The 54,132-nt window shown below is 59.9% G+C and carries 65 protein-coding genes and 2 tRNA genes; 51 read left to right on the top strand and 16 right to left on the bottom strand.

Annotated elements, in window-relative coordinates; translation table 11 throughout:
* The first annotated feature begins 204 nt into the window (after positions 1-204).
* Both ABIT12_RS13040 and ABIT12_RS13035 read left to right on the top strand, forming a co-directional pair.
* Positions 205-2,268, top strand: coding sequence for a methyl-accepting chemotaxis protein (locus tag ABIT12_RS13040; RefSeq protein ID WP_348042705.1), 2,064 nt, complete (start codon positions 205-207; stop codon positions 2,266-2,268).
* A 136-nt stretch (positions 2,269-2,404) separates the two neighbouring features.
* Positions 2,405-2,478 (top strand) — tRNA-Gly (locus tag ABIT12_RS13035).
* A 14-nt stretch (positions 2,479-2,492) separates the two neighbouring features.
* Here ABIT12_RS13035 and ABIT12_RS13030 read toward each other — a convergent pair.
* On the bottom strand, positions 2,493-4,751 hold the full coding sequence (locus tag ABIT12_RS13030) for a hypothetical protein (protein WP_348042704.1): 2,259 nt from the start codon (positions 4,749-4,751) through the stop codon (positions 2,493-2,495).
* Between the two features lie 258 nt (positions 4,752-5,009).
* Between ABIT12_RS13030 and ABIT12_RS13025 the strand changes: the two genes are divergently transcribed.
* Together ABIT12_RS13025 and ABIT12_RS13020 are read left to right on the top strand one after the other, a co-directional pair.
* Complete coding sequence (locus tag ABIT12_RS13025; RefSeq protein ID WP_348042703.1) at positions 5,010-5,444, top strand: MAPEG family protein; 435 nt, start codon at positions 5,010-5,012, stop codon at positions 5,442-5,444.
* Positions 5,445-5,502: 58 nt separating this feature from the next.
* Positions 5,503-5,578, top strand: a tRNA-Trp gene (locus ABIT12_RS13020).
* Between the two features lie 57 nt (positions 5,579-5,635).
* Here the strand turns inward: ABIT12_RS13020 and ABIT12_RS13015 are convergent.
* Positions 5,636-6,346, bottom strand: coding sequence for a hypothetical protein (locus tag ABIT12_RS13015; protein ID WP_348042702.1), 711 nt, complete (start codon positions 6,344-6,346; stop codon positions 5,636-5,638).
* 20 nt (positions 6,347-6,366) lie between these two features.
* Positions 6,367-7,065 (bottom strand): isoprenylcysteine carboxylmethyltransferase family protein, encoded by a 699-nt coding sequence (locus ABIT12_RS13010; RefSeq protein ID WP_348042701.1) that lies wholly within the window; start codon positions 7,063-7,065, stop codon positions 6,367-6,369.
* Between the two features lie 306 nt (positions 7,066-7,371).
* Here ABIT12_RS13010 and secE point away from each other — a divergent pair, with 306 nt between their 5' ends.
* From secE to ABIT12_RS12965, 9 genes are all read left to right on the top strand, one after another.
* Positions 7,372-7,566 (top strand): preprotein translocase subunit SecE, encoded by a 195-nt coding sequence (gene secE, locus ABIT12_RS13005; RefSeq protein WP_348042700.1) that lies wholly within the window; start codon positions 7,372-7,374, stop codon positions 7,564-7,566.
* A 34-nt stretch (positions 7,567-7,600) separates the two neighbouring features.
* Entirely contained in the window at positions 7,601-8,131 is a 531-nt protein-coding gene (gene nusG, locus ABIT12_RS13000) for a transcription termination/antitermination protein NusG (protein WP_348042699.1), read from the top strand.
* A 127-nt stretch (positions 8,132-8,258) separates the two neighbouring features.
* Positions 8,259-8,687 carry a 50S ribosomal protein L11 gene (rplK, locus tag ABIT12_RS12995; protein ID WP_348042698.1) on the top strand — a complete coding sequence of 143 codons (429 nt, stop codon included), beginning with the start codon at positions 8,259-8,261 and terminating at the stop codon, positions 8,685-8,687.
* 3 nt (positions 8,688-8,690) lie between these two features.
* Positions 8,691-9,383, top strand: coding sequence for a 50S ribosomal protein L1 (rplA, locus tag ABIT12_RS12990; protein WP_348042697.1), 693 nt, complete (start codon positions 8,691-8,693; stop codon positions 9,381-9,383).
* Between the two features lie 330 nt (positions 9,384-9,713).
* A complete protein-coding gene (gene rplJ / locus ABIT12_RS12985; RefSeq protein ID WP_348042696.1) occupies positions 9,714-10,235 on the top strand; it encodes a 50S ribosomal protein L10 in 522 nt (173 codons plus the stop codon).
* A gap of 65 nt (positions 10,236-10,300) precedes the next feature.
* Positions 10,301-10,672, top strand: coding sequence for a 50S ribosomal protein L7/L12 (rplL, locus tag ABIT12_RS12980; protein ID WP_348042695.1), 372 nt, complete (start codon positions 10,301-10,303; stop codon positions 10,670-10,672).
* Positions 10,673-11,017: 345 nt separating this feature from the next.
* Positions 11,018-15,154 carry a DNA-directed RNA polymerase subunit beta gene (gene rpoB / locus ABIT12_RS12975; protein ID WP_348042694.1) on the top strand — a complete coding sequence of 1,379 codons (4,137 nt, stop codon included), beginning with the start codon at positions 11,018-11,020 and terminating at the stop codon, positions 15,152-15,154.
* Positions 15,155-15,235: 81 nt separating this feature from the next.
* Complete coding sequence (rpoC, locus tag ABIT12_RS12970) at positions 15,236-19,453, top strand: DNA-directed RNA polymerase subunit beta' (RefSeq protein ID WP_348042693.1); 4,218 nt, start codon at positions 15,236-15,238, stop codon at positions 19,451-19,453.
* A gap of 74 nt (positions 19,454-19,527) precedes the next feature.
* Complete coding sequence (locus tag ABIT12_RS12965; RefSeq protein ID WP_348042692.1) at positions 19,528-20,193, top strand: O-methyltransferase; 666 nt, start codon at positions 19,528-19,530, stop codon at positions 20,191-20,193.
* Between the two features lie 78 nt (positions 20,194-20,271).
* On the opposite strand, the gene ABIT12_RS12960 is transcribed toward ABIT12_RS12965, so the two are convergent.
* Both ABIT12_RS12960 and ABIT12_RS12955 read right to left on the bottom strand, forming a co-directional pair.
* Positions 20,272-20,736 (bottom strand): YidB family protein, encoded by a 465-nt coding sequence (locus tag ABIT12_RS12960; protein WP_348042691.1) that lies wholly within the window; start codon positions 20,734-20,736, stop codon positions 20,272-20,274.
* Between the two features lie 23 nt (positions 20,737-20,759).
* Complete coding sequence (locus ABIT12_RS12955; RefSeq protein WP_348042690.1) at positions 20,760-21,011, bottom strand: GlsB/YeaQ/YmgE family stress response membrane protein; 252 nt, start codon at positions 21,009-21,011, stop codon at positions 20,760-20,762.
* 477 nt (positions 21,012-21,488) lie between these two features.
* On the opposite strand from ABIT12_RS12955, the gene rpsL reads away from it, so the two are divergent.
* The 31 genes from rpsL (at position 21,489) to rplQ (ending at position 39,827) form a co-directional block, all read left to right on the top strand.
* Positions 21,489-21,860: a 30S ribosomal protein S12 gene (gene rpsL, locus ABIT12_RS12950; protein WP_046136734.1), complete on the top strand. Its 372-nt coding sequence runs from the start codon at positions 21,489-21,491 to the stop codon at positions 21,858-21,860.
* Between the two features lie 12 nt (positions 21,861-21,872).
* Positions 21,873-22,343, top strand: a complete 471-nt coding sequence (rpsG, locus tag ABIT12_RS12945) for a 30S ribosomal protein S7 (protein ID WP_348042689.1) — start codon at positions 21,873-21,875, stop codon at positions 22,341-22,343.
* Positions 22,344-22,355: 12 nt separating this feature from the next.
* A complete protein-coding gene (gene fusA, locus ABIT12_RS12940) occupies positions 22,356-24,446 on the top strand; it encodes an elongation factor G (RefSeq protein ID WP_348042688.1) in 2,091 nt (696 codons plus the stop codon).
* Positions 24,447-24,499: 53 nt separating this feature from the next.
* Positions 24,500-25,690: an elongation factor Tu gene (gene tuf / locus ABIT12_RS12935; RefSeq protein ID WP_348042687.1), complete on the top strand. Its 1,191-nt coding sequence runs from the start codon at positions 24,500-24,502 to the stop codon at positions 25,688-25,690.
* Between the two features lie 64 nt (positions 25,691-25,754).
* A complete protein-coding gene (gene rpsJ / locus ABIT12_RS12930) occupies positions 25,755-26,063 on the top strand; it encodes a 30S ribosomal protein S10 (protein ID WP_348042686.1) in 309 nt (102 codons plus the stop codon).
* An 87-nt stretch (positions 26,064-26,150) separates the two neighbouring features.
* Positions 26,151-26,852, top strand: a complete 702-nt coding sequence (gene rplC / locus ABIT12_RS12925; protein ID WP_348042685.1) for a 50S ribosomal protein L3 — start codon at positions 26,151-26,153, stop codon at positions 26,850-26,852.
* On the top strand, positions 26,852-27,472 hold the full coding sequence (gene rplD, locus ABIT12_RS12920) for a 50S ribosomal protein L4 (protein ID WP_348042684.1): 621 nt from the start codon (positions 26,852-26,854) through the stop codon (positions 27,470-27,472). The genes rplC and rplD overlap by 1 nt, the downstream gene beginning before the upstream one ends.
* Positions 27,469-27,762, top strand: coding sequence for a 50S ribosomal protein L23 (locus ABIT12_RS12915; RefSeq protein WP_348042683.1), 294 nt, complete (start codon positions 27,469-27,471; stop codon positions 27,760-27,762). The genes rplD and ABIT12_RS12915 overlap by 4 nt, the downstream gene beginning before the upstream one ends.
* Before the next feature lie 14 nt (positions 27,763-27,776).
* Positions 27,777-28,616 carry a 50S ribosomal protein L2 gene (rplB, locus tag ABIT12_RS12910; protein ID WP_348042682.1) on the top strand — a complete coding sequence of 280 codons (840 nt, stop codon included), beginning with the start codon at positions 27,777-27,779 and terminating at the stop codon, positions 28,614-28,616.
* A 3-nt stretch (positions 28,617-28,619) separates the two neighbouring features.
* Complete coding sequence (gene rpsS / locus ABIT12_RS12905; RefSeq protein WP_348042681.1) at positions 28,620-28,898, top strand: 30S ribosomal protein S19; 279 nt, start codon at positions 28,620-28,622, stop codon at positions 28,896-28,898.
* A 1-nt stretch (position 28,899) separates the two neighbouring features.
* Complete coding sequence (gene rplV, locus ABIT12_RS12900; RefSeq protein ID WP_348042680.1) at positions 28,900-29,280, top strand: 50S ribosomal protein L22; 381 nt, start codon at positions 28,900-28,902, stop codon at positions 29,278-29,280.
* Complete coding sequence (gene rpsC / locus ABIT12_RS12895; RefSeq protein ID WP_348042679.1) at positions 29,280-30,005, top strand: 30S ribosomal protein S3; 726 nt, start codon at positions 29,280-29,282, stop codon at positions 30,003-30,005. Before rplV ends, rpsC begins: the two co-directional genes overlap by 1 nt.
* A 16-nt stretch (positions 30,006-30,021) precedes the next feature.
* A complete protein-coding gene (rplP, locus tag ABIT12_RS12890; RefSeq protein WP_046136746.1) occupies positions 30,022-30,435 on the top strand; it encodes a 50S ribosomal protein L16 in 414 nt (137 codons plus the stop codon).
* 12 nt (positions 30,436-30,447) lie between these two features.
* On the top strand, positions 30,448-30,642 hold the full coding sequence (gene rpmC / locus ABIT12_RS12885) for a 50S ribosomal protein L29 (protein WP_348042678.1): 195 nt from the start codon (positions 30,448-30,450) through the stop codon (positions 30,640-30,642).
* Positions 30,643-30,654: 12 nt separating this feature from the next.
* The gene (gene rpsQ, locus ABIT12_RS12880) at positions 30,655-30,906 is read left to right on the top strand and encodes a 30S ribosomal protein S17 (RefSeq protein WP_348042677.1); all 252 of its coding nucleotides are present in this window, start codon (positions 30,655-30,657) and stop codon (positions 30,904-30,906) included.
* Positions 30,907-30,972: 66 nt separating this feature from the next.
* Positions 30,973-31,341 (top strand): 50S ribosomal protein L14, encoded by a 369-nt coding sequence (gene rplN, locus ABIT12_RS12875; protein WP_035102635.1) that lies wholly within the window; start codon positions 30,973-30,975, stop codon positions 31,339-31,341.
* Positions 31,341-31,652 carry a 50S ribosomal protein L24 gene (gene rplX / locus ABIT12_RS12870; RefSeq protein ID WP_348042676.1) on the top strand — a complete coding sequence of 104 codons (312 nt, stop codon included), beginning with the start codon at positions 31,341-31,343 and terminating at the stop codon, positions 31,650-31,652. The genes rplN and rplX overlap by 1 nt, the downstream gene beginning before the upstream one ends.
* Complete coding sequence (gene rplE / locus ABIT12_RS12865) at positions 31,645-32,202, top strand: 50S ribosomal protein L5 (RefSeq protein WP_348042675.1); 558 nt, start codon at positions 31,645-31,647, stop codon at positions 32,200-32,202. The genes rplX and rplE overlap by 8 nt, the downstream gene beginning before the upstream one ends.
* Before the next feature lie 30 nt (positions 32,203-32,232).
* Positions 32,233-32,538: a 30S ribosomal protein S14 gene (rpsN, locus tag ABIT12_RS12860; RefSeq protein ID WP_348042674.1), complete on the top strand. Its 306-nt coding sequence runs from the start codon at positions 32,233-32,235 to the stop codon at positions 32,536-32,538.
* 12 nt (positions 32,539-32,550) lie between these two features.
* Entirely contained in the window at positions 32,551-32,949 is a 399-nt protein-coding gene (rpsH, locus tag ABIT12_RS12855) for a 30S ribosomal protein S8 (protein ID WP_348042673.1), read from the top strand.
* A 50-nt stretch (positions 32,950-32,999) separates the two neighbouring features.
* Positions 33,000-33,533 carry a 50S ribosomal protein L6 gene (gene rplF, locus ABIT12_RS12850; protein ID WP_348042672.1) on the top strand — a complete coding sequence of 178 codons (534 nt, stop codon included), beginning with the start codon at positions 33,000-33,002 and terminating at the stop codon, positions 33,531-33,533.
* Between the two features lie 12 nt (positions 33,534-33,545).
* On the top strand, positions 33,546-33,908 hold the full coding sequence (rplR, locus tag ABIT12_RS12845; protein ID WP_348042671.1) for a 50S ribosomal protein L18: 363 nt from the start codon (positions 33,546-33,548) through the stop codon (positions 33,906-33,908).
* Positions 33,909-33,931: 23 nt separating this feature from the next.
* Positions 33,932-34,465, top strand: coding sequence for a 30S ribosomal protein S5 (gene rpsE / locus ABIT12_RS12840; RefSeq protein ID WP_348042670.1), 534 nt, complete (start codon positions 33,932-33,934; stop codon positions 34,463-34,465).
* 21 nt (positions 34,466-34,486) lie between these two features.
* Positions 34,487-34,675, top strand: a complete 189-nt coding sequence (gene rpmD / locus ABIT12_RS12835; RefSeq protein WP_348042669.1) for a 50S ribosomal protein L30 — start codon at positions 34,487-34,489, stop codon at positions 34,673-34,675.
* 14 nt (positions 34,676-34,689) lie between these two features.
* Positions 34,690-35,190 carry a 50S ribosomal protein L15 gene (gene rplO / locus ABIT12_RS12830; protein ID WP_348042668.1) on the top strand — a complete coding sequence of 167 codons (501 nt, stop codon included), beginning with the start codon at positions 34,690-34,692 and terminating at the stop codon, positions 35,188-35,190.
* A gap of 124 nt (positions 35,191-35,314) precedes the next feature.
* Positions 35,315-36,652 (top strand): preprotein translocase subunit SecY, encoded by a 1,338-nt coding sequence (gene secY, locus ABIT12_RS12825; RefSeq protein WP_348042667.1) that lies wholly within the window; start codon positions 35,315-35,317, stop codon positions 36,650-36,652.
* Positions 36,649-37,215: an adenylate kinase gene (locus ABIT12_RS12820; RefSeq protein ID WP_348042666.1), complete on the top strand. Its 567-nt coding sequence runs from the start codon at positions 36,649-36,651 to the stop codon at positions 37,213-37,215. Before secY ends, ABIT12_RS12820 begins: the two co-directional genes overlap by 4 nt.
* Positions 37,216-37,394: 179 nt before the next feature.
* The gene (gene rpsM, locus ABIT12_RS12815; RefSeq protein WP_348042665.1) at positions 37,395-37,763 is read left to right on the top strand and encodes a 30S ribosomal protein S13; all 369 of its coding nucleotides are present in this window, start codon (positions 37,395-37,397) and stop codon (positions 37,761-37,763) included.
* Positions 37,764-37,861: 98 nt separating this feature from the next.
* Entirely contained in the window at positions 37,862-38,254 is a 393-nt protein-coding gene (gene rpsK / locus ABIT12_RS12810) for a 30S ribosomal protein S11 (RefSeq protein WP_046138391.1), read from the top strand.
* 98 nt (positions 38,255-38,352) lie between these two features.
* Positions 38,353-39,372, top strand: a complete 1,020-nt coding sequence (locus ABIT12_RS12805) for a DNA-directed RNA polymerase subunit alpha (protein ID WP_348042664.1) — start codon at positions 38,353-38,355, stop codon at positions 39,370-39,372.
* Positions 39,373-39,404: 32 nt separating this feature from the next.
* A complete protein-coding gene (gene rplQ / locus ABIT12_RS12800) occupies positions 39,405-39,827 on the top strand; it encodes a 50S ribosomal protein L17 (protein ID WP_348042663.1) in 423 nt (140 codons plus the stop codon).
* A gap of 210 nt (positions 39,828-40,037) precedes the next feature.
* Here rplQ and ABIT12_RS12795 read toward each other — a convergent pair whose 3' ends face one another.
* Both ABIT12_RS12795 and ABIT12_RS12790 read right to left on the bottom strand, forming a co-directional pair.
* The gene (locus ABIT12_RS12795; RefSeq protein ID WP_348063357.1) at positions 40,038-40,625 is read right to left on the bottom strand and encodes an AAA family ATPase; all 588 of its coding nucleotides are present in this window, start codon (positions 40,623-40,625) and stop codon (positions 40,038-40,040) included.
* Between the two features lie 17 nt (positions 40,626-40,642).
* Positions 40,643-41,824 (bottom strand): hypothetical protein, encoded by a 1,182-nt coding sequence (locus ABIT12_RS12790; RefSeq protein ID WP_348042661.1) that lies wholly within the window; start codon positions 41,822-41,824, stop codon positions 40,643-40,645.
* Positions 41,825-42,026: 202 nt separating this feature from the next.
* On the opposite strand from ABIT12_RS12790, the gene ABIT12_RS12785 reads away from it, so the two are divergent.
* From ABIT12_RS12785 to ABIT12_RS12760, 6 genes are read left to right on the top strand one after another with little or no spacing between them, the layout of a single operon-like run.
* A complete protein-coding gene (locus tag ABIT12_RS12785; RefSeq protein ID WP_348042660.1) occupies positions 42,027-43,505 on the top strand; it encodes a DegQ family serine endoprotease in 1,479 nt (492 codons plus the stop codon).
* Entirely contained in the window at positions 43,506-44,837 is a 1,332-nt protein-coding gene (locus ABIT12_RS12780) for a replication-associated recombination protein A (RefSeq protein ID WP_348042659.1), read from the top strand.
* Positions 44,834-45,217, top strand: a complete 384-nt coding sequence (crcB, locus tag ABIT12_RS12775) for a fluoride efflux transporter CrcB (RefSeq protein WP_348042658.1) — start codon at positions 44,834-44,836, stop codon at positions 45,215-45,217. The genes ABIT12_RS12780 and crcB overlap by 4 nt, the downstream gene beginning before the upstream one ends.
* The gene (locus ABIT12_RS12770) at positions 45,214-46,203 is read left to right on the top strand and encodes an RluA family pseudouridine synthase (RefSeq protein ID WP_348042657.1); all 990 of its coding nucleotides are present in this window, start codon (positions 45,214-45,216) and stop codon (positions 46,201-46,203) included. Before crcB ends, ABIT12_RS12770 begins: the two co-directional genes overlap by 4 nt.
* Entirely contained in the window at positions 46,200-46,853 is a 654-nt protein-coding gene (locus ABIT12_RS12765; RefSeq protein WP_348042656.1) for an HAD-IA family hydrolase, read from the top strand. Before ABIT12_RS12770 ends, ABIT12_RS12765 begins: the two co-directional genes overlap by 4 nt.
* 3 nt (positions 46,854-46,856) lie before the next feature.
* Positions 46,857-47,636, top strand: coding sequence for an ATP12 family protein (locus ABIT12_RS12760; RefSeq protein WP_348042655.1), 780 nt, complete (start codon positions 46,857-46,859; stop codon positions 47,634-47,636).
* Here ABIT12_RS12760 and folK read toward each other — a convergent pair.
* From folK to ABIT12_RS12720, 8 genes are all read right to left on the bottom strand, one after another.
* Positions 47,633-48,070 (bottom strand): 2-amino-4-hydroxy-6-hydroxymethyldihydropteridine diphosphokinase, encoded by a 438-nt coding sequence (gene folK / locus ABIT12_RS12755; RefSeq protein WP_348042654.1) that lies wholly within the window; start codon positions 48,068-48,070, stop codon positions 47,633-47,635. The two genes, ABIT12_RS12760 and folK, sit on opposite strands and share 4 nt — an antisense overlap.
* A complete protein-coding gene (gene folB / locus ABIT12_RS12750; protein ID WP_348042653.1) occupies positions 48,071-48,454 on the bottom strand; it encodes a dihydroneopterin aldolase in 384 nt (127 codons plus the stop codon).
* A gap of 3 nt (positions 48,455-48,457) precedes the next feature.
* Entirely contained in the window at positions 48,458-49,309 is an 852-nt protein-coding gene (gene folP, locus ABIT12_RS12745; RefSeq protein ID WP_348042652.1) for a dihydropteroate synthase, read from the bottom strand.
* Between the two features lie 142 nt (positions 49,310-49,451).
* A complete protein-coding gene (locus tag ABIT12_RS12740) occupies positions 49,452-50,267 on the bottom strand; it encodes an alpha/beta hydrolase (protein WP_348042651.1) in 816 nt (271 codons plus the stop codon).
* Between the two features lie 181 nt (positions 50,268-50,448).
* Positions 50,449-51,057, bottom strand: coding sequence for a dihydrofolate reductase family protein (locus ABIT12_RS12735; RefSeq protein ID WP_348042650.1), 609 nt, complete (start codon positions 51,055-51,057; stop codon positions 50,449-50,451).
* Positions 51,054-51,557, bottom strand: a complete 504-nt coding sequence (locus ABIT12_RS12730) for an SRPBCC domain-containing protein (protein ID WP_348042649.1) — start codon at positions 51,555-51,557, stop codon at positions 51,054-51,056. The genes ABIT12_RS12735 and ABIT12_RS12730 overlap by 4 nt, the downstream gene beginning before the upstream one ends.
* A gap of 12 nt (positions 51,558-51,569) precedes the next feature.
* Positions 51,570-52,064: an SRPBCC domain-containing protein gene (locus ABIT12_RS12725; protein ID WP_348042648.1), complete on the bottom strand. Its 495-nt coding sequence runs from the start codon at positions 52,062-52,064 to the stop codon at positions 51,570-51,572.
* A 24-nt stretch (positions 52,065-52,088) separates the two neighbouring features.
* Positions 52,089-52,436: a metalloregulator ArsR/SmtB family transcription factor gene (locus tag ABIT12_RS12720; RefSeq protein ID WP_348042647.1), complete on the bottom strand. Its 348-nt coding sequence runs from the start codon at positions 52,434-52,436 to the stop codon at positions 52,089-52,091.
* Between the two features lie 223 nt (positions 52,437-52,659).
* Here ABIT12_RS12720 and ABIT12_RS12715 point away from each other — a divergent pair, with 223 nt between their 5' ends.
* Positions 52,660-53,814, top strand: coding sequence for an HPP family protein (locus ABIT12_RS12715; RefSeq protein WP_348042646.1), 1,155 nt, complete (start codon positions 52,660-52,662; stop codon positions 53,812-53,814).
* Positions 53,815-53,936: 122 nt separating this feature from the next.
* Here ABIT12_RS12715 and ABIT12_RS12710 read toward each other — a convergent pair.
* A partial coding sequence (locus ABIT12_RS12710; RefSeq protein WP_348042645.1) for a hypothetical protein occupies positions 53,937-54,132 on the bottom strand: 196 nt, incomplete at its 5' end.

Below are 54,132 nucleotides of genomic sequence, written 5' to 3'. Positions count from 1 at the left end.
ATCGGTTTTTTGCGCAAAATTTGCGCAGTGCTCGCCGAGAGAACGTGCTCGAAATACATGTGATTAAAATGTAGGCGGCCATGCGTTCCGCTGTATTTTTATCCAAAATTGCGCCAGCTAAAGCCCTGATTAACCAAGCCGTTCTATCGTTCCGCATCGAGGGGATCTGTGGTTTGGCCGTATGGCCTGTATTGGGGACTATTCATGGCCAAAGTTTCTCGCTCGCGGCGCGGTCGAATTCCGTTGAGCTTTCTGATTACTGCCATGGCCGTGAGCGGCCTGGCGGCGGGACTTATGGCGGTGCTGATCGCCATGTACGTGACCCAGACGGGCCGGCTGGACGCTCAGGTGCAGAACCGTCTGGCGGATACTATGCGGCTGGCCACCACGATCTTCCAGATCAATATGCCGAGCATGAAGATCACCATGACTGATACCGGCGTCAAAACTCTGACGCTGCGGTCGATGCCGCGCCTGCGCAACCATGAAATGGTTGATCAGGTCGCGCTGGCCGCAGGTGAGTCGATCACCCTGTTCAGTGTTGATCCCGACACCGGCGTCTTTGGCCGCCTGAGCACCAGCGTGCTGCCAGCGGGGACCGTTGTCACCACACTGGCGCCGGAGACTGCGGCGGAATCGGCCGCCAAGTCCGCCGATCCGGCCAAGGTTATTGCCGACGCCGCGGCCGCAGTGAAGCGCGACGACACCCCGCTTGATCCCGGAAGCCCGGTGTTCAAGGCGCTGATGGCGGGCGAACTGTATCGGACCGACGAAGTGCTTGATGGCAAGACGGTGGCAGCCGAATACTATCCTGTCGTCAACGCCAATGGGGGCACCGTCGGTGCCATCTATGTTGGTGTCGACCGCCAGGCGATCGAGGCGGCGGCCTATCACGATATGCTGCTGTTGCTGGCGATCTGCGCCGGTGTCCTGGTGGTGTTGGGAACCGCAGTCGCCGTCGGCTCCCGCATGATTTTCCGCCCAATTCCGGTGCTGACCGGTTCGATGAAACGGTTGGCCGAGGGCGATCTCGATACGCCAGTACCCTATGTCGATTACAGCAATGAAATCGGCACCATGGCCAAGGCGATGGAAGTGTTCCGCGAGAATGCGCGCCAGGTCGGCGTGATGGGCACGCAACAGATCGCCGCCGACGCCAACCGCCGTGATGAGCGCGCGGCCATGATGCAGACCCTGCAACGCGCCTTCGGCACTGTGGTTCAGGCTGGCGTTGACGGCGATTTCTCCAAACGTATCGAAGCGCAGTTTGCCGATGCCGAACTCAATACCCTTGCCGTTGGCGTCAACGATCTGGTCGCCAGCGTCGAGGCTGGTCTGGATGCCACCGGGCTGGTGCTTGGCGCGCTGGCCGATGCCGATCTGACCCGGCGCATGGAAGGCCAGTTTGCCGGTGCCTTCGCCAAATTGCAGGGCGACACCAATGCGGTGGCCGACAAGCTGGCCGAAATCGTCGGTGAACTGAAAGTGGCTTCGCTCTCGCTCAAGACCGCGTCCGGCGAAATCCTGTCCGGCGCCAATGACCTGTCTGAACGCACCACACGGCAGGCAGCGACGATCGAGGAAACCTCTGCGGCCATGGAGCAACTGGCGGCCACGGTGCTCGACAGCGCCCGCAAGGCCAAGGCGGCGTCGGTCGATGCTGAACAGGTGTCCCATATCGCCGAAGAGGGCGGCGTGGTGATGGCCAAGGCCAATGAGGCCATGACTCGCATCACCGCGTCGTCGGGCAAGATTTCCAATATCATCGGCCTGATCGACGACATCGCCTTCCAGACCAATCTATTGGCGCTCAATGCCTCGGTGGAGGCAGCGCGGGCAGGGGATGCGGGCAAGGGCTTTGCTGTTGTGGCTGTCGAAGTGCGTCGTCTGGCACAAAGCGCCGCCCGCGCCTCCTCGGATGTCAAAGCCCTGATCGAAGAGAGCGCTCACGAGGTGAGTGGCGGCTCCAGGCTGGTCTCGGACGCCGCCGGCAAGCTGGCGGTGATGCTGACCTCCATTCGCCAGAACAACGCCTCGCTGGAGGCCATCGCCCGTGCCAGCCGCGAGCAGGCCGCCTCGATCGAAGAGGTCAACGGCTCGGTGCGCCAGATGGACGAAATGACCCAGCACAACGCCGCGCTGGTCGAGCAGATGAATGCGGCCATCGACCAGAGCGAACGTCAGGTCAGCGAACTCGATAGCATTGTCGATATCTTCGTGGTGGAGACCCGAACCAGGGTTGCCCGGCCCGGCAGGGCAGCCGCCTGACCCGCAGTGTGCCGGTAGGATGTGGTTTGGTGCATTGGCAAGCAATTGTGCCTTGCACCCAACCGCACCCTGAAGCTAGAAGACAACGGCAGGCGCGACCATGTTCCGGTCCGCGTCAATCGGCAAAGCCGAGCGGGCGGGTATAGCTCAGTGGTAGAGCAGCAGCCTTCCAAGCTGAATATGCGGGTTCGATTCCCGCTACCCGCTCCAAATTCCTCAGTGTTTCACGCCGGCCATTTCATGGCTTTCGCTAGTGCGGCGGCCGCCTCGCCACGCATTGGTCCGGGGGCGCAGATTGCGCTCAAGTTTTGGGATTCGCAGAAACGATTGAGCGCGGTGATCGTCGGCTGGTCCAACGTCCCATCAAGTTTACCGGAATAGAGCTTCCGCGCGCTCAGCTCCGATTGCAGGATGGCGACATATAGATTGGGCGCTTGTCCGGAAAATCGCTGCAGGACGCCGACGGCATTGGAAACGCCCAGCTGCTTGAAGTCGCTGGTGGCGGACTCAATGGCGCTGGCATTCGCTGGCGATTTACCTGTGACCATGAGGCGTTCTAAAGCGGTGATTTCCGGTCCCAGCAATTCAGTCTTGTCGGCGATCAGTTTGCTCGCGGCAACCGGGTCGGCCTCGGCACGGTCTTTGACGCCGTCACGATAGATGCCGATGAGGAAACGAACGGCGTTTATGTCGTTCGCAGCGATCGCCGGTTGCAGCGTCGCGATCGCATCGGCGGGCATGGCGCTCTCGATCTGGCCGTTGAGCTGGAGTTTGGCCAGTTCCAGCGGCGCACCGGCAATATTGTCGATGATCGCCTGTCGCAGGATTTTCTCGCCTTCGGCGGCCTTTGTCGCGGCCAGCGGTCCAGAGACAAGTGAAACACCCTGCCGCAACCTGGCGGCGAGATTGCCAGCCTTTGCCGATCGGTCGAAATAGGAGGCGGACTTTTGATAGTCCGGAGGGATTGGACCGCCAGCGCTGTAAAGCAGCCCAAGCTGCTGCATTGCGGCAGCATCGCCCGCATTCGCAGCTTCATCTAGCAGCGCTATGGCCCGCTTGGGGTTGGGCTCCAGTCCGGCCGGCGGCGTCAGCAGCAAGGCAGACAGGCTCCGGCGCGAACCGGCGTCCCCCAGTGTCACGGCCTGTTCATAATAGCCGATAGCGGCTTTTGGATCAGCGACCACTGGCCCCGATCCGGCTTTATACAGGTCACCCAGGCGGACCAGAGCCGAAATGTCGCCGGCAGCTGCGGCCTTTTTGTAATAGGTCACCGCCTCGGGCAGGTCCGGTGCGCCCACTTCACCCCTGGCATAAAAATCGCCTGCCAGCACCAGCGAGGCGTTATCACCCGCCGCCGTCAGGCTGGCGATGGCCGCGGTCAGATCGGCACTTATGCCTTCGCCGCGCGCCTGCATATCGGCGAGGCTGCGTTTGCTGCCCAGATCCCCCAGGGCCGCTGCTTTCTGGAAGAAGTCATAGGCCTGAACCGCGTCCTTGGCCAAACCGCCGCCGCCATTGCGGTAGAGTTGGCCGAGTTTGCTCATGGCGCCGGCATTCCCGGCGTCGGCTGCCTGGCGGTAAGAACTGGCCGCTTGTTCGCCATTGGGCACTACGCCGGGGGCCTTCAGGTAATAATCGCCGATAGCGACAAAGCTGGCGATATCGCCCTTCTGGGCAAGCTGCTCCAGCAGCGCAATGCCCCCGGCAAAGTCGGCCGCGCTGCCTTCGCCCTTGATCAGCATGTCGGCAATTTTCTTCTGCGCACCGATGTCGCCGTTGGCCACCGCTTCGGCATAAAGCGCCCTGGCCTTGGCGGCATCAATCCGGGCCCCGGTTCCCAGGCGATAGATATCGCCCAAACCGTTCAGGGCCTGATTATTGTGGATGGCGATGCCGACCTGATAGAGGTCGATGGCCTTGGCCACGTCCTGTTCGACGCCTTGTCCACGGGCCGAAAGCAGGGCGAGTTGGTTGATCGCCGAAAGGTCGCCGAGGGATGCAGCAGTGGTCAGCAGATCTGCTGCCCGTTTCGGATCAAGCGGTACGCCCTTGCCGGCCAGCAGCAGGGCGGCCAGCCCGCGTCGGGCATTATTGTCATTGGCCGCAACCGAATTCTCATAAAGCCGAGCCGCCGCTATCGGATCGATGGCCACGCCGAACTGACCGTTGGCCAGGATGTCCGCCAGCCTGGTCATGGCCTCGGGCACCCCGGCTCGTGCCGCGATCCTGAGTTCGGCCAGACCCTGCTTTCGCTGATCCGGTGTACGATCATTGGCCAGCAGATATTTTGCCAGCAAGAACGCCGTTCCGGCATCGCCGTTTGCGGCTTTCGCCCCGGCGGTTTGCAGCGCCCCGGCGTAAAATGCGGGCGCATCAAATAGTGTTGCGCTGGCCTTGTCCGGCGCAACAGGCAAGTCTTGCGCGCTCGCAGGGTCAAAAAGAACTGCAAATACCAGAATGCCTGCTGTCAAAAGCTGTTTCATGGTCAACCCTCCGGGCGCAACGACAGGTTCCGTCAAGTTCAACGCTGTGTCAAACCACAGAATTGCTACCCAAACGACGTCCGTTGTTGAGCAGCTTCAAGTCAACCACGGAAGTGGCTGGGTCATAACGGGCTTTTGGGGGTCGATGCGTGCTATGTTGCCGGCGCAGTGCTGATCGGCCTGCAGCAATGGGCTCACGCCTGACAACATCCGTGGAGAGAGCTGCATTGGAGGCTGCGAGCGGCCGCCGACTGTGCGATGGCTTGGCTCGATGCGGACTATCCCGCCGGAGATGCCATTGTGCTGCTGATTATATTTCTCGCGCTGATCCTGCTCTACATCCAGACGCTGCTGCCAGCTTTTTATCTGGTAGCTCAGGTCGGGGTGCCGGCGCAGATGGGAGCGCCAGATACCCTGCCTGAACCAACGGCAAAACTGCTGCGCTCGCGCAATGCTGCACGCAATATGCTTGAAACCCTGCCGATCTTCCTGACGCTGGCCGTGCTGACCCTGGTGTTGAAGGTTCCTGGCAATGTGCCGGTCATCGGTGGCGTCATGTATTTGGTGGCTCGCATCGGCCATGTGGTGAGCCATGTTAACGCTCTGTCGCCCTGGCGTTCGCTGTCCTATTTCGTCTCGGTTGCCGGGTTGGTGGTGATTGCCGTGCCGCTCGTGCCTTACATCTGGGCCTGAACCACATTTCTGGGTCTTGCGCGGCAGCGCCTTTCCCATTAGACACGGCCTCGCCTGAAGGGGTGTAGCTCAGTTGGTAGAGCATCGGTCTCCAAAACCGAGGGTCGTGGGTTCGAGTCCCCCCGCCCCTGCCAGGCACAATGTTTGCAAGACGTTTAAGGCCCGCTGACGCGGGCCTTTGCTTTTGGGCTTCACCCCAACAAATAGCCCAGCAGCGGTTGCAGGACGATGTGGCAGCTGACCGAGGCGATCTCTGCGGCCACAAAGCCGTAGCGCCAATAGAGCAGCGCCCAGAGCACGCCGGGGTTGACATAGCGAATGATGTCATAAGCCAGGTGGCTGGTGCCCGTACCCCCAGGGCTGATCCACAATATGTTAATGGCGATGTTGATCGATTGCGCGAGGATGGCGGCGGCGAGCACCGCACCCAAAGCCAACTGCCCGTCGCGGCCGCGCCAGAACTGGGCGAGCAGCAGGACCAGCCCGGAGAATACAAAGAGCCGGTAGATGACGTTCTCATTGAAAGCCCGCGACATGAAGCTCAGCACGCGCGCCAGCAGATCGGTCTGGAACAATGCCAGATAGGTTGGCGTCAACTGACCGCGCCAGAGCACGCCGTCCAGCAGCGCAATGGCGATCGCCATGGCAATCGCGGCGCCCAAAGCAATCAAATGAGGAAACCGGGCCCCATGGGGGCGTAGCCTCAGTCCGGCACGCTGACCCATGACGCAGCCGGCGATTGCCAGTCCGGCCAACAGCGCCGCTCGTAGTAGCGGTGAGCCGAACGTCGCCGCCAGAAATGCCGGGTCAAACGGCAATAGCGCGGCAATGGGCATGCCGACGAAAAGGATGAAGCCCAGATGTGGCAGGGTCGCACGATCGATGGCGCTGGTCAGCCGCATCGGTTTTGCCGGCGCGCGGCTCAGGCGCGAGCGGATTTGAACAGGCGGGGAATTACCCTCGGGGTGGCGGCAGCATAGGCCGCGTATTCCGGGAAGGCCGCGCCGAGCACCTTCTCCTCATTGTGCATGCGGCGCAATTGCAGCGCCCATTGGATCGCGAGCACCAGCACTGAAAGCGGCGAGAAATTAAGCAGCACCACCGCGATCACCCCAATTTCTTCAGTGAGGTAAAGTGGATGCCGGACGATGGCGTAGGGACCTTGGGTGACCAGCCGACGAGCCTCCGCCATGATGCTGAAGGAGCGGCCAAGCCAGCGCACGACATAGATGGAGAGGCCAAATCCGACAATGGTCAGTACGGTGGCGACGACAGTGAACACCGGTGGCAGCTTGGCCGCCTCCGGCACCAGAGCCAGCACGCCGAGCAGGTAGGTGCCGGCCAGGGCGGTGATGCGTGGCTCGATGCCCTGCGCAGCCTTCACCGGGCGCAGCCGGAAGATGGTGATGCTGACCATGGTCAAAAGGAACAGCAGCACCACCAGCTGCGAGAACATCCAGAGCTGCTTTTGCTCGATGGCCACATCCTGCCAGTTGGCAATGGCCGAAAAGATCGTGCGGATCTTGCCGAATATGCCCAGGCCAAAAAATACGACGATACCGATCCGTCCCAGCAGGTCGCCGAACACGATCCAGCGCTGCTCTTCCTGTTCGTCCGCCATGATGGATTTCCGCATCGGGTTATTTTGCCGGGATGATAGTAAGCCAAGGTTAAGAAATCGCGTTTCCAACGCAGGCAAGGCGCTCTCGCCGGGAATAGCTGCCGAACATTTTTGACCGTCGGCATCTTGTGATCCCGCCAGAATGCACTAGTTATTGAGCGATCCAGAGGCAGGCTCCATGCAGACTTTCGCCCGCTTTGGTGTTGCAATTGGTTCACAACTTCTCTAGACAACGCATTTCCAGCCGTGCGGGTGAACTGCGCGGCCTTTGGTTTTGCACTAAAAAGCAAAAGAGTTGATTCGCTTATGGCCCGTACGAACCCGATTACGTTTTTTCAGCAGGTCCGCACGGAAGTTTCCAAGGTCACCTGGCCGAGCCGTCAGGAAGTCCTGATCTCGACCATCATGGTTCTGGTTTTGGTCACTGCAGCGAGCCTGTTCTTTCTGACCGCCGATACGCTGATCGCGTGGCTGGTGTCGTTGGTGCTGTCGATCCGCTAAGGCGGTTTATTACTATCAGGAGCGGCGACGCGGCATGGCCAAACGCTGGTATATCGTTCAGGCGTACTCGAATTTCGAGCGCAAGGTAAAAGAGGCGATCCTTGAAAAGGTTGCCCAGACCAAGCTTGAACATCTGTTTGAAGATGTGATCGTCCCGACCGAAAAGGTCGTCGAAGTACGTCGCGGCCGCAAGGTCGATGCCGAGCGCAAGTTTTTCCCCGGCTACGTGCTGGTCAAGATGGAAATGACCGACCAGGCGTTCCATCTGATCAAGAATACCCCGAAGGTGACTGGTTTCCTTGGCTCGGACAACAAGCCGATGCCAATCTCGGAAAAGGAAGCCATGGCCATTCTGCAGCAGGTGCAGGACGGCGTTGAGCATCCGAAGCCTTCGGTCAGCTTCGAAATCGGCGAAAGCGTCCGTGTCTCGGATGGTCCATTCGCCAGCTTCAACGGCATCGTTGAAGAAGTCGACGAAGAGCGCGCACGCCTCAAGGTCGAAGTTTCAATTTTCGGGCGTCCCACTCCGGTGGAGCTCGAATATGGTCAGGTCGAAAAGGTCTGACCAAACACTCAGCGTTTGCTGAGTGAAATCTGTGGGAGAGGGCGGTGCTGCCAAGCTACCGGCAAAACCTCGGACCACAGCGTCAAACGGTTCGCTGACAGCGGACAGAACTTAAACAAGGACGATTATGGCAAAGAAAATCGTTGGCTACGTAAAGCTGCAGGTTGCTGCCGGTTCGGCAACTCCCTCCCCACCGATCGGGCCCGCGCTCGGTCAGCGTGGTCTAAATATCATGGAATTCTGCAAGGCGTTCAATGCCGCCACGTCAGAAATGGAAAAGGGTTCGCCCATTCCAGTCGTGATCACCGCCTATGCCGACAAGAGCTTCACCTTCGAAATGAAGCAGCCGCCGGTCACCTTCTTCATCAAGAAGGCCGTTGGCCTGAAGTCGGGCAGCAAGCTGCCGGGCAAGGAATCCGCTGGTACGATCACGGTTGCTCAGCTCCGTGACATCGCCGCCAAGAAGATGAAGGATCTCAACGCCGACAATATCGACGCTGCGGTGTCGATGATTGCTGGCTCTGCCCGTTCCATGGGCATTCAGGTCGAGGGTTGATAGATGGCACATATCGGTAAGAAGCTGTCCAAGGCCCGCGAAGGCATCGACCGCAACAAGCTCTACAAGCTCGACGAGGCCGTGAAGATGGTCAAGTCGCGCGCTTCGGCCAAGTTCGATGAAACCATCGAAGTGGCAATGAACCTGGGTGTTGACCCACGTCACGCTGACCAGATGGTCCGCGGCGTGGTGAACCTGCCAAACGGCACCGGCAAGACGGTGCGCGTTGCCGTGTTCGCCAAGGACAACAAGGCAGACGAAGCCCGCAAGGCTGGCGCTGACATCGTTGGCGCCGAAGATCTGATGGAACAGGTTCTGGCTGGCAAGATCGATTTCGATCGTTGCATCGCCACGCCGGACATGATGCCGCTGGTCGGTCGTCTCGGCAAGATCCTCGGGCCACGCAACCTGATGCCGAACCCCAAGGTTGGCACGGTTACGCAGGACGTCGCTGGTGCCGTCAAGGCTGCCAAGGGCGGTGCTGTTGAATACCGCGTCGAAAAGGCCGGCATCATTCACGCCGGTATCGGCAAGGTGTCGTTCAGCCAGGAAGCTCTGATGCAGAACATCAAGGCGTTCACCGACGCCGTTCTGAAGTCCAAGCCAGCCGGCGCCAAGGGCACCTATGTCAAGCGCGTGTCCGTGTCGTCGACCATGGGCCCCGGCGTTCACGTCGAGCCGGCTTCGGCTCTGTAACGAATTAGCAGTTTCGGGCGGTTTCGGCCGCCCGAAACGTTAACGATCCGCTAGCGGATTGCTAACGAGAAGTCCTGTCCGAGACTGCCGGTGCGAACCAATTCGGGTTCGCTTAATGCCAGATCAGGCGCCAGCATAGATGGGGTGAAAACCGACAAGATTCCATGCCCGCAAGGGTAGGGCGCTTGCGGTTCGAACCAGGCCAGTTGCCCCTCGGGGCATCGGTTGACAGGCGTTAAACCGTTGTTCCTGCCCCCGTTCGCGGGATCGCAGGGCAGCAATTGGCAATGGTCCAGCTTTTCGAAGCTGGGCTCAATGTGGAGACTAGCAGTGGATAGAGCGGAAAAGCGTGAGCTTGTCGCATCGCTCCAGTCAGCCCTCGCGGGCGCTGGATCGATCGTCCTCGCGCAGAATGCCGGTCTTACCGTCGCCAACCTTGAATCGCTTCGTCGCGATATCAAGAAAGCTGGTGGACAGGTCAAGATCGCGAAAAACCGTCTTGCCAAGCTCGCTCTTAAAGAAACCGACAATGCAGACATGTCGGCCCTGTTTTCCGGGCCCGTCGTGATTGCATTCGCGGCCGACCCCATGACTGCGCCCAAGATTGCGGCAAAGTTTGCTGAAAAGAACGCGAAATACGTCGTTCTTGGTGGCGCCATGGGCAAGACCGCGCTTGACGCCAACAGCGTCAAGGCACTGTCGACCATGCCCTCGCTCGATGAACTTCGCGCAACGCTGGCCGGGATGCTCAAGCAGCCCGCAACGCGTATCGCGTCCGTCATCGTGGCACCGGCTGCCGGCATTGCCCGTCTGTTGGCCGCTCATGCGGAAAAGAGCAGCGAAGCAGCTTAACTATCGGCCCATTCGGGCATTCCACGGTTCAAACCGTAACAACCTGAACAAGAGAGATTTATCAAATGGCTGATCTCGCCAAAATCGTAGACGACCTGTCCGCCCTGACCGTCCTGGAAGCTTCCGAGCTGTCCAAGATGCTGGAAGAAAAGTGGGGCGTTTCTGCCGCCGCTCCTGCTGCTGCTGCCGGCCCTGCTGCCGCTGCTGCTGCTCCGGTCGAAGAAAAGACTGAATTTGACGTGATCCTCGCCTCTTTCGGCGAAAACAAGATCAACGTCATCAAGGAAGTCCGTGCCATCACCGGTCTGGGTCTGGGCGAAGCCAAGGCTCTGGTTGAAGCTGCCCCTAAGGCCATCAAGGAAGGCGTCAACAAGACCGAAGCCAACGACATCAAGACCAAGCTGGAAGCAGCTGGTGCCAAGGTCGAACTCAAGTAATCTTGAGCGCTACTATATTGCGAAATGGCGCGTTATGTGCCATTTCGCTCTTCTTCGTTTCATTGAAACGATTCGCCGGACCGATTGGATGGGTCGCAGGCGGCATTTGCGGAACATATGATAATTTCGATGTCTGAGGCACGCTAACGTCCACGGAACCTCATGGTTTTTGCCATGGGGTATTTAACGTTTGCGCGTCTTTTCTTCCCGCGCTCGGGGAAGGGCTAGGCATCGCAGAGCCTGAACTACTTGAATTTAAAGGGCAAATATCCCGAGACCCGACGGCTGATAGTCGGATTTTTGGATATTTGCCTCCGAGACAATCGCACAGCAACAGGAGCTTTTATGGCTACCACGTTCAACGGCCGCCGCAAGGTACGCAAAACTTTCGGCTCCATTCGCGAAGTCACGGAGATGCCCAACCTGATCGAAGTCCAGAAGGCTTCGTACGATCAGTTTCTTCTCGTTGACGAGCCCAAAGGCGGGCGCGGTGACGAAGGGCTTCAGTCCGTCTTCAAATCCGTTTTCCCGATCACCGACTTCTCGAACACGGCGTCGCTCGAATTCGTGCGCTACGAGTTCGAGGCACCCAAGTACGACATCGATGAGTGCCGTGCGCGCGACATCACGTTCGCTGCCCCGCTCAAGGTGACGCTGCGCCTGATCGTGTTCGAGGTGGATGAAGAAACCGGCGCCCGCTCGGTCAAGGACATCAAGGAGCAGGACGTCTATATGGGCGATATGCCCTTCATGACGATGAATGGCACTTTTATCGTCAATGGCACCGAGCGCGTCATCGTCTCGCAGATGCACCGTTCGCCTGGCGTGTTCTTTGATCACGACAAGGGCAAGACCCACTCGTCCGGCAAGCTGCTGTTTGCCGGCCGCATCATTCCGTACCGCGGTTCGTGGCTCGATATCGAATTCGACGCCAAGGACATCGTGTTCGCCCGTATCGATCGCCGCCGCAAGATTCCGGTGACCTCGCTGCTCAAGGCGCTTGGCATGGATGCCGAGGAAATCCTCCGCACCTATTACAACACCCTGAGCTACGAAAAGACCGAGACCGGCTGGCAGAAGCCGTACGACGCCGAAAAGATGAAGAATGCCAAGCCGACCCACGACCTGATCGACGCCAAGACCGGCAAGGTTGTGCATGAAGGCGGCAAGAAGATCTCCGCTCGCCAGGCCAAGAAGCTGGCCGAAGACGGCCTGACGCATCTGCTGGCCGTGGATGAAGACCTCTACGGCATGTATGTGGCCGAAGACCTGATTTCGATGAAGACTGGTGAAGTCTATGTCGAAGCCGGCGACGAGATCGACGAAAAGGTTCTGAAGAAGCTGGTCGACCTCGGCTTTGATGAACTGCCGATCCTCGACATCGATCACATCACCATCGGCGCCTATATCCGCAACACCCTGGCCGTGGACAAGAACGAAAGCCGCGAAGACGCGCTGTTCGACATCTACCGCGTCATGCGCCCGGGCGAACCACCAACTGTGGACACCGCCGAAGCCATGTTCAACTCGCTGTTCTTTGACAGCGAGCGCTATGACCTGTCCGCCGTTGGTCGCGTCAAGATGAACATGCGCCTCGAGCTGACCGCGGAAGACACCGTGCGCATCCTGCGCAAGGAAGACATCGTGGAAGTCGTGCGCACCCTGGTGGATCTGCGCGACGGCCGTGGCGAAATCGACGACATCGACAACCTCGGCAACCGCCGTGTGCGTTCGGTGGGCGAGCTGATGGAAAACTCCTATCGTCTCGGCCTGCTGCGCATGGAACGCGCCATCAAGGAACGCATGTCATCGGTCGAAATCGACACGGTGATGCCGCAGGACCTGATCAACGCCAAGCCGGCAGCGGCTGCGGTGCGTGAATTCTTCGGCTCCTCGCAGCTGTCCCAGTTCATGGATCAGACCAATCCACTTTCGGAAATCACCCACAAGCGTCGCCTGTCGGCGCTTGGGCCTGGTGGTCTGACCCGCGAACGTGCTGGCTTCGAAGTGCGCGACGTCCACCCGACCCATTACGGCCGTATCTGCCCGATCGAGACCCCGGAAGGTCCGAATATCGGGCTGATCAACTCACTGGCCACCTTCGCGCGCGTCAACAAGTACGGTTTCATCGAGACCCCGTACCGCAAGATCGTTGACGGCAAGATCACCAAGGACGTGGTCTATTTGTCGGCAATGGAAGAGGCCAAGCACTACGTTACCCAGGCCAACGCCAAGATCAATGACGCCGGCGAACTGGCCGACGAACTGGTGATCGCCCGCCATGCCGGCGATAACGGCCTGACTCCACGCGAAAACGTGGACTTGATGGACGTTTCGCCCAAGCAGATGGTGTCGGTTGCCGCCTCGCTGATCCCGTTCCTCGAAAACGACGACGCCAACCGCGCCCTGATGGGTTCGAACATGCAGCGTCAGGCTGTGCCGCTGCTGCGCGCACATGCTCCGTTCGTGGGCACCGGCATGGAAGCTGTCGTGGCTCGTGACTCGGGCGCCGCTATCGTTGCCAAGCGCAAGGGTATCGTCGACCAGGTCGACGCGACCCGTATCGTTATCCGCGCCACCGAAGAAACCGACGCCTCCAAGTCCGGCGTCGATATCTACAACCTGATGAAGTTCCAGCGTTCGAACCAGTCGACCTGCATCAACCAGCGTCCGCTGGTGGTTGTTGGCGACCATGTCAACGCCGGCGATATCGTGGCGGACGGTCCTTCGACCGATCTGGGCGATCTCGCTCTGGGCCGCAACGTGCTCGTCGCGTTCATGCCCTGGAATGGCTACAACTTCGAAGACTCGATCCTGCTTAGCGAAAAGATCGCCATGCAGGACGTGTTCACCTCGATCCATATCGAGGAATATGAAGTGATGGCCCGCGACACCAAGCTTGGTCCTGAGGAAATCACCCGCGATATTCCGAACGTGTCGGAAGAAGCGCTGAAGAACCTCGACGAAGCCGGCATCGTGCATATCGGTGCGGAAGTGACCCCGGGCGACATTCTCGTCGGCAAGATCACGCCGAAGGGCGAAAGCCCGATGACGCCGGAAGAAAAGCTCCTCCGCGCCATCTTCGGTGAAAAGGCTTCGGACGTTCGCGATACCTCGCTGCGGGTTCCGCCGGGCGATGCTGGTACTGTTGTTGAAGTGCGCGTGTTCAATCGCCACGGCATCGACAAGGACGAGCGCGCCATGGCCATCGAACGCGAGGAAATCGAGCGTTTGGCCAAGGACCGTGACGACGAACAGTCGATCCTCGACCGCAACGTTTATGCGCGTCTCAAGGAAATGCTGTTCGGCAAGGCGGCAACGGCTGGCCCGAAGGGCTATGTCGTCGGCACCAAGCTCAATGACCAGATGTTCGAGGCCCAGCCCCGCTCCAAGTGGTGGCAATTCGCGGTCGAAGACGACAAGGTCATGACCGAGATGGAAGCACTTCATGCTCAGTATGAAGAAAGCCGCCGTCTGCTTGAGCAGCGCTTCATCGACAAGGTCGACAAGTTGCAGCGCGGTGACGAACTTCCGCCCGGCGTGATGAAGATGGTCAAGGTCTTTATCGCGACCAAGCGCAAGATCCAGCCGGGCGACAAGATGGCTGGCCGTCATGGCAACAAGGGCGTGGTCTCGCGCATCGTGCCGGTCGAAGACATGCCGTATCTCGAAGACGGCACTTCGGTCGATATCGTGCTCAACCCGCTCGGCGTGCCTTCGCGCATGAACGTGGGGCAGATCCTCGAGACTCACCTGGGCTGGGCTTGCGCCGGCATGGGCAAGAAGATCGACGAGATGCTGCGCATCTATCATGCCAAGGGCGACCTGAAGCCGCTCAAGGCTGAAGTGAAGCATCTGTTTGCCGGTGATGAGTCCATTACCGAACTCGACGACGACAGCATGATCCGTCTGGGCGAGCATCTGAGCAAGGGCGTGTCGATTGCGACGCCAGTGTTCGATGGCGCCAAGGAAGCCGACATCGTCGAGATGCTGGAACGGGCAGGGCTCAAGGGCTCCGGTCAGTCCACCGTCTATGACGGGCGCACGGGTGATCAGTTCGATCGTCAGGTGACGGTTGGGTATATTTATATGCTCAAGCTCGACCACCTGGTGGACAACAAGATCCATGCGCGCTCGATCGGTCCGTACTCCCTGGTTACTCAGCAGCCGCTGGGTGGCAAGGCACAGTTCGGCGGACAGCGTTTCGGCGAAATGGAAGTGTGGGCGCTCGAAGCATACGGCGCTGCGTACACCCTGCAGGAAATGCTGACGATCAAGTCGGACGACGTGGCTGGCCGCACCAAGGTTTACGAAGCCATCGTGCGTGGCGACGACACCTTCGAAGCGGGTATCCCGGAAAGCTTCAACGTTCTGGTCAAGGAAATTCGTTCCCTGGGCCTCAATGTCGAACTCGACATGCGCGAAATCGAAGAGCCCGAGGGCTCAGCGGAGCTCGCACCTCCTCAGGAAGCGGCGGAATAATCCGGCACTTCCTACCCCCATTCACTTCCGAAAGGGTCCGGGTTGCGGCCCGGACCTGACGGAAAGAGGAGAGACAAAAGTATGAATCATCATTCCCACGTCATGGACCCGTTCAACCCGGCCGTTCCGCTGCAGACGTTCGACCAGATGAAGATTTCCATCGCCAGCCCCGAGAAGATTCTCAGCTGGTCGTTTGGCGAGATCAAGAAGCCCGAAACCATCAACTATCGTACGTTCAAGCCCGAACGCGATGGCCTGTTCTGCGCGCGCATCTTTGGCCCTGTGAAGGACTATGAATGCCTGTGCGGCAAGTACAAGCGCATGAAGTTCAAGGGCGTGATCTGCGAAAAGTGCGGTGTGGAAGTCACCCTGAGCCGCGTTCGTCGCGAGCGCATGGGCCATATCGAACTGGCAGCACCTGTTGCGCACATCTGGTTCCTGAAGTCCCTGCCGTCGCGTATCGCGCTGCTGCTCGATATGACGCTCAAGGACATCGAGCGCATCCTGTACTTCGAAAACTATGTCGTTCTCGATCCAGGCCTGACCCCGTTCACTCAGCATGAGCTGATGACGGAAGAGCAGTTCCTCGACGCGCAGGACGAATACGGCGCTGACAGCTTCACTGCCAAGATCGGCGCTGAAGCCATCCGCGACATCCTGCTTGCCCTCGATCTCGAAAAGATCGCGGCCGAGTTGCGTGTTGAAATCGCTGAATCGACCACCGAGCTGAAGCCAAAGAAGCTGGCCAAACGCCTCAAGATCGTCGAGCAGTTCATCGTTTCGGGCAATAAGCCTGAATGGATGATTATGACCGTGATCCCGGTCATTCCGCCCGAACTGCGCCCGCTCGTCCCGCTGGACGGCGGCCGTTTCGCCACGTCCGACCTGAACGATCTCTATCGCCGCGTCATCAACCGCAACAACCGTCTCAAGCGCCTGATCGAGCTGCGTGCTCCGGACATCATCATCCGCAACGAAAAGCGCATGCTGCAGGAAGCTGTGGACGCGCTGTTCGACAACGGCCGCCGCGGCCGCACCATTACCGGTGCCAACAAGCGTCCGCTGAAGTCGCTGTCCGACATGCTCAAGGGCAAGCAGGGCCGCTTCCGTCAGAACCTGCTCGGCAAGCGCGTCGACTATTCGGGTCGTTCGGTGATCACCGTGGGTCCGAACCTCAAGCTGCACCAGTGCGGGCTGCCCAAGAAGATGGCGCTCGAACTGTTCAAGCCCTTCATCTACAGCCGTCTTGAAGCGAAGGGTTTCTCTTCGACCGTCAAGCAGGCCAAGAAGCTGGTCGAGAAGGAAAAGCCCGAGGTTTGGGATATCCTGGACGAAGTTATCCGTGAGCACCCGGTTCTGCTGAACCGCGCGCCGACGCTACACCGTCTTGGCATCCAGGCGTTCGAGCCGATCCTGATCGAAGGCAAGGCAATCCAGCTGCATCCGCTCGTCTGCTCGGCTTTCAACGCCGACTTCGACGGTGACCAGATGGCCGTACACGTTCCGCTGTCGCTCGAAGCACAGCTGGAAGCACGCGTGCTGATGATGTCGACCAACAACATCCTGCACCCTGCCAACGGCCAGCCGATCATCGTGCCGAGCCAGGACATTGTGCTGGGCCTCTACCACTTGTCGCTGATGAACGAAAACGAGCCCGGTCAGGGCATGGCTTTCGCGTCGATGGGCGAGCTTGAGCACGCGCTGGAAAACGGCGTCGTGACCATGCACACCAAGATCAAGGGTCGCGTTCAGACCTTTGACGCCGCTGGCAAGATGATCACCGAGATCGTCGAAACCACGCCAGGCCGTATGATCATCGGCCAGATCCTGCCCAAGCATCCGGCTGTGCCGTACGCAACGGCGAACCAACTGATGACCAAGAAGATGATCTCCAAGATGATCGACACGGTTTACCGTGGCTGCGGTCAGAAAGAGACCGTGATCTTCTGCGACCGCGTGATGCAGCTCGGGTTCACCCATGCGTGCAAGGCCGGTATCTCGTTCGGCAAGGATGACATGGTTATCCCGCCGTCCAAGTACACCATCGTCGAAGCCGCGCGTAAGCAGGTCGAAGAGTTCGAACAGCAGTACAATGACGGCCTGATCACTCAGGGCGAAAAGTACAACAAGGTGGTCGACGCTTGGGCCAAGTGCGGCGACAAGGTTGCCGAAGAGATGATGGACGCAATCCGCAAGGTCCAGATCGACAAGGAAACCGGACGGCAAAAGCCGATCAACTCGGTTTACATGATGAGCCACTCCGGTGCGCGTGGTTCACCAGCGCAGATGAAGCAGCTTGCCGGCATGCGCGGCCTGATGGCCCGTCCTGACGGCTCGATCATTGAAACGCCGATCACTGCGAACTTCAAGGAAGGTCTGACCGTTCTTGAATACTTCAACTCCACCCACGGTGCCCGTAAGGGTCTGGCGGATACGGCGCTGAAGACCGCGAACTCGGGTTACCTGACCCGTCGTCTCGTTGACGTGGCCCAGGACGCCATCATTGTCGCAACCGATTGCGGCACTGAGCGTGGCCTGACCATGGAGCCGATCGTCGATGCCGGCCAGATCGTAGCTTCGATCGGCCAGCGCGTGCTGGGCCGTACCGCCGCAGATGATATCAATCATCCGCTGACGGGCGACCTGATCGCTGCCAAGGGCACACTGCTCGAAGAAAAGCATGTCGACGTTATCGAAGACGCGCGCATCCAGTCGATCCGTATCCGTTCGCCTTTGACCTGCGACATGCGCCAGGGAACTTGCGCGGCCTGCTACGGCCGTGACCTTGCACGCGGTACGCCAGTCAACATGGGTGAAGCTGTCGGCGTTATCGCCGCACAGTCGATCGGTGAACCGGGCACTCAACTCACCATGCGCACGTTCCACATTGGTGGCACGGCGCAGGTGGTCGATAGCTCGTTCCTCGAATCCGGCGCTGAAGGCAAGGTAACGATCCGCAATCCGAACGTTGCCAAGGTGCCCGGTGGGCAGCTTGTCGTGATGGCTCGTAACGTGTCGCTGGCTATCCTTGACACCGACGGCAAGGAACGGACCACCCACAAGGTGACCTACGGCTCCAAGCTGCTGATCAAGGAAGGCGATATGGTTCGCCGTGGCCAGCGTCTGGCTGAATGGGACCCCTACACCCGTCCGATCCTGGCTGAAGTTGACGGCGAAGTGCAGTTCGAAGATCTGGTTGATGGCACCTCGGTGGCAGAAAACACCGACGAGGCGACAGGCTTTACCAAGCGCGTTGTTATCGATTGGCGCACCAACCAGCGCGGGGATGGCCTCAAGCCAGCCCTGGCGATTGCCCGCAGCGGTGCTGTGGTCAAGGTCGATCGCGGTGGCGAAGCGCGCTATCTGCTGTCGGTGGATGCAGTGCTCAACGTCGAACCAGGCCAGAAGGTCTCGCCGGGTGACGTGTTGGCGCGTATCCCGCTGGAAAGCGCCAAGACCAAGGACATCACCGGCGGTCTGCCGCGTGTGGCCGAACTGTTCGAAGCCCGTCGTCCGAAGGATCACGCGATCATCGCCGAGATCGATGGCATCATCGGTTTCGGGCGCGACTACAAGAACAAGCGTCGCGTGATCATCAAGCCGCACAACGACGGTGAAGAGTCGGTCGAGTACCTGATCCCGAAGGGCAAGCCATTCCATCTCCAGGAAGGCGACACCATCGAGAAGGGCGAATACATCCTCGACGGCAATCCTGCGCCGCATGACATTCTGGCCATCAAGGGCGTGGAAGAGCTTGCTCGTTACCTCGTCAATGAAATCCAGGAAGTCTATCGCCTGCAGGGCGTGCTGATTAACGACAAGCACATCGAAGTCATTGTGCGTCAGATGCTGCAGAAGGTCGAAATCGTCGATCCAGGTGACTCGGGCCTGCTCAAGGACGAGCAACTCGACAAGCTGGACTTTGACGAACTCAACGATAGCCTGGTTGCCGACGGCAAGAAGCCGGCGACTGCCAACCCGGTGCTGCTCGGCATCACCAAGGCTTCGCTGCAGACCCGTTCGTTCATCTCTGCCGCATCGTTCCAGGAAACGACGCGCGTTCTCACCGAAGCCGCGGTTTCGGGCAAAGCCGACTTGCTCGAAGGCCTCAAGGAGAACGTCATCGTTGGTCGCCTGATCCCGGCCGGTACCGGCGCGGGCATCACCTCGGCCAAGTTGATCGCCACCAAGCGTGACGATCTGATCCTTGACGAACGCCGCCGCCAGGCCTCGACGCAGGCAATTGCCGCGCCGAAGTCGCGCCCGGTGCCTGTGGCAGAAGAAACCCCGGCTGAGTAAGCCGAGCGGATTTTGAAATAGGAAAGGGGGCCTTCGGGTCCCCTTTTTGTTTGAACAAATCCAAGGAGAAAGCCATGAGCGCCAAACTATGGACCGACGTTGACGCCTATGTCGTCGACAAGCTGATGCCGGCGGATGCCGTGATGGAAGCGTCATTGAGGGCAAACGCGGCCGGAGGATTACCGGCCATCGATGTATCGCCAGCACAGGGGAAGCTGCTGCACCTGCTTGTGCGGATGAGTGGAGCCAGGCGTGTGCTGGAGATCGGCACGCTCGGCGGCTACTCGACCATCTGGATGGCCCGGGCTTTGCCGGCCAATGGTGAACTGGTGACGCTCGAATTCGAGCCGGTCCATGCAGCCGTTGCCAAGGGCAATATCGAGACAGCGGGCCTCAGCGGCAAGGTCGATATCCGCGTCGGCAAAGCCGCGGACCTGTTGCCGGTGTTGGCGGCGGAGAACCAGACCCCGTTCGATTTCATTTTCATCGACGCCGACAAGCCCAGCAACCCGATCTATCTCGACTGGGCGCTTAAGCTGTCGCGGCCGGGCACCGTGATTGTGTGTGACAATGTCATTCGTGACGGGGCAGTGATCCGGGCCAATAGCGGCGACGCCAATGTCGATGGTGCCCGGTCAGCGTTTGATTTCTTCGCCAGCCATCCGCAGGTAACAGCGACCGCAATCCAGACCGTGGGAGCCAAAGGCTATGACGGCTTTGCGATTGGGATCCTGGGGTAGCCGACGACAGATCAGCATGACGCGCAAATAAAAAGGGACCGTACGGCCCCTTTTTGACGTTCGGAAGTCACGAAACAATCAAGCCTGCGGCGCTACGAGTTGCCCCGCTTCTGCCTCGGTCGGCAACCGACCTGCCGGGGTCAGCGTATTGACCGCCTCCGGTAAGGTCTTGGACAGCCGCTCCAGCAGTTCGGTGCGGCTCAAGCCGGTTTGACGGGTCAGTGCATCGATCGTCTCTGGCCCCAGCGTGCGTTCGAGCTCGCTGCTGTCGATCGGCTCGTTGGCGCCATCGCTGACCCAGCTCTGCGCCTTGGCGCCGTTGCCTGCCTGGTTAAAATGGTCGAGCAGTCCGCCCAATCCACCACTCAATACGCCGCCCAGCCCGCCGAGCATGCCGTCCAAACCGCTGTACTGCGGAACTCCGGCACCAGCGGGCGACTTACCGCTAGCACCGAGTATACCACCGAGCTTGTCTCGATTCTGGTAGCCTGCGACGGCCAGCAGGCCGAGCAGGGCGACCATTGAAGGCATTCCTCTAGACATGATCAATCTCCAGGAGTGGGGTCTTAGCGCCGGCGGGCGATAAGACCCCAGACGAACAGCACGATGATCGAACCGACAATCGCACCAATGAAACCGGCGCCTTCGCCTGGCTGGTACCAGCCGAGAGCCTGGCCTAGATAGGATGCGACGAATGCGCCGGCGATGCCGAGAATCGTGGTGAGAATGAAGCCGGAGGGCTCATTGCTGCCCGGCATGATGAACTTGGCGATGACGCCGGCGACGAATCCGATGATGATGGTCCAGATAATGCCCATGACGCTCTTCCTTGTGATAGGTGCTCATCAACGATTGACGGGGTAGGGGGTTCCCCAAGCCATTCGTTCAATTGTCAGATTGCCGATGAGTGCCAGTGGATACATGGGTGGACGCTTTGTCCGAAAACCGTCCTGTGGTCGCTTGAAGGGGCAATCCCTTAAGAATGCAAGAAAGCCCTGCATTTTCTTGGGAAAGAATCCTTGACGGGGCGAGTCATCCGATCTAAACAGCGCCTACCTTAGCGGTCGGTCGTGAATGTCGCTTCGGGTTCCTGCCATCTTGTGCGGGCATCCAGGACACTCAAACACATCGTGGGTAGATAGACGTAGCAAATCCTTGTGCGCATGAACGGTGTCCTTCGGGGCAGCGGTCCGCTGCAATTAAGGCGCCGCCGTTCCCGTAAAGGGCCACGAGCGAGCGCCGTTTTGGTTTGTTATGTTGCGATCGAAACGATTTTGGACGATGGAAAGAGCTCAATGCCCACCATTAATCAGCTGATCCGCAAGCCACGCGCCAGCAAGCCAAAGCGGAACAAAGTTCCGGCAATGGAAGCCAACCCGCAGAAGCGCGGCGTTTGCTCGCGTGTCTATACGACCACCCCGAAGAAGCCGAACTCGGCTCTGCGCAAAGTTGCCAAGGTTCGCCTGACCAACTCGCGTGAGGTGATCTCCTACATCCCCGGCGAGGGGCATAACCTGCAGGAGCACTCGGTGGTGCTGATCCGTGGCGGTCGCGTTCGCGATCTTCCCGGCGTTCGCTACCACGTATTGCGCGGCGTTCTGGATACACAGAGCGTCAAGGACCGTAAGCAGCGCCGTTCGAAGTACGGCGCGAAGCGTCCGAAGTAAGGAGATCTAGATATGTCCCGTCGTCACCGCGCAGAAAAACGCGACGTCATCCCTGATCCCAAGTTCGGCGATCTGGTCGTCACCAAGTTCATGAATTCGCTCATGAAGGACGGCAAGAAGTCGGCCGCTGAAGGTATTGTCTACGGCGCTTTCGACATCGTCGAAGCCAAGGTCAAGCAAGACCCGATCGTGGTGTTCCACACTGCGCTCGACAATATTCGCCCATCGGTTGAAGTGCGTTCGCGCCGCGTTGGCGGTGCCACGTACCAGGTTCCAGTTGAAGTCCGTACGGACCGTCAGCAGGCCCTCGCCATCCGCTGGCTGATCGACTCTGCCCGCAAGCGCGGCGAGAACACCATGCGTGAACGCCTCTCCGGCGAGCTGATGGATGCTCTCAATGGCCGCGGCCAGGCCGTGAAAAAGCGCGAAGATACGCACCGTATGGCTGACGCCAACCGTGCCTTCTCGCACTACCGCTGGTAGTTGGAGAGCAAAATGGCACGCGAGTACCCGATTAATCTCTATCGTAACTTCGGCATCATGGCTCACATTGATGCTGGCAAGACGACCACGACCGAACGCATCCTCTACTATACCGGCAAGTCCCATAAGATCGGCGAAGTCCACGACGGCGCCGCGACCATGGACTGGATGGAGCAGGAGCAGGAACGCGGCATTACCATCACGTCCGCTGCCACCACCACGTTCTGGAAAGACCGTGATGGCGTCATGCACCGCTTCAACATCATCGACACTCCCGGCCACGTTGACTTCACCATCGAAGTCGAACGCTCGCTGCGCGTGCTCGACGGTGCCGTTGCTCTGCTCGATGCCAACGCCGGTGTCGAGCCGCAGACGGAAACCGTTTGGCGTCAGGCCGACAAGTACAACGTTCCGCGTCTCATCTTCGTCAACAAGATGGACAAGATCGGCGCCGATTTTTATCGCTGCGTCGAAATGGTCGGCACCCGCCTGGGCGCCAAGGCCGTTCCAGTACAGTTGCCGATCGGCGCTGAAACAGAGTTCAAGGGCGTTGTCGATCTGATCGAGATGAACGCTCTGGTCTGGCGCAATGAGGAGCTGGGTGCACAGTGGGACGTCGTCGAGATTCCGGAAGACCTGAAGGCTAACGCCGTCAAGTATCGCGAACAGATGATCGAAGCCGCTGTCGAACTCGACGACGCTGCTATGGAATCGTACCTGAACGGCGATATGCCGAACAACGATACCATCCGTCGCCTGCTGCGTCGTGGCACGATCGATGCCAAGTTCTTCCTGGTGTTTGCCGGTTCGGCATTCAAGAACAAGGGCGTACAGCCTTTGCTCGACGGCGTTATCGACTTCCTGCCGTCGCCGGCCGACGTTCCTGCTATCCAGGGCATCGATGCCCGTACGGAACAGCCGATCGAGCGCCATGCTGACGATAGTGAACCGCTGGCCATGCTGGCGTTCAAGATCGCCAACGACCCGCACATGGGGACGCTGACGTTCTGCCGCATCTACTCGGGCAAGCTCGAGCAGGGCATGATGCTTGAGAATACCGTCAAGGAAAAGCGCGAGCGCGTTGGTCGTCTGTTCCAGATGCACGCCAACAGCCGTGAGCAGATCACGGAAGCCTTTGCTGGCGACATCGTCGCCATCGTCGGCCTCAAGGACACCACCACTGGTGACACGCTCTGCCCGCAGAACGCTCAGGTTATTCTTGAACGCATGATCTTCCCGGAACCGGTTATCGACATTTCGGTCGAACCGAAGTCTAAGGCCGACCAGGAAAAGATGGGCCTCGCGCTCAACCGCCTGGCCGCAGAAGATCCCACGTTCCGCGTCAAGACCGACGAAGAATCCGGCCAGACCATTATTTCGGGCATGGGCGAACTTCACCTGGACATCCTCGTCGACCGTATGCGTCGCGAGTTCAAGGTGGAAGCAAACATCGGGCAGCCACAGGTGGCTTACCGCGAAACCATCACCAAGACGGCCAATGTGGACTATACCCACAAGAAGCAGTCGGGTGGTTCGGGCCAGTTTGCGCGCGTCAAGCTCACCGTTGAGCCGGGCGAAGTCGGCAAGGGTCTTGAATTCGTCAACGCCGTCGTCGGCGGTTCGGTGCCCAAGGAATATATCCCGGGCGTTGAAAAGGGCGTGAAGTCGGTTATGTCGGCCGGTCCGCTGATCGGGTTCCCGATCGTGGACGTCAAGGTGACGTTGACCGAAGGCGCTTACCACGACGTGGACTCCTCGGTTCTGGCCTTCGAAATCGCTGGTCGTGCAGGCTTCAATGAAGGTCTGCGCAAGGCGGCTCCGAAGATCCTCGAGCCGATCATGAAGGTTGAAGTTGTCACGCCTGAAGATTACATGGGCGACGTCATCGGTGACCTTAATTCACGACGCGGGCAGATTCACGGCACTGAAGGCCGTGGTGTGCTCCAGGTTGTGGATGCCTACGTTCCGCTTGCAAACATGTTCGGTTACGTGAACTCACTGCGCTCGATGAGCCAGGGTCGTGCACAGTACTCGATGACGTTCGATCATTACGAACAGGTTCCGCAGGCAGTCGCCGACGAAGTCCAGGCCAAGTACGCCTAACCATAAACTCAACTCAAGGTTGGCCTTCTGGCTAACGAATACGGAGAATAGCGATGGGCAAGGAAAAGTTTTCCCGCAATAAGCCTCACTGCAACATCGGCACCATTGGTCACGTTGACCATGGCAAGACCTCGTTGACCGCAGCCATCACCAAGGTGCTGGCTGAAACCGGCGGCGCGACCTTCAAGGCGTACGACCAGATCGACGCTGCGCCGGAAGAAAAGGCACGCGGCATCACCATCAATACCGCCCACGTCGAGTACGAGACGGCTAACCGTCACTATGCTCACGTCGATTGCCCAGGCCACGCTGACTATGTGAAGAACATGATCACCGGTGCTGCCCAGATGGACGGCGCGATCCTGGTTGTGTCCGCTGCTGACGGCCCGATGCCGCAGACCCGTGAGCACATCCTGCTTGCCAAGCAGGTCGGCGTGCCAGCAATGGTCGTGTTCCTGAACAAGTGCGACATGGTCGACGATCCGGAATTGCTCGAACTCGTCGAACTGGAAGTTCGTGAACTTCTGACCTCGTACGAATTCCCCGGCGACGACATTCCAATGATCAAGGGTTCGGCTACCGAAGCCTTGAACAACGGCGATGCCAAGCTCGGCCACGACGCTGTTCTGGAACTGATGGCCGCTGTTGACAGCTACATCCCGCAGCCAGAACGCCCGGTTGACCAGCCGTTCCTGCTCCCGATCGAAGACGTGTTCTCGATCTCGGGTCGCGGTACTGTGGTGACCGGCCGTGTCGAACGCGGTATCGTCAAGGTTGGCGAAGAAGTCGAAATCGTCGGCATCAAGGCAACCCAGAAGACCACCGTGACCGGTGTCGAAATGTTCCGCAAGCTGCTCGACTCGGGCCAGGCTGGCGACAACGTCGGCGCACTGATCCGCGGTATCGACCGCACTCAGGTTGAGCGCGGCCAGGTTCTCTGCAAGCCAGGTTCGGTTACCCCGCACACCGACTTCATTGCTGAGGCCTATATCCTCACCAAGGAAGAAGGCGGTCGCCACACTCCGTTCTTCGGCAACTATCGTCCCCAGTTCTACTTCCGTACCACGGACGTGACGGGCATCGTGACCCTGCCAGAAGGCACGGAAATGGTTATGCCGGGCGACAACATCAACATGAACGTTCAGCTCATCGTGCCGATCGCCATGGAAGAAAAGCTCCGCTTTGCTATCCGTGAAGGTGGCCGCACCGTCGGCGCCGGCGTCGTCGCCAAGATCCTGAAGTAATTCAGACACTGAAATGCGCGGCGCGCCCAGCGCGCCGCGGTCCATTTTTCCTTAGGATTGCAACATGAACGGTCAAAATATTCGCATCCGCCTTAAGGCGTTTGACCATCGCGTTCTCGATGCCTCCACGCGCGAAATCGTCCAGACGGCGAAGCGCACGGGTGCTCAGGTCCGCGGTCCGATCCCGCTGCCGACGCGAATTGAGAAGTTTACCGTGAACCGGTCGCCGCACATCGACAAGAAGTCGCGCGAACAGTTCGAGATCCGGACCCACAAGCGTCTGCTGGACATTGTGGATCCGACTCCCCAGACGGTCGATGCTTTGATGAAGCTCGATCTCGCCGCCGGTGTCGACGTCGAAATCAAGCTCTAAGTCACGGACTTTCCGCGCGAACCACCCACAGGGTCCTCTTGAGAACCAATGACCCGGTTCGACGCTAAATTGAAAAGGTAACAACCGATGCGTTCTGGATTGATCGCACAGAAGCTGGGCATGACCCGCATATTCACCGAAGACGGCAATCATGTGCCGGTCACGGTGCTCGGGCTGCAGAACTGCCAGGTGGTAGGCCAGCGGACGTCGGAAAAAGATGGCTATGTCGCGCTGCAGCTCGGCGCAGGGCAGGCCAAGGTGAAGAACACGACCAAGGCAGAACGCGGCCAGTTCGCTGTCGCCAAGGTCGAGCCCAAGCGTCACGTCGCGGAATTCCGCGTCGATGCAGAAAACCTCATCGAGGTTGGTGCGCAGATGCAGGCTGACCACTTTGCTGAAGGCCAGCTGGTCGACGTGACCGGCACCTCCATCGGTAAAGGCTTTGCCGGCGGTATGAAGCGCTGGAACTTCGGTGGTCTGCGCGCTACCCACGGTGTGTCCGTGTCGCACCGTTCGATCGGTTCTACCGGTGGTCGTCAGGACCCGGGTAAGACCTTCAAGAACAAGAAGATGCCTGGCCACATGGGCGATGCTCGCATCACCACGCAGAACCTCAAGGTCGTCAAGACCGACGTGGAACGCGGCCTCATCATGATCCAGGGTTCTGTTCCGGGCGCCAAGGGCGGCTGGATCATGATCAAGGATGCCGTCAAGAAGGCAGCGCCGACCAATGTGTCCTTCCCGGGCTCGTTCAAGGCAGCAGCTGAAGTCCAGGGGGACAGCAAATAATGGAACTCCAGGTCACTTCCCTCGACGGCAAGGCCCAGGGCAGCGTTACGCTGACCGACGCCGTGTTCGGTCTGGACGTGCGTGAAGACATTCTTCACCGCATGGTTCGCTACCAGCAGCTCAAGGCAATGTCCGGTACGCACGATGTCAAGCATCGTTCGGAAGGCGTTCGCACCGGCAAGAAGTTCGTGAAGCAGAAGGGTTCGGGCGGCGCTCGCCATGGCGATCGCAAGGCTCCCCAGTTCCGTGGTGGTGGCCGTGCATTCGGTCCGACTCCGCGTAGCCACGCGATCGATCTGCCCAAGAAGGTTCGCGCTCTTGCACTCAAGCATGCCCTCTCGGCGAAAGCCAAGGCCGGCGAGCTGATCGTGCTGGACAGCGTTGCCACCAAGGCTCCGAAGACTGCTGCTTTGCGCATCACCTTTGGCAAGCTCGAATGGATGAACGCGCTGATCATCGATGGCGCGACCGTCGACCAGAACTTCGCTCTGGCCGCTCGCAACATTCCGCACATTGACGTGCTGCCGGTTCAGGGGATCAACGTTGTTGACATCCTCCGTCGCCAGAAGCTCGTCCTTACCAAAGCAGCGCTCGCAGCGCTCGAGGCAAGGTTCGCATGAATAAGCTCAGCGCTTACGACATCATCCGCAATCCGGTCGTGACTGAAAAGTCGACGATGGCTTCGGAATTCAATCAGGTCGTGTTCGATGTTCGCATCGATGCGTCCAAGCCCGAGATCAAGGCTGCCGTCGAGCAGCTCTTCTCGGTCAAGGTCAAGGCAGTCAATACCAGCGTCCGCAAGGGCAAGGTGAAGCGCTTCCGCGGCAAGATCGGCGTTCGTAATGACGTCAAGAAGGCTGTTGTGACCCTCGTCGACGGCCAGTCGATCGATATTTCGACCGGCCTCTGAGGGGAGAGAGAAAAATGGCTCTAAAACAATACAATCCTACTTCCGAAGGCCGTCGTCATCTGATCACGACCGACCGTTCGGAACTCTGGGGCGGCAAGCCGGTCAAGGGTTTGACCGAAGGCCTGTCCAAGTCCGGTGGTCGTAACAACCGTGGTCGCATCACTGCGTTCCACCGTGGTGGTGGTCACAAGCGGACCTATCGTCTGGTCGATTTCAAGCGCACCAAGTTTGACTCGGTCGGCACCGTCGAGCGTCTGGAATACGATCCCAACCGGACCGCATACATCGCTCTGGTGACCTACGAAGACGGCGAACAGGCTTACATCATTGCGCCACAGCGTCTTGCTGGCGGCGACAAGGTGATCTCGTCGCTGTCCACCGTTGACGTCAAGCCAGGCAATACCATGCCGCTCGAGCGCATGCCGGTCGGTACGATCGTGCATAACATCGAGCTGAAGCCCCGCAAGGGTGGCCAGGTCGCCCGGTCGGCTGGTGCTTACGCCCAGTACGTCGGTCGCGACCAGGGTTGGGCGATCCTTCGCCTGAACTCGGGTGAGCAGCGCCGCGTCCATGGTTCGTGCCTGGCCACCGTTGGTGCCGTGTCGAACCAGGATCACTCCAACACTGCACTCGGCAAGGCCGGTCGCAGCCGTTGGTTGGGCCGCAAGCCAGTCACGCGCGGCGTGGCGATGAACCCGATCGATCACCCGCATGGTGGTGGTGAAGGCCGTACCTCTGGTGGCCGTCACCCGGTTTCGCCATGGGGCAAGCCGACCAAGGGTAAGAAGACCCGCAGCAATAAGGCGACGGACAAGTTTATCGTTCGCTCGCGTCACGTGAAGAAGGGCAGATAAGCCATGACCCGTTCCCTTTGGAAAGGTCCGTTTGTCGACGGCTACATGATCAAGAAGGCCGAGAAGGCCCGTGAATCAGGCCGCAACGACGTCGTCAAGATCTGGAGCCGTCGTTCGACGATCCTGCCCCAGTTCGTTGGCATCACGTTCGGTGTCCACAACGGTCAGAAGCATATCCCGGTCGCCGTGACCGAAGACATGATCGGCCACAAGTTCGGCGAATTCGCGCCAAGCCGTACCTATTACGGTCACGCGGCCGACAAGAAGGCCAAGAGGAAGTAACATGGGCAAGCCAAAAACCCAGCGCGCGCTTGCGGACAACGAGGCCAAGGCTGTGTTGCGCATGCTGCGCATCAGCCCGCAGAAGCTCAACCTTCTGGCTCAGCTGATCCGTGGCAAGAAAGTCGAGAAGGCCTTGGCCGAACTCGAATTCAGCCACAAGCGCATTTCCGGCCAGGTGAAGAAGGTGCTGGAAAGCGCTATCGCCAATGCTGAGAACAATCATGGTCTCGACACCGACGCTCTGGTCGTTGCCGAAGCTTTCGTGGGCAATTCGCTCGTCATGAAGCGTTTCATGGCTCGCGGTCGTGGACGTTCGTCCAAGATCCAGAAGCCATTCGCTCACCTGACGATCATTCTCCGTCAAGTTGAAGAGGCCGCATAATGGGTCAGAAGATCAATCCAATCGGTTTTCGCCTCGGCATCAACCGTACGTGGGACTCTCGTTGGTACGCCAACAAGGGCGAATACGGCAACCTGCTTCAGGAAGATCTGAAGATCCGCACCATGCTGCTTGAAGACCTCAAGGCAGCAGCGGTCTCCAAGATCGTCATCGAGCGTCCGCACCGCAAGTGCCGCGTGTCGATCCACACTGCCCGTCCAGGCATCGTGATCGGCAAGAAGGGCGCTGACATCGACAAGATCCGCGCCAAGGTAAAGAAGTTCACCGACAGCGAAGTCCACATCAACATCGTTGAAGTGCGCAAACCGGAAACCGACGCGACTTTGGTTGCCCAGGGCATTGCCCAGCAGCTGGAACGCCGCGTGGCCTTCCGCCGTGCCATGAAGCGTGCTGTGCAGACTTCGATCCGCATGGGCGCCGGCGGCATCCGCGTCAACGTTGGTGGCCGTCTCGGTGGCGCCGACATCGCTCGTACCGAATGGTACCGCGAAGGTCGCGTTCCACTGCACACGCTGCGGGCTGACATCGACTATGGTACTGCCGAAGCCGCGACCACCTACGGCATCATCGGTATCAAGGTCTGGATTTTCAAAGGCGAAGTGCTCGAGCACGATCCGTCTGCGCATGAACGCCGTGCTACCGAAGGTAGTGAAGGTGGCCAGGCTCAGCAGCAGCGTAGCCCGCGTAACGACCGCGAACGCGCATAAGAAGGTTTAGTTCATTATGCTGCAACCAAAAAAGACGAAGTTCCGCAAGGCCCACAAGGGTCGTATCCATGGCGTTGCCAAGGGCGGTACCGAGCTTGCATTCGGCCAGTACGCTCTCAAGGCGACTGAACCCGAGCGCGTCACTGCACGTCAGATCGAAGCGGCTCGCCGCGCGATCACCCGTGAAATGAAGCGTCAGGGCCGCGTTTGGATCCGTATTTTCCCGGATCTGCCGGTCTCCAAGAAGCCGACTGAAGTCCGCATGGGTAAGGGCAAGGGTTCGGTTGAATTGTGGGCGGCTCGCGTGAAGCCCGGCCGCATCGTATTCGAAATCGACGGCGTCCCTGAGGACGTTGCCAAGGAAGCTCTGCGTCTCGGCGCGATGAAGCTTCCGATCATGACGCGGGTTGTTACCCGCATTGCAGACTAAGGGGTCAAGGCAATGACAACTGCCAAGGATGTGCGGGCGAAGACCCCGGACGAGCTGAAGGATCAGCTCGTTGGCCTGAAGAAAGAACAGTTCAACCTGCGGTTCCAGCGTGCTACTCAGCAGCTCGAATCTCCAGCTCGGGTCAAGCAGGTCCGCCGCGATATCGCGCGGATCAAGACGATCCTGGCTGAAAAAGCAGCGAAATAAGGAGCGGCGGCGATGCCAAAACGCGTTCTGCAGGGGACTGTTGTCTCCGATACCAATGAGAAGACGGTTGTGGTGCGCGTCGAACGCCGCTTTACACATCCCGTGATGAAGAAGACCGTGCGCCGGTCCAAGAAGTACCATGCGCACGATGAAGCTAATGTGGCGAAGATCGGCGACATCGTGTGGATTGAAGAATGCGCACCGATTTCCAAGAACAAGCGCTGGACGCTGGTTCCGACCGCTGCGGCAGCGACGTCTGCTTAACGAATTTAGGATTTAAGGTCGGCGAGCCGGGGACGGTAGGCAGACTTAACAAGAAGGCATCCAGTCATGATTCAGATGCAATCAAATCTCGACGTCGCGGATAACTCCGGCGCGCGTCGCGTCATGTGCATCAAGGTGCTGGGCGGCTCGCATCGCAAATACGCTTCCGTTGGCGACATCATCGTGGTGTCGGTCAAGGACGCTATTCCGCGTGGCCGCGTTAAAAAGGGTCAGGTTATGAAGGCGGTCGTCGTTCGCACCGCATTCGATATCCGTCGCCCCGATGGCACGGTGATCCGTTTCGACAAAAACGCCGCGGTTCTGATCAACAATCAGAAAGAGCCGATCGGCACCCGTATCTTCGGACCGGTTCCACGCGAACTTCGCGCCAAGAACCACATGAAGATCATCTCGCTCGCACCAGAGGTGCTGTAATGGCTGCCAAGATTAAGAAGGGCGACAAGGTTGTCGTCCTGGCTGGCAAGGACAAAGGCAAAACTGGCCAGGTCCTGTCGGTTATCCCGACCGAAACCAAGGCGCTTGTGCAGGGTATCAACCTTGTGCGTCGCCACACCAAGCAAACCGCTTCGACGGAAGCCGGCATCTTCACCAAGGAAGCGCCGATTCATCTGTCGAACATCGCCTTGGCTGACAAGGATGGCAAGGCCACCCGCGTCGGCTTCCAGATCAAAGACGGCGTGAAAACGCGCGTCGCCAAGAGCACCGGAGATGTGATCGATGGCTGAGACAGCTTACGTCCCACGTCTGCGTACCGAGTACGAAGACAATATTCGCAAGGTGCTCCAGGAGCAGTTCTCTTACAAGAACTCCATGGAGCTGCCAAAGCTCGACAAGATCGTCCTGAACATGGGCGTTGGCGAAGCCGTCAACGATACCAAGAAGGTCAAGATCGCTGCGGCCGACATGGAAAAGATTGCTGGTCAGAAGCCGGTCATCACTTTCGCCCGCAAGTCGATCGCTGGCTTCAAGGTTCGCGAAGACATGCCGCTTGGCGTCAAGGTGACCCTGCGTAAGACGCGCATGTATGAATTCCTCGACCGCCTGGTCAACATCGCGCTGCCGCGCGTTCGCGACTTCCGCGGCCTGAACCCGAATTCGTTCGACGGCGCCGGCAATTATGCTATGGGCATCAAGGAACATATCATTTTCCCAGAAATCAACTACGATCAGGTTGATCAGGTCTGGGGCATGGACATCGTGGTTTGCACGACGGCCAAGACGGATGATGAAGCCCGTGCGCTTCTCAAGGCTTTCAACTTCCCTTTCCGCCAGTAAGCGGGCAGGGGAAGGCATAAGGATCAGGACATGGCCAAGACCAGCTCCATCGTAAAGAACAACAAGCGCAAGGCTCTTGCGAAGCAGTATGCGCCCAAGCGCGCTGCCCTCAAGGCGCTCAGCAAGGACCAGTCGGCTTCTCCGGAAGACCGTTTTGGCGCCCAGCTCAAGCTCGCTGAACTGCCGCGTAACTCGGCCCCCGGCCGCGTTCGCAACCGCTGTGAAGTGTCGGGCCGTCCGCGTGGCTTCTATCGCAAGCTGAAGCTGAGCCGTATCGCGCTGCGCCAGCTGGGCAATCTGGGCCAGATCCCAGGCCTGGTTAAGTCGAGCTGGTAAGGAGAGAAGAAGATGAGCCTTACAGATCCCATCGGGGATATGCTGACCCGCATCCGCAATGCGCAGATGCGTCGCAAGAATTCCGTTTCGACCCCAGCTTCGACCCTTCGCGGTCGCGTGCTGGACGTTCTCCAGTCCGAGGGTTTTATCCGCGGCTACTCCGAGACCAAGTTCGAGAACGGTGCTGCTGAGTACGAGATCGAACTCAAGTACTCGGACAACGAAGCTGTTATCCGCACGATCGAACGCGTTTCGCGTCCTGGCCGTCGCGTTTACGCCTCGGTCAAGAACATTCCGCAGGTCGCTAACGGCCTCGGCGTATCGATCCTGTCGACGCCCAAGGGCGTGATGGCAGACCACGAAGCAAAGGCTGCCAATGTCGGCGGCGAGGTACTCTGCCGCGTGTTCTAATGCCTTGGCATTGGATGCGCGGTAAGACGATGACTCAAAGGTAGAATGAAATGTCCCGTACGGGTAAGAAACCGGTCGCTCCTGTGAGCGGTGTGACAGTGACCATCAATGGTCACAACATCGCTGTGAAGGGCCCCAAGGGCGAGTTGACCCTCGCACTCATGGATGTCGTGAACGCCGAGCAGACCGCCGAAGGCGTGGTCATCACTCCCGCGAACGACACGCGCGAAGCACGCGCCGCCTGGGGCACCATGCGCGCTCTGATCCAGAACATGGTGACGGGTGTCAGCGCCGGTTACGAACGCCGCTTGAACATTCAGGGCGTGGGTTATCGCGCCGCGCTTCAGGGCAAGGACATCAAGCTGTCGCTTGGGTTTAGCCACGAAGTGATCTATGTACCGCCTGCAGGAATCACGCTTGCTGTGCCGGCGCCGACGGAAATCGTCATCACCGGTATCGATAAGCAGGTTGTTGGGCAGGTTGCCGCCAATATCCGTGAGTATCGCAAGCCAGAGCCCTACAAGGGCAAGGGCGTACGTTATGCGGGCGAGTTCGTCTTCCGCAAAGAAGGCAAGAAGAAGTAAGGAGCGCCTGCGATGGCTATCAGCAATAAGGGCGCAGAGCGCCGCAAAGCCCGCGTTCGCAAGGCGCTCAAGGCACGTGCATTTGGACGGCCCCGTCTGTCGGTCTTCCGTTCGGACAAGAATATCTACGCGCAGATCATCGATGATACGACGGGCCGTACCCTTGCCGCAGCTTCCACGCTCGACAAGGACATCAAGGCAACCGTCAAGAACGGTGGGACTGCCGAAGCCGCAGCTACGATCGGCAAGCTGATCGCCGAGCGCGGCACCAAGGCTGGCGTGGCCGAAGTGATCTTCGATCGCGGCGCCTACATTTATCACGGCCGGGTCAAGGCCCTGGCAGACGCTGCCCGTGAGGGCGGCCTGCAGTTCTGATCCAGCGCGAGAAAGAAAACAAAATGAGCAGAGACGTTCAAGAACGCGATAGCGAATTTGTCGACCGCCTGGTCCACATCAACCGCGTTGCTAAAGTGGTGAAGGGTGGCCGTCGTTTCGGTTTCGCTGCACTCGTCGTCGTTGGCGACCAGAAGGGTCGCGTTGGTTTTGGTCACGGTAAGGCCCGCGAAGTTCCAGAAGCAATCCGCAAGGCCACCGAGGCGGCCAAGCGCACCATGATCCGCGTGCCGCTGCGCGACGGTCGCACATTGCACCATGACGTTACCGGCCGCCACGGCGCCGGCAAGGTCATTCTGCGTGCTGCCGTTCCGGGTACTGGCATCATTGCGGGTGGTCCGATGCGCGCTGTGTTTGAGACCCTTGGCATCAACGACATTGTCGCCAAGTCGCAGGGTTCCGCGAACCCCTATAACATGGTGCGTGCGACGTTTGACGCGCTCAAGCATGTCGATAGCCCACGCTCGGTCGCTTCGCGTCGTGGTTTGAAGGTTTCGGAATTGCAGGCTCGCCGCGGCGAAACTGCAGTCGAAGCTTGATCCGGCTGACGGAGAGATAAGATGGCAAAAGCAAAAACTCTGGTTGTGAAGCAGATCGGTTCGCCGATCCGCCGCGACAAGGTGCAGCGCGCGACCCTGATCGGTCTCGGGCTCAACAAGATGAACAAAGAGCGCGAGCTGCTTGATACGCCCGAAGTGCGCGGCATGATCAACAAGCTCCCGCATCTCGTCCGCGTCGTCGGCGAGTAAAAGGTAGCTTCGACATGACCCGTTTGAACGAACTTCGCGACAATCCCGGCGCCAACAAGATCCGCATTCGTGTCGGTCGCGGTATTGGCTCGGGCAAGGGCAAGACCGGTGGCCGCGGCGGCAAGGGCCAGACAGCGCGTTCCGGCGTTGCTATCAACGGCTTCGAAGGCGGCCAGATGCCCCTTCACATGCGTATGCCAAAGCGCGGCTTCAACGCGCTGAACCCGGGCGACTGGAATGAGGTCCGTATCGACCGCATCCAGAACTACATCGACTCCGGCAAGCTCGACGCCAAAGGCGTGATCGATGCAGCAGCACTGATCGCTGCCCGCGTGATCCGTCGTCCAAAGGACGGCGTTCGTCTGATCGGTGCCGAGGGCTTCACGTCCAAGAAAGTCACCTTCAAGGTCGATTATGCGACCAAGGGTGCACTTGCCGCTATTGAAACCGCTGGTGGCAAGGTCGATATCATTCCGGCCAAGGCGCCGTGGAAGAAAGCCCCACGCGCCGAGTAATCCACTCGGCAGGGCGCGCCCGGTAAACCGGGGGCGCTCTTCTGGTTTGTGGCGTGAGGGCTGCGGTGCAACTGCTCCCAAGCGCTCCGAGCGCACCTGGCAAACTGGCCTTAGGGAGCGATAAATGGCGTCCGCAGCCGAGCAGCTTGCTCGTAATCTGAATTTTTCGACCTTCTCCAAGGCGAAAGCCCTGCAGCAGCGCATCTGGTTTACACTGGGCGCGCTGCTTGTCTATCGTCTGGGCACTTTCATCCCGGTTCCCGGCATTGATCCTGACGCCTTCCGTGCCACCTTCGAGCAATCGGAGAAGGGCATTCTGGGCATGTTCAACATGTTCGCCGGCGGTGCCGTGCAACGCATGGCGATCTTTGCGCTGAACCTTATCCCATACATCACCGCCTCGATCGTCGTGCAGGTGATCGCCACCGCTTCTCCGCGCCTCGAGGCGATGAAGAAGGAAGGCGAAGCTGGCCGTCGCAAGATGAACCAGTACACCCGCTATCTGGCGGTCGTGTTCTGCGCCGTCCAGGCCTATGGCATCTCGGTGGGTCTCGAAGCCAGCCAGGGCGTGGTGCTCAATCCGGGCTGGTTCTTCCGTATTTCCACGGTAGTGACCCTGGTCGGCGGCACCATGTTCCTGATGTGGCTGGGCGAACAGATCACCGCGCGCGGCGTCGGCAACGGCATTTCGCTGATCATTTTCGCCGGTATCGTGGCCAACCTGCCCAATACCATTATCCAGACCATGGAACTGAGCCGCACTGGCGCGTTGCCGACACTGGCAGCTGTTGGCGTGCTGGTGCTGTCTGTTGGCGTGATTGCGTTTATCGTGTTCTTCGAACGCGCCCAGCGCCGTCTGCTGATCCAGTACCCAAAGCGCCAGGTCGGCAACAAGATGTTCCAGGGCGAAAGCTCGCATCTGCCGCTGAAGCTGAATACCTCGGGTGTTATTCCCGTGATTTTTGGCTCGTCGCTGCTGCTGCTGCCGGCCACGATTGCGACGTTTGCGGCTCAGGGGAACGCGCCGGTCTGGTTGCAGACCATTACGGCCATGCTTGGCCGCGGCCAGCCGCTCTATCTGACGCTGTTTGCCGTGTTCATCATCTTCTTCTCGTTCTTCTACACTGCCATCGTGTTCAACCCGGTTGAAACCGCTGACAACCTGAAGCGCTCCGGCGGTTTCATTCCGGGCATCCGCCCGGGTGAACGCACCGCCCAGCACATCGACTATGTGCTGACCCGCATCACTGTTGCCGGCGCTCTCTACCTCACAGTCGTGGCGCTGATTCCTGAAATCATCCACAACCAGCTGGCTGTCAGCCAGTTCATCGGCGGTACCTCGCTGCTGATCATGGTGACAGTGACGCTGGATACGGTCAGCCAGATCCAGAGCCATCTGATTGCCCAGCAGTATGAAGGGCTGGTCAAGAAGTCCCGTCTGGGTGGAGGAAAGCGTCGATGAGGCTGATTCTCTTAGGGCCTCCGGGCGCAGGGAAGGGCACTCAGGCCAAGATTTTGGTCGAAGCCTTCGGCATTCCGCAATTGTCGACCGGTGACATTCTTCGGTCCGCCATTGCCGCCAGGACCCCGATGGGTCTTGCTGCCAAGGAAATTATGGATCGGGGCGACCTGGTCTCTGACGCTGTGGTGAATGGCATCGTGTCGGAGCGTCTCGACGCTGCGGACTGCAAGCCGGGCTTCATCCTCGACGGCTTCCCGCGCACCATCGCGCAGGCAGAGGCGCTTGATACCATGCTGGCGGACAAGGGACTTGCCCTCAACGCCGTCATCGAGATCAAGGCCGATGTCGATGTGCTGGTGCAGCGCGTCGTCAGCCGGGGGAAGGAAACGGGCGGCCGTGCCGATGACAACGAAGAAGTGCTGCGCAAGCGCCTCAACGTTTATACCGAGCAGACCGCGCCACTCGTTGCCTATTATGCCGACAAGGGCCTGCTCAAGGTCGTCGATGGCATGGAAGCTGTCGAACAGGTAACCGCCAAGATCAAGGCGGCTATCGGAAACTAAGCAAATCGGACCCGCCTTGCCAGTTGACTCAGGCTGGGCTTGTCCTTATGAACCGCGTCAGTCTCAGGATTATTGGGCTGGATTCGGTTTCTCAATTAGGTTGGGGGTCGAAATCCGGTCCCTTGTTGTTTAACGGCACGGGCCGTGATGGTCACCGTGTTGAATGAAGGAGAGCAGACGTGGCTCGTATCGCTGGCGTCAATATCCCGACGAATAAGCGCGTTATCATTGCGCTGCAGTACATCCACGGGATCGGCGACAAGTTCGCCGAGGATATCTGCACCAAGGTTGGCATTCCGGCAGAGCGCCGCGTCAACGAACTTACCGACGCTGAAGTCATTCAGATTCGTGAAGCTATCGACCGCGATTACGTCGTGGAAGGTGATCTGCGCCGTAATGTGGCGATGAATATCAAGCGCCTGATGGATCTGGGTAACTACCGTGGCCTGCGCCATCGTCGTGGCCTGCCGGTCCGCGGTCAACGTACCCACACCAATGCCCGCACCCGCAAGGGTCCGGCAAAGGCGATCGCTGGCAAGAAGAAATAAGTGTTCGTGCTTCGGCGCGAGATTGTTGGGGCAGGGAGCGGTGCTCCAGGTGAAGCTGCTGGTATTACGGCAGCGCAGATATCGACTAGAGGACTGAAATGGCTAAGACTGAAACCACGCGCGTCAAGCGCAAGGAACGCAAGAACATTACCTCGGGCGTTGCCCACGTGAATGCTTCGTTCAACAACACCATGGTTACCATCGCCGACATGCAGGGAAACACGATTTCCTGGTCGTCGTCGGGCGTTATGGGTTTCAAGGGTTCGCGCAAGTCGACCCCTTATGCTGCTCAGGTCGCAGCTGAAGATGCCGCCAAGAAGGCCCAGGAACATGGCATGAAGACCCTTGAGGTCGAAGTGCGCGGTCCCGGTTCGGGCCGTGAATCGGCGCTTCGTGCCCTGCAGGCCGCTGGCTTCAACGTCACCTCGATCCGTGACGTGACCTCGATCCCGCACAATGGCTGCCGTCCGCGCAAGCGGCGCCGCGTTTAACGACGACACCAAGCTCCTGGCCTGTTTCGGGCCGGGAGTTTTATTGCGTTTGCGGCGGTGCGGCCGGGCAAGGGCCGCGATTTTGAAAGGAATTACCTGTGACGATCCAGAGGAACTGGCAAGAACTTATTAAGCCGACCAAGCTGGAGATTGTTTCGGGCAGCGATAACGCGCGCGTGGCCTCGGTTGTTGCCGAGCCGCTTGAGCGCGGTTACGGGCTTACCCTTGGTAATGCCCTTCGTCGCGTGCTGCTGTCGTCGCTTCAGGGCGCGGCTGTGACTGCAATCCAGATTGACGGCATCCTGCATGAATTCTCGTCGCTTCCGGGCGTACGTGAAGACATTACCGACCTCGTTCTCAACGTGAAGGAAATCGCGTTGAAGATGGGTTCGGAAGGCCCCAAGCGCCTGGCTCTGTCCAAGCAGGGTCCGGGCTCGGTAACCGCTGGCGACATCAAGGTCACCGGCGATATCGAAGTGCTCAATCCTGAACTCGTGATCTGTCATCTTGATGACGGCGCCGAGATCAACATCGAATTCACGGTCAATACCGGCAAGGGCTATGTCGCTGCCGATAAGAACCGTCCCGAAGATGCGCCGATCGGTTATATTCCGGTCGATGCTCTGTTCTCGCCGGTGCGCCGCGTTTCGTACAAGGTCGATGCGACCCGTGCGGGCGAAAGCCTCGACAAGGACAAGCTGACCCTGCAGGTCGAGACCAATGGCGCCATCTCGCCGGAAGACGCCGTGGCTTATGCTGCGCGTATCCTGCAGGACCAACTGTCGGTCTTCGTGAACTTCGAAGAGCCCAGCAAGGAAAAGACCCAGGATTCCGTTCCGGAACTGGCGTTCAATCCTGCACTGCTCAAGAAGGTCGACGAGCTCGAACTGTCGGTGCGTTCGGCAAACTGCCTCAAGAACGACAACATCGTTTATATCGGCGACCTGATCCAGAAGACGGAAGCCGAGATGCTGCGGACGCCGAACTTCGGCCGCAAGTCGCTCAACGAAATCAAGGAAGTCCTGGCACAGATGGGGCTTCATCTCGGAATGGACGTTGCCAATTGGCCACCCGAGAATATCGATGACCTCGCCAAGCGCTACGAAGATCATTATTGATCGCGCGCTGCCAAGCACTTTAGGAGACAACCATGCGCCACGGTAATTCAGGCCGCAAACTCAATCGGACGGCCAGCCATCGCAAGGCGATGTTTGCCAATATGTCTGCCGCTCTCATCAAGCACGAGCAGATCGTGACGACCTTGCCCAAGGCCAAGGAACTGCGTCCGATCGTGGAAAAGCTGGTGACCCTTGCCAAGCGCGGCGATCTGCACGCTCGCCGTCAGGCGATCGCCCAGATCCGCGACGAAGATCAGGTCCGCAAGCTGTTCGCCGTTCTCGGCGGCCGCTACAAGGAACGTCAGGGCGGCTATATCCGCATCATGAAAGCCGGCTTCCGCTACGGCGACAATGCCCCGCTGGCAGTGATCGAATTCGTTGACCGCGACGTCAACGCCAAGGGCCTCGACAGCGGCCCGGTCTATGGCGGCAACGACGAAGCCGAAGCAGCGTAAGACTTTTACGCCAAGCAGATTTGAGGCGGCCACGGGAGATCGTGGCCGCTTTTTTGCGTTCTGGATATGGAGCAGGCTCAGAGGTTTCTTGGAGACCTCACGGCGAGCTTGGTGAAACGCGAACTCAAGTGAGTGGAGGTGGGAGCAGGGCCGCGTCCTTCGACAGGACCAGGATCAGGTTAGTGAGGGGGCAGTTATGGGCCAGGGCCGCTACGGCATAAGCCCCCACGCTGCATAGACTGCCTTCACCTCCTGTAAGGAGCGACAAAATACGTGCGGCAGACCCGCTGCCCGCGCTGCAGCCTCATATTTGGCATTGCTGTTGCGAGACACCCAAATCCAGCGGACCATCTCCCACTTGACGCTGTCGATATTGCCTTCCATCCCGCCGGGCCGTTTTTTGGAAAACAACGTGCGGCGAAAATAGCGCCAGTAGCGACGCAGGTGGTGGTCACCGATGATGATGATACCAGTCGCGCGGGCCAGGCGTTGTGGCAGAAGCACAGAATAATTCCCCTCCATGATCCAGCTGTGTGCCTGTATGGCGCCGTCATGCAACCGCTGGAAATCCGCGTCGGTGCGCTGCACCCAGTCGGTGTTGGGCAGGTGGCGAAGAAGGTCCAGATAAACCGGTTCAATCTCAAGTTTGCGGCCAATCGCCTCTGTTAGCGTCGATTTGCCGGAATTGGATGGTCCCATGATCATGATCCGGCGGCCCATCGCCTCCAGGTCTGGTATCCCGTCCATTTGTTCCTCCAACAAAAAGCCACCCCAGCTTTTGGCTGAGGTGGCCAGCAATTTCCAGACTGAACCTATTATTCCGGCTGCACGTCCTTGCCGGTGTAAACTTCATCGACCCAGAACCGGTCGCGACGGTCGAAGCCGTTGAACGGGGTGAGCGAGGCCTGGGTATAGGCGCCCATCAAGCCGAACTCGATCCAGTCGTCTTCGTCGATATCCGCCGGCAGGGTGAACACCTGGGGCAACACGTCATAGCTGTCGCAGGTGGGGCCCCAGATGGTGAATTCCGAGAACTCGGCGTTATTGTCATGCACACGGGCGCCGCGCCAGACACGGACCGGCGGGGTGAAGTGCATGAACTTGACTTCCATCAGCGAACCATAGGCGCCGTCATTGACATAAACCGACTGGCCGCCGCGCTGATGCTTTACGCGCAACAGCAGCGAGGTCGAGGAGGTGACGAGCGCACGGCCTGGCTCGATGATCAGTTCCGGCTTTTTCTTCTCGCCGAAATGGTCGTTGACCGCCGTCGCGATGGTTTCAAAGTAATATTCCATCGGCGGCGCTTCGCTGGTCGGGTATGGGGCCGGATAGCCACCGCCGATATTGAGGCGTTTCAGTTCGATGCCGGATTCTTCAACGATACGGGCTGCGGCGGCGATATGGCGCTCATAGGCATAGGCGTCTTCGCACTGGCTGCCGACATGGAAGCACAGGCTTGGTGTATAGCCCATCTGGTCGACCATGGTGACGATTTCAGCGGCGCCCTGTTCCATGACGCCGAACTTGATGCCGAAGTCATAGGACTTCAGCGCCTTGCCAGCCTTGAACCGGGTGGTCACTTCCACATCGCGCGATGGCGACACCACGGCGGCAAGCTGATCGAGCTGCTGCGGATGATCGATGGTGAAGGAGCGGACGCCGAACTCTTCATAAGCGCGGGCGATTTCGCGCTTGTTCTTGATCGGATTGTTGTAGTGCATTGCGGCGCCCGGCGCATTGTCGCGCACCAGTTCCATTTCGGTATTGGAGGCGACATCGAACGCCTTCAAACCTTCGCGATGCAACTGAGCAATGATGTGTGGGGACGGGTTACACTTGACCGCATAGGTCAATAGCCCGTCAAAGCCCTTGCGAAAGACCTTTGTGGCCTTGTGCAACTCACGTTCGGAGAACAGAAAACTCGGGAAATCCGGAGCTTCAGCGGCAATTAGCGCAGAGGTGTTCGGGTAAACGTGGTTCGGCTCGTCTGCCATTGGTCCAGGTGCCTTTCCGGGCTTGGTATGCGTAAAAGAAACGCTGCATATAGGGCCGGTTGATCCTCACCGCAAATGATTATTTCGGCGGAACTTCGCCTAGTGTTGTGACACCTTAATGGCGACAAAATCAGGGCGTTTCGCTGGGTTCATCCGACGGGCAGATCGCGCCCGTCTCTGTTTCCTATTGATGGTGCCAGCCATGTCTCTGCGTCGGTTTCCTTTGGCCTTTGCCGCCCTGCTTGCTTTGGGCGCGTTTGGCTACTTCGCCCTGTCGCCGCTGTTGCGTGATGCAGCGATTGCCTCACCCAACCTCGTGGCGGAGGCGACGGTTCCTGCCGCGCCAGAGCCGGAGCGCGTGGTGCCGCTGAGCGATGGGCAGGTGAAGCTGAGCTTTGCTCCTGTCGTCAAGCAAGTGGCCCCTTCGGTCGTCAACGTCTATTCGACCAGGATCGAGCAGCAATCGGCTTCGCCCTTCGCCAATGATCCGTTCTTCCAGCGGTTCTTTGGCGGGCAAGGTGACTTCCAGAGCCGGCCACGCGAGTCGCAGGCCTTGGGCTCGGGCGTCATCGTCGACGGCTCGGGCATCATCCTCACCAACAGCCATGTGGTCGATGGCGGCACCGAGGTGCATATCTCGCTCTCAGATGGCCGCGAATTCCCGGTCGATGTGGTGCTCGACGATTCCAAGACCGATCTGGCGGTGCTGAAAATCCACGATCCCAAAGGCGAAACATTCCCTGCGCTACCCTTTGCCAATTCGGACGATCTGCAGGTGGGCGATCTGGTGCTGGCGATCGGCAATCCGTTTGGTGTCGGACAGACGGTGACCAGCGGCATCGTTTCGGCACTGGCGCGCACCGGGGTGGAAAGCAACAATTACGAGTTCTTCATCCAGACCGACGCGGCGATCAATCCCGGCAATTCGGGCGGCGCACTGGTGGATCTTGATGGCCATCTGGTGGGCATCAATACCGCTATCTATTCGCAAAGCGGGGGCTCGGTCGGCATCGGTTTTGCCATCCCGTCCAACATGGTCCGCGTTGTTGCCGATGCGGGCCTGAATGGCGGCACCATCGTGCGTCCATGGTTCGGTGCCAAGTTGCAGACCGTCACCGCCGATATCGCCGCCAGCATGGGCATGCCGGCGCCGCACGGCACGCTGATCACCGAACTGGCGCCCGGTGGCCCGGCCGAACGCGACGGCTTCGCCGACGGGGACGTGATCCTTGCGGTCGATGGCCTGCCGGTCGACGACCCGAGCGCCTTCAATTTCCGCCTGGCCACGCGCAAGGTCGGCACCAAGGCAATAGTTTCGCGCATTCACAACGGCCAGACTGCCGACATATCCCTGACGGTGGAGGCCGCACCCGTTGCCGATACTGCCAAAGTCAGCGGCAACACGGCATTTGCCGGGACAAGTGTGTCCGCCATGACGCCAGCCCTTGCGGAAGAAAAAGGCCTGCCCTACGACGCATCTGGAGTTATCGTAACGGCGGTTGAATCCAATTCGGCCGCTGAACAGATGGGACTGGCTGTGGACGACGTTATCATTGCGCTGAACGGCCAGAAATTCCCGGACGCCAAGTCGTTCGAACAACTGGCTTCGCAGCGCATGCGCACCTGGCAGATCGAATTGCAGCGCGGTGGCCGCACCATCCGCAGCGTTATTGGAGGCTAAATGGCGGATCTGTTTGCGCCGGACCCGGTCGATCCCGCCGATGAACCGGCTGGCGCACGTCCGCTCGCCGACCAGTTGCGACCCAAAACCCTCGATGAGGTGATCGGCCAGACCCATATGCTGGGTCCGGACGGCACCTTGCGGCGCATGATCGCTTCTGGCCGGTTGGGTTCGCTGATCCTGTGGGGCCCGCCGGGAACCGGCAAGACCACGGTGGCGCGACTGCTGGCCGATCAGATCGGCTACAAGTTCAAGCAGATTTCGGCGGTGTTTTCGGGGGTCGCCGATTTGAAGAAGGTGTTCGAGGAGGCGCGCTTCGAGCGACTGTCCGGTCGCAAGACGCTGTTGTTCGTCGACGAAATCCATCGCTTCAACCGCGCCCAGCAGGATGGCTTCCTCCCGGTGATGGAAGACGGCACCGTCGTGCTGGTCGGAGCGACGACCGAAAACCCGTCGTTTGAACTCAATGCAGCCCTGCTGTCGCGCAGCCAGGTGCTGAGGTTTGAATCGCTGTCGCTTGAAGATCTGGAAAAACTCGCGCAACGCGCCGAGACGCTGACGGGCGATACCCTGCCGCTTGATCCGGAAGCCCGCGCCACCCTGATGACGCTGGCGGATGGCGACGGGCGGGCGCTGCTCGGGCTGGTGGAGGAAGTGTTTGCCTCGGCCAAGCCCGGCGAGATGCTGGACAGCGCGGCGCTACTCACCGTAGTGCAGCGCCGCGCCCCGATCTATGACAAGGCACAGGACGGCCACTACAATCTGATTTCGGCGCTGCACAAAACCATTCGCGGCTCGGACCCGGACGCCGCCTTGTATTATTTCGCGCGCATGCTCGATGCTGGCGAGGACCCGCTGTTCCTGGCGCGCCGGTTGATCCGGATGTCGGTGGAGGATATCGGCCTTGCCGATCCTCAGGCACTGCCGCAGGCGGTAGCGGGGCGCGATGCCTATCAGATGCTCGGATCGCCGGAGGGCGAACTGGCGCTGGCGCAGGTGGTGGTCTATCTGGCCCTCGCTCCCAAATCCAACGCCGTCTATACCGCCTTCAAGGGCGCCACCAGCGTGGCCAAGGCCACCGGCTCGCCGATGCCGCCAATGGTCATCCTCAACGCCCCGACCAAGATGATGAAGGGTGCGGGCTACGGCGATGGCTATGTTTATGACCATGATACGCCGGAAGGCTTCTCCGGCCAGGAATATTTCCCCGAAAAGATCGGTCGCCAGCAATTCTACCAGCCGGTTGAACGCGGTTTTGAGCGCGAATTGAGCAAGCGTATGGACTATTTCGGGCGGCTACGCACCGCCAGACGCGAGGGCGAAACCAAATGACGGGATTTGTACTGGTTGGCGTCGGCGGCGGCATTGGGGCGATGATCCGCTATGGCTTCGGCATGCTGGTCGGTCGCGTCTGGACCATGAGCTTTCCGCTCGCCACGCTGTTGATCAACATCCTTGGTTCGCTCGCCATGGGCCTGTTCATCGGCTGGCTGGTCAAGGCGATGCCGGCTTGGGCACCCGAGGCGCGGCTGTTTGTGGCGGTGGGCCTCTTTGGTGGCTTCACGACCTTTTCGTCGTTTTCGCTCGACACCATCACCCTGATCGAGCGCGGGGAACTGGTATCGGCTGGCTTGTATGTCGCCTTGTCGGTTGCCGTTTCGGTGCTCGGCCTATATCTGGGTCTTTTGATTACCCGGGGAATGCCCGCATGAGTGCGGTTCAACAGCGCGAAGTATCCAGCGACGAAGACGGCATGCGGCTCGATCGCTGGTTTGCCCATCACTTTCCGCAGCTCGGTTTTGGCCGTCTGCAGAAGCTGATCCGCAATGGCGAAGTCAAGGTGGACAAGGCCAAGGTGACCACCAATACCCGCCTGTCCCCGGGACAGACCGTGCGTATTCCGCCGATCGATGATCCTGAGACCGTCAAGCCGGTCAAGGTCAGCAATGCTGATGCCGAATTCATCACCTCGCTGATCATGTACGAGGATGATGATATCTATGTACTGAACAAGCCGGCCGGCCTTGCCGTGCAGGGCGGCAGCGGCACCTTCCGCCATATCGATGGCATGCTCAAAAGCCTGCCCAACAAGAAGGGCGAACCGCCTCGGCTGGTGCATCGTCTCGACCGCGATACCTCTGGTTGCCTCGTGGTTGCCAAGACCCACGCTGCCGCCAGCCATTTCGGCACCGTGTTCCGCTCGCGCTCGGCCCGCAAGATCTACTGGGCCATCGTGGCAGGCAATCCAACCCCGCGCCAGGGCGAAATCTCTTGCTTCCTGGGCAAGCAGAAGACCCTCGATGGCGAGCAAGTCGTCGTGGTCAAGAACGGTACGCCGGGTGCCCAGCACTCGATGAGCTATTATTCCACCACTGACACCGCCAGCCGTCGCTTTGCCTGGGTGACGCTGAAGCCGGTAACCGGCCGGACGCATCAGTTGCGCGTCCACATGGCTCAGCTCGGTACGCCGATCATCAATGATCCGCGATATTTCAATATCGAGAACTGGCAGGGCACGCCGGGTCTGGGCGAAGGGCTGCACTTGCACGCCCGCCGCATCGCCATTCCGCTGCGCAACGGCAAGCGCCTGGATATTTCCGCGCCGCTGCCGCCCCACATGCAGCAGACTTTTGACGCACTCGGTTTCGACGCGGGCCGCTATGATGCCCAGCAGCAGGACCCCGAGGAAGAGGCATGAGCCTGATCATCTTCGACATGGACGGCACGCTGATCGATAGCGGGGCCACCATTTCGAGCCGGGTCAATGGCGCGTTTGCCGCGCTTGGCCTGCCGCAGCCGTCTGCGGAGGCCGTCCGCGCCAATGTGGGCCTGTCGCTGCCGCTCTATATGGGCCAGGTGGCTGATACGACCGACGAAGACCTGATCGCGCGGCTGATGCACGCCTATCGAGAGATTTCAGCCCTCGCGCCGCCCGGCCAGATGCCGCTCTTTGCTGGCGCGCAGACGGCGCTGCAGCGGCTGTCGATGCGTCCGCAGACCATCCTCGGTGTTGCCACCGGCAAGGGCCGGCTTGGCCTTGATCGGGCGTTATCGCAGACCGGCATTGGTCACTATTTCAAGACCTTGCAGACGCCCGACAATAATCCGTCCAAGCCCCATCCCTCGATGCTGCTGACGGCGATGGACGAATGCGGCGCGACGCCCGCTGAAACCCTCATGATCGGCGACGCGGTGTTTGATATTCAGATGGCGCGGGCCGCCGGCGTACAGGCGATCGGCGTCGGCTGGGGCCTGCAATCGCCAAAGGATTTGTTGCGGGCCGGCGCGGCGCGGATCATCGATAGCTTTGATGATCTGGACGCCGCTATCGACGAACTGCTGGAGTAGACCATGCGCGATCAACTCGAAGAGGCCGCCAAGCACCGGGACGACGGCTATGGCCGGGCCCAGCATCTGAACAAGGTGCAGCTGCCGAAGCGGTTCTACAAGGAAGTCGGCGTGCATCCGGTCGATGGCGGCTTCAATGTCACGCTCGATGGCCGGCAGGTGAAGACGCCGGGCATGAAATTGCCGGTGATCGTGCCGGTCGCCGGCATTGCTACGGTGATGGCCGAGGAGTGGGCGGCGCAGGGCACCCATATCGATCCAGCCGGCATGCCTATGGTTCGATTGGTCAATTCGGCGCTGGAGAGCGGCGAGGCGATGATTCCGGCGTTCCGCGAGGAAGTGATCAAGTTCACCGGCAATGACCTACTGCTCTATCGCGCCGCGCATCCCGAGGCGTTGATCAGGGAACAGGAAGCCGCCTGGGACACGGCGCTGGTCAAGCTGGCGCGGCACTTTGGGGTAAGCTTCCAGCCGACCATCGGCATTATCCATCAGCCGCAGCCAGCAGCGATGCTGGCGCGGATGGGGGAGGCGTTGCAGAACGAGGGCCTGCTGGTGATGACGGCAATGGTCTCGATTACCGGACTCACTGGTTCAGGACTTCTGGCTATCGGCTTGTTGCATCAGCTGTTTACCCCGGACGACGTCTGGGCGGCAGCCCATGTCGACGAGGATCACCAGATCCGGTTTTGGGGCACCGACGAGGAGGCCGCCGAACGCCGCGCCATGCGCCGACGCGAATATGACACCGCGGTCAAAGTACTGGAAGATATGCGCAATTAGCGCTTCAATGTGACGATCCAGTCGGCGACGTCCGGCGCGATTTCGCGCAACGGATCGAGCACGAAGCTGCGGTCGTGGGCGAATTTGTGCGGCAGGGTCAGGCGATCGCTGACGATTTCGACGCGTTCATAGGCGATGATGTCGATATCGATCAGGCGCGGGCCCCAGACTTCCTTGCGGATGCGACCCATCGCCAGCTCGACGCCGAGGCAAACATCGAGCAATTCCAGCGGCTTGAGATCGGTCGATACCGCGATGGCCATGTTGGCGAAGTCCGGCTGATCGGTTTTGCCCCATGGCTTGGTGATGATGACGCTCGACCTGGCGGTGACACTGACGCGCGGATGCATGTCCAAGGCCAGTATGGCCTCGGCCAGTTGGGCTTGCGGATCGCCGATATTGGCGCCGAGACTGAGCCAAGCGGTTGATTGCATTTAACTAATCCGGTGGCGGTGCAGTTCGATGGCGGCCTCGCCGCGCACCATGGCGATGGGTGCCTCGGGCTTGCGGACGCGGATCTTGATCCAGTTGACCTCGACATAGGCAGTAAAAACCGCATCGACGATGTTCTGTGCAACCGCCTCGATCAGATGCATCCGCTTGTTTTCGAAGGCGAATTTCACTGTGTCGTAGATCGCCGCGTAGGACACGGTCTGGCTGATGTGATCGGTATTGCCGGGGGCGGAGAGATCGACGCCGCATTTAAGATCGATGAAGAATCGCTGGCCCAGGCTTTTCTCTTCGCTCATCAGCCCATGGTAGCCGTAAAAGCCCAGGTCTTTCAGGATGATACGGTCGCCCGAAAACTTCTTGGCCATGGTCTATCCTCGCTCGGTCGAGGGACCATACAGCGTTGCCTGCGCAATTCGAAGGGCGTCGCGATTGGGTTTTACATCATGGACGCGAAAGATGTGGGCGCCGTTGGCATAGGCCAGAACATTGGCGGCGATGGTGCCCGCAAGACGTTCCGATGGCTCATTGTGCAGGACCTTGCCGATCATCGACTTACGCGAGGTACCAATCAGTACCCCGAAGCCGCAATTGGTTAGCCGTCGGGTAGCGTTGAGCACCGCATAATTGTCACTCAGTGACTTGCCAAAGCCAAAACCCGGGTCAAGCACCAGACTTGTCCGGCTTATCCCCGCAGCTTCCGCAAGTGCTACAGTGCGTTCAAAATAGCGGATGATGTCATCGACGATTGGTTTGTCAGGGTCGCGCGCGACGTCCCAATGCATGGCGATGACCCCAGCGCGATGCAGCGCAGCCACGGCTGCCATATCGGGATCGCGCTGCAGGCCATGCACATCGTTGATGAGGACGGCGCCGGACTGCACGGCCTGGTCGGCGACCAGCGGCTTGTGGCTGTCGATGGAGATCGGTGTGGTGACGCCGGCGGCAATCAGGGCTTCGATCACCGGGATGACACGGTCGAGTTCTTCCTGGGTCGAAACGGGCGTCGAGCCGGGGCGGGTGCTTTCACCGCCGATGTCGATGATGTCGGCGCCTTCGGCGATCATGGCGAGGGCATGCGCTACAGCGGCATCGATCAGGTTATGGGCGCCGCCATCGGAAAAGCTGTCCGGCGTGACGTTGAGGATGCCCATGATGGTTGGCATCGGGCCGAGGCGCAGCGTCTGGCCGTTGGGCAGGGGGATGGCGTGGGTGGAGTGCATCGCGAGCCTCTAGGTGCCCGGATGAAGTAGCGGGTTTTGCTTTTGCCGGCCAGCGCAGACCAGAGAAGCGAGCCCCCACCCTCCTTCCCTCCCCCTGGAGGAGGAGGGAAGGAGGGTGGGGGACGCTGGATCAGGACTGGCCCTATGAGGCCGGCTGCGGCTGATGGTCGAGGAACGCAATTGCCGTGGTCGCCAGCGTCGGGTTGATGAAGATGTCGTAATGCGTTGCCCCAGGCAGCACGGCGAGGCGGTTGGCGTTCATGTTCATGCCGCCCCAGCCGCCATCGGTGTGGCCGCCGCCGAGCAGCTCAAAGAAATGGGCGGCGTGAGCGGTACGGACGCTGTCCCAATCGGCGAAAACCAGGAGGGTCGGTGATTTGATGGCGGCGACTTCGGCCGAGTAGTCGTAGTCGGCGCCGACGAACTTGCCCATCTTGTCGAGCAGGACCGGCCAGTTGTTCACATCGGGCGCGACAGAAGCATAGGCCTGGTACATCGGTGTTTGTTTCATCGACTCGGCCATGGCGCCGCTGATCGATTTCATGCCCTGCTGATTGAAATCGTGCCAGCCAGAGAAGGCATAGGGCACTGAGGCCAGTACCAGGCGGCCAACCGCCTCCGGATGATCGATAGCCAGCCGCATGGCGATCAGGGCGCCCATCGAATAGCCCAGCACATCGGGCTGTTCCAAGCCAAGATATTTGATCAGTTCGGCGACGTCGGTAGCCATGGCCTTGGCGGTCATCGGGCGGTCAAAGGGCAAGGTATGGCCGTGGCCCTGCAGGTCGACGCCGATGACCTGACGGCCCGCGGCAAGGGCATCGAGCACCGGACCAAACATGGTCATATCGCCCAGACCGCCATGCAGCAGCACCAGCGGCTTGCCGCTGCCGAATACGGCATAATAGACCTCGACGCCATTGACGGGGGCGTAACCGGATTTGGATGGGGTCGGCATGATGAAAGTTCCTTCCTGGGCTTGAACAGAGTTGAGGACCGGTAGGGCAGACGCAAGGCCCATGGCGGCGGTGAGCGTGAGAAACTGGCGGCGATGCATGGTGAAATCTCCAGCGTTGCAGCGACGTGAAGGGGCTATCGCGCCACAGCGCGTTGGGTATTTTCGTGGTGGTCAGGTTGGCTTAGCGCCGCACGGCGTAGCGGATGTGGGTAGCAAAAGGTCCGTCGGTGACCCTGAGCTTTTCGAGCTTGATGCCGTCCGGCAGGTCGTCGAACAGGCGCACGCCGCCGCCCAGCAGATAGGGAGCGATGTGAACGAGGATTTCGTCACAGAGGCCGGCGGCCAACGCTTGTTTGCCGGGCGAGGCGCCACCGAGCTTGATGTCCTTGCCGTTGGCAACAGCGCGGGCCTGGTCGATGGCGCTGGCAATGCCATCGGTGACAAAGGTCAGGTTCGATGGACCCTTTGGGAACTCCTTCGGCGGATTGTGGGTCAAGACGAACACCGGGCAGCCGTGGATCGGGTGGCGGCCGTCCCAGCCATTGGTAATGTCATAGGTGCGCCGCCCGAAGATGAAGGCGCCGGATTCTTCCAGCATCAGATCCACCTGTTCGCGATTGGCGCCGGGAGCCGGGCGGAACAGCGGGCTGGTAACCTCTTCGGTACCGGACTGATACCAATCGAAAATCCGCATCCCACCGTGCTGGCCGAGCGGGTATTGCTTGCCATCGTTGGGGCCAGCGACGTAGCCATCCAGCGACATGGTCATATCGACAACAACTTTGGTCATGGTGCGATCTCCATGGTGTTGAGGTGGAGGTCCAGCTTGGCAAAGCTGGAATGAGTGCCTTCGACCCAGCCCCGGCGAACGGCGGTGTCGCGATCGGCGACGCTGTCAAATTCGGCGCGGATTGTCAGCAGGGTTTCAGCTGCGCCCTGTTCAGCAAAGGTGATGGTGCGCAGGAAGCCCGGCGGTGGATTTTCGCCCCAGACTGCGCCCTTGGCCGGAGCGTTGCGATAAACGATCCGCTCCGGCTCGACGATTTCGATGAACTGATTGTCGGTGGGCAGGTCGCGCCCATCCGGACCACGCATCACATGATGCCAATGCCCGCCAACGCGAAAATCCATCTCGCAGACCGGGTTGGAATAGCCCTCCGGACCCCACCATTGAGCCAGATGGTAGGGCTCGGCGAACGCCTGCCACATCAGCCGGCGTGGCGCCTTGAAGGTGCGGGTGATGACCAGCACCTTTTCCTGTTCGGTCGGCTCGGTGAGTTCGGTGAGCATGGCAGGCTCCGATCAGGCGTTTTGTGGCGCGCGGGCCAGTTCGATCAGGATCTGGTCGAGCCGCAGCAGGCCCTGGCGCACACCCAGTTCCATGCCCGAGGCCAGCATGCCGTCGCGCGCTTCGGTGGTGCCCAGATTGGAAACGATCGTGTAAAGCGTCCTGTTCCCGAGGTCCTCGAGAGTAGCGGTATCGGTAGCCATCTGGCCGTCATACATGCCCTCGACACCGAAGGTCTGCACCGACAGTTCCGGGGCGATCAGTTCGAGATACTCGCCGTGAAAAACGATGACCTTGCCATCGGGGAGATGGGTTTCGATGCGATAGCCGCCGCCGACATACCAGTCGAAGCGGGTGATGACGTTCTTGTAGCCATCCGGCCCCCACCAGCGCACCAGATGCTCGGGCTGCGACATCGCCTTCCACACCAGGGCGCGAGGCGCATTGAGGGTGCGGGAGATGATAACGGCAGGCTCATTGGCGGCGGGTGTGATCTTGAGATCGTCCATGATGGGTCTCCTTGATTGGCTGGTTCAGTTCTTGGTGCCGTCCGGATCGCCCTTCTGCAGCTCCTGCAGGTAGCTCTCCAGACGATCCAAGCTTCCCTCCCAGAAGCGGCGGTAATTTTCGATCCAGCCGGCAACGGCCTTGAGTGGCTCGGCTTCCAAATGGCAGGGACGCCACTGCGCCTCTCGGCTTCGGGAGATCAGGCCGGCGGTTTCGAGCACCTTGAGATGCTTGGACACGGCGGCAAGGCTCATGTCGTAGGGCCGCGCCAGATCGGACACTGTGGCATCGCCCAGAGCCAACTGGGCGAGGATGCCCCGACGGGTCGGATCGGCAAGAGCGGCAAGGGTAGCGCTGAGCTGGTCAGGAGCCATTTGTATTGAACCGATTAGTTGTAAACTGATTGGTTGAATACGATGTGCACGGATCGCTGTCAACCGTTTCGTTAAATACGTTGCTGCTTTCCTAGCCCCGTCGGGGAGAGGGTGGATCGACCCAGCCGAGACGGGTGAGGGGGCGCTGCGCGCCACCTTCTCCCCGATGGGGCGAAGAAAGGGCGCCTTCACTCAATCACCCCAACCTGCTAAATCCCCGCCGATGGCTTCAGTCGTACCCTTCTTCAAACGGTTTATTCCCAGCCTGGCGCCAGTCAGCGCCAGCGAGCGCGTACGCGCTTCGGTGGGGGCAATCGTTGGTATCCTGATCACCGGGTTGGTGGCCGGATTTGCGCTGCGCAACAGCCATGATCTGCCGCTGTTGATCGCGCCAATGGGAGCTTCGGCGGTGCTGCTGTTTGCGGTGCCCGCCAGCCCTTTGGCGCAGCCGTGGTCGATCATGGGCGGCAACACCATTTCGGCGCTGATCGGGGTGACCTGCGCGCTGGTGATCACCGACCCGGTCATCGCCGCGGCGGTGGCCGGTGGCCTGGCCATTGCGGCGATGATGGCGCTGCGCTGCCTGCATCCGCCCAGCGGCGCAGTGGCGCTGACGGCAGTGCTGGGTGGCCCGGCGATCCACGCGGCGGGCTATGGCTTCGTGTTGTGGCCGGTGGGGCTGAACTCGCTACTGCTGCTGATTGCAGCTTTGGTGTTCAACAACCTGACCGGGCGGCGCTATCCGCACCTGGCGACACCCCCGGCGCCAAAGGCCGATCCGGCGCCGGTGTCGCGACTGGGCTTTACCAGCGCCGATCTCAATGCCGTGCTGGCCGATTACGATCAGGTGCTGCCGGTGGGCACCGACGATCTGGAAGACATTTTGCACCAGGCCGAAATCCGCGCCTTCGAGCGACGCTCGGGCGGGGTGACGGCCGGACAGGTGATGTCGCGCAAACTGGCACAGGTGACGCCGGACACGCATCTGCGCGAGGCGCTGGCACTGCTGCGCAGCCATCATATCAAGGCGCTGCCGGTGGTGGACCGCGAACGCCACGTGGTGGGGATTTTGACGCAGACCGATCTGCTGGATAAGGCCGATTGGGGCACTTCGACCGGCAGCGGGCTGGGCTATCGGCTGCGCGCGATCACCAATTCGGACAAGTCGCTGCGCGGCATCGTGGGCGACATCATGACCACGCCGGTGCAATCGGTGCCGCTCGATCTGCCGATTGCCCAACTGGTGCCGATCATGACAGCGGGCGGGCATCACCACCTGCCGGTGGTGGATCGCAATGGCATTCTTGAGGGGATCGTGACCCAGTCCGATGTGATCGCGGCGCTGTTTAGTGTTGGGACTGATAGGGCGTCTGAATAACTTGGATTTGCAGTCTACACCCTCCCCCTTGTGGGGCTTTGTAGCGTCCCGCAGGGCATTTCGCGCCAGTGGCGCGAAATGAGCGAAAAAGGCCATGAGAGCTAAGCTCGAATGGCAGGGGATCAAGGGTGGGGGCGGGCAAGCCCGAACACGGCGACTCCGCACACCCCCTCCCGGCCTCCCCCATCAAGGGGGAACTGTTTACCTACGATCCTTTTTGGATTCTTGTGCTGTGCAAGTGATTTGCTCAGGAGGATGGGATGGATTGTCCCCGGTGTGGTGGTGCGCATCTGATCAGGCGCGGTTTCAAGTCTGGTT

Origin of the sequence: Devosia sp., assembly GCF_039927955.1 — a bacterium.
Classification (GTDB): Bacteria; Pseudomonadota; Alphaproteobacteria; order Rhizobiales; family Devosiaceae; genus Devosia.
Note: the sequence above shows the minus strand (reverse complement) of the source record. Positions and strands in the feature narration are given on the sequence as shown.

Bases quoted from the DNA above. Each gene is read 5' to 3' on its own strand.
- ABIT12_RS13030 (WP_348042704.1), bottom strand. From the start codon at position 4,751: ATGAAACAGCTTTTGACAGCAGGCATTCTGGTATTTGCAGTTCTTTTT.
- rpsH (WP_348042673.1), top strand. From the start codon at position 32,551: ATGAGCCTTACAGATCCCATCGGGGATATGCTGACCCGCATCCGCAAT.
- rpmC (WP_348042678.1), top strand. From the start codon at position 30,448: ATGACAACTGCCAAGGATGTGCGGGCGAAGACCCCGGACGAGCTGAAG.
- rplA (WP_348042697.1), top strand. From the start codon at position 8,691: ATGGCACATATCGGTAAGAAGCTGTCCAAGGCCCGCGAAGGCATCGAC.
- ABIT12_RS12790 (WP_348042661.1), bottom strand. From the start codon at position 41,824: ATGGCAGACGAGCCGAACCACGTTTACCCGAACACCTCTGCGCTAATT.
- ABIT12_RS12720 (WP_348042647.1), bottom strand. From the start codon at position 52,436: ATGGCTCCTGACCAGCTCAGCGCTACCCTTGCCGCTCTTGCCGATCCG.
- ABIT12_RS12915 (WP_348042683.1), top strand. From the start codon at position 27,469: ATGAATAAGCTCAGCGCTTACGACATCATCCGCAATCCGGTCGTGACT.
- rplX (WP_348042676.1), top strand. From the start codon at position 31,341: ATGGCTGCCAAGATTAAGAAGGGCGACAAGGTTGTCGTCCTGGCTGGC.
- crcB (WP_348042658.1), top strand. From the start codon at position 44,834: ATGACGGGATTTGTACTGGTTGGCGTCGGCGGCGGCATTGGGGCGATG.
- folP (WP_348042652.1), bottom strand. From the start codon at position 49,309: ATGCACTCCACCCACGCCATCCCCCTGCCCAACGGCCAGACGCTGCGC.
- nusG (WP_348042699.1), top strand. From the start codon at position 7,601: ATGGCCAAACGCTGGTATATCGTTCAGGCGTACTCGAATTTCGAGCGC.
- ABIT12_RS12965 (WP_348042692.1), top strand. From the start codon at position 19,528: ATGAGCGCCAAACTATGGACCGACGTTGACGCCTATGTCGTCGACAAG.
- rpoB (WP_348042694.1), top strand. From the start codon at position 11,018: ATGGCTACCACGTTCAACGGCCGCCGCAAGGTACGCAAAACTTTCGGC.
- folB (WP_348042653.1), bottom strand. From the start codon at position 48,454: ATGGCCAAGAAGTTTTCGGGCGACCGTATCATCCTGAAAGACCTGGGC.
- rplK (WP_348042698.1), top strand. From the start codon at position 8,259: ATGGCAAAGAAAATCGTTGGCTACGTAAAGCTGCAGGTTGCTGCCGGT.
- rplB (WP_348042682.1), top strand. From the start codon at position 27,777: ATGGCTCTAAAACAATACAATCCTACTTCCGAAGGCCGTCGTCATCTG.
- ABIT12_RS12785 (WP_348042660.1), top strand. From the start codon at position 42,027: ATGTCTCTGCGTCGGTTTCCTTTGGCCTTTGCCGCCCTGCTTGCTTTG.
- secY (WP_348042667.1), top strand. From the start codon at position 35,315: ATGGCGTCCGCAGCCGAGCAGCTTGCTCGTAATCTGAATTTTTCGACC.
- ABIT12_RS12765 (WP_348042656.1), top strand. From the start codon at position 46,200: ATGAGCCTGATCATCTTCGACATGGACGGCACGCTGATCGATAGCGGG.
- ABIT12_RS12780 (WP_348042659.1), top strand. From the start codon at position 43,506: ATGGCGGATCTGTTTGCGCCGGACCCGGTCGATCCCGCCGATGAACCG.
- rplO (WP_348042668.1), top strand. From the start codon at position 34,690: ATGACCCGTTTGAACGAACTTCGCGACAATCCCGGCGCCAACAAGATC.
- ABIT12_RS12955 (WP_348042690.1), bottom strand. From the start codon at position 21,011: ATGGGCATTATCTGGACCATCATCATCGGATTCGTCGCCGGCGTCATC.
- rplE (WP_348042675.1), top strand. From the start codon at position 31,645: ATGGCTGAGACAGCTTACGTCCCACGTCTGCGTACCGAGTACGAAGAC.
- secE (WP_348042700.1), top strand. From the start codon at position 7,372: ATGGCCCGTACGAACCCGATTACGTTTTTTCAGCAGGTCCGCACGGAA.
- ABIT12_RS12725 (WP_348042648.1), bottom strand. From the start codon at position 52,064: ATGGACGATCTCAAGATCACACCCGCCGCCAATGAGCCTGCCGTTATC.
- rplP (WP_046136746.1), top strand. From the start codon at position 30,022: ATGCTGCAACCAAAAAAGACGAAGTTCCGCAAGGCCCACAAGGGTCGT.
- ABIT12_RS12770 (WP_348042657.1), top strand. From the start codon at position 45,214: ATGAGTGCGGTTCAACAGCGCGAAGTATCCAGCGACGAAGACGGCATG.
- ABIT12_RS13040 (WP_348042705.1), top strand. From the start codon at position 205: ATGGCCAAAGTTTCTCGCTCGCGGCGCGGTCGAATTCCGTTGAGCTTT.
- rplL (WP_348042695.1), top strand. From the start codon at position 10,301: ATGGCTGATCTCGCCAAAATCGTAGACGACCTGTCCGCCCTGACCGTC.
- ABIT12_RS12760 (WP_348042655.1), top strand. From the start codon at position 46,857: ATGCGCGATCAACTCGAAGAGGCCGCCAAGCACCGGGACGACGGCTAT.
- ABIT12_RS13010 (WP_348042701.1), bottom strand. From the start codon at position 7,065: ATGGCGGACGAACAGGAAGAGCAGCGCTGGATCGTGTTCGGCGACCTG.
- rpsG (WP_348042689.1), top strand. From the start codon at position 21,873: ATGTCCCGTCGTCACCGCGCAGAAAAACGCGACGTCATCCCTGATCCC.
- rplD (WP_348042684.1), top strand. From the start codon at position 26,852: ATGGAACTCCAGGTCACTTCCCTCGACGGCAAGGCCCAGGGCAGCGTT.
- ABIT12_RS12715 (WP_348042646.1), top strand. From the start codon at position 52,660: ATGGCTTCAGTCGTACCCTTCTTCAAACGGTTTATTCCCAGCCTGGCG.
- ABIT12_RS12730 (WP_348042649.1), bottom strand. From the start codon at position 51,557: ATGCTCACCGAACTCACCGAGCCGACCGAACAGGAAAAGGTGCTGGTC.
- rplV (WP_348042680.1), top strand. From the start codon at position 28,900: ATGGGCAAGCCAAAAACCCAGCGCGCGCTTGCGGACAACGAGGCCAAG.
- rplN (WP_035102635.1), top strand. From the start codon at position 30,973: ATGATTCAGATGCAATCAAATCTCGACGTCGCGGATAACTCCGGCGCG.
- rpsN (WP_348042674.1), top strand. From the start codon at position 32,233: ATGGCCAAGACCAGCTCCATCGTAAAGAACAACAAGCGCAAGGCTCTT.
- rplQ (WP_348042663.1), top strand. From the start codon at position 39,405: ATGCGCCACGGTAATTCAGGCCGCAAACTCAATCGGACGGCCAGCCAT.
- rpsL (WP_046136734.1), top strand. From the start codon at position 21,489: ATGCCCACCATTAATCAGCTGATCCGCAAGCCACGCGCCAGCAAGCCA.
- ABIT12_RS13025 (WP_348042703.1), top strand. From the start codon at position 5,010: ATGGCTTGGCTCGATGCGGACTATCCCGCCGGAGATGCCATTGTGCTG.
- fusA (WP_348042688.1), top strand. From the start codon at position 22,356: ATGGCACGCGAGTACCCGATTAATCTCTATCGTAACTTCGGCATCATG.
- ABIT12_RS12820 (WP_348042666.1), top strand. From the start codon at position 36,649: ATGAGGCTGATTCTCTTAGGGCCTCCGGGCGCAGGGAAGGGCACTCAG.
- ABIT12_RS13015 (WP_348042702.1), bottom strand. From the start codon at position 6,346: ATGCGGCTGACCAGCGCCATCGATCGTGCGACCCTGCCACATCTGGGC.
- tuf (WP_348042687.1), top strand. From the start codon at position 24,500: ATGGGCAAGGAAAAGTTTTCCCGCAATAAGCCTCACTGCAACATCGGC.
- rplF (WP_348042672.1), top strand. From the start codon at position 33,000: ATGTCCCGTACGGGTAAGAAACCGGTCGCTCCTGTGAGCGGTGTGACA.
- rplR (WP_348042671.1), top strand. From the start codon at position 33,546: ATGGCTATCAGCAATAAGGGCGCAGAGCGCCGCAAAGCCCGCGTTCGC.
- rpsC (WP_348042679.1), top strand. From the start codon at position 29,280: ATGGGTCAGAAGATCAATCCAATCGGTTTTCGCCTCGGCATCAACCGT.
- ABIT12_RS12735 (WP_348042650.1), bottom strand. From the start codon at position 51,057: ATGACCAAAGTTGTTGTCGATATGACCATGTCGCTGGATGGCTACGTC.
- ABIT12_RS12960 (WP_348042691.1), bottom strand. From the start codon at position 20,736: ATGTCTAGAGGAATGCCTTCAATGGTCGCCCTGCTCGGCCTGCTGGCC.
- rpsE (WP_348042670.1), top strand. From the start codon at position 33,932: ATGAGCAGAGACGTTCAAGAACGCGATAGCGAATTTGTCGACCGCCTG.
- rpsJ (WP_348042686.1), top strand. From the start codon at position 25,755: ATGAACGGTCAAAATATTCGCATCCGCCTTAAGGCGTTTGACCATCGC.
- rpmD (WP_348042669.1), top strand. From the start codon at position 34,487: ATGGCAAAAGCAAAAACTCTGGTTGTGAAGCAGATCGGTTCGCCGATC.
- rpoC (WP_348042693.1), top strand. From the start codon at position 15,236: ATGAATCATCATTCCCACGTCATGGACCCGTTCAACCCGGCCGTTCCG.
- rpsS (WP_348042681.1), top strand. From the start codon at position 28,620: ATGACCCGTTCCCTTTGGAAAGGTCCGTTTGTCGACGGCTACATGATC.
- rpsQ (WP_348042677.1), top strand. From the start codon at position 30,655: ATGCCAAAACGCGTTCTGCAGGGGACTGTTGTCTCCGATACCAATGAG.
- folK (WP_348042654.1), bottom strand. From the start codon at position 48,070: ATGCAATCAACCGCTTGGCTCAGTCTCGGCGCCAATATCGGCGATCCG.
- ABIT12_RS12740 (WP_348042651.1), bottom strand. From the start codon at position 50,267: ATGCCGACCCCATCCAAATCCGGTTACGCCCCCGTCAATGGCGTCGAG.
- rpsK (WP_046138391.1), top strand. From the start codon at position 37,862: ATGGCTAAGACTGAAACCACGCGCGTCAAGCGCAAGGAACGCAAGAAC.
- rplC (WP_348042685.1), top strand. From the start codon at position 26,151: ATGCGTTCTGGATTGATCGCACAGAAGCTGGGCATGACCCGCATATTC.